The sequence below is a fragment of the Planctomycetota bacterium genome (assembly GCA_039182125.1).
Classification (GTDB): Bacteria; Planctomycetota; Phycisphaerae; order Tepidisphaerales; family Tepidisphaeraceae; genus JBCDCH01.
Genome location: JBCDCH010000030.1, coordinates 1 through 44,561, shown reverse-complemented (window position 1 = coordinate 44,561; position 44,561 = coordinate 1). Strand labels below are relative to the sequence as shown.

The window sequence follows — 44,561 nt, the reverse complement described above, 5'->3', positions numbered from 1 at the left end:
GGTATGCACCGCTCTTGGGAGCCAGGTCAAGCGCGAGTTCGGCGGCGAGCTTCTGTGCGTGCAGGTGGGCTTCGTCGCGAATCGGTGCCGGGGTAGCGGTCATGTTCCGCGGGATGTCACCGCAGGCGGCCAGGCTTGTCATGAGTTGATCGACGATCCGCTTCACCGTCGCGTGGAGGTTGCCCTTGAGCACGCCGTGCAGTTGGAACGCCTGGCGGGTGGTGACGCGCAGCGTACCGTTGGCGTGGGTGTCGCAGAGGTCGTCGAGATCGAGGTACTGCCCCGCCGAGCACTTCCCGCCGGGCAGCGCGATGCGGATCATCATGCTGTAAGCCTTGTCGAGGCCGGCCTTGCGACGCTCGATGCGCTTGTCGCGGTCGTCCTGCTGGTAGATGCCGTGGAACTTGAGCACCTGAAGGTCATCATGCTCGAACGCGGCGACGGACTCATCGCGGAGCACCGGCAGGATCGTCCCGCGGAGGTGCTTCGAGTTCTGCTTGGCAACTTCAACTTTGGAAAGCTTGGCGGTCATGGTGATCAGGTTGGGGTGATCAGATTTGATAGTGCAGGCCGCACTCGGTTTTTTCGCTGCCGCTCCATCGGCCGGCGCGGGTGTCGTCGGTCGGAGCGGCACCGTCGACGGGTCGCGTGCAGTGGGTGCAGCCGATGGACGGATAGCCGCGTTCGTAGAGGCTGTTGATGGGCGTGCCGTGCTGCTTGACGAACTCCCACGCGTCGCGACGTTCCCAGGCCGCCAACGGTGCGACCTTGAGCACACCGTAACCGAAGTGCCGCGACACGATCGGCGCGTCGGCCCGGGATGGATTCGACGACCGCCGCAACGCGGTGATCCAAACGTCGGCATCCGCCAACGCCTTGCGCAACGGCTCGACCTTCCGCAACGCACAGCAAAGGTCGGGCTTGCGCTCCCAAAGTTTGGGCCCGTACACCTGTTCCTGCAACGCCGGCGTCAGATCGGTGGCAACACGCTCGAAGCTCAGATGTGGATGCCGTAGCTGCATCAAGCGTTCCACCTCGAGCGTCTCGTCGAAGAGAAAGTTCGTGTCGACCATGACCACGCGAGCTGGGACATCGAGCTCGGCGACCATGTCGATCAGGGCGCACCCTTCCATGCCGTAGCTCGTGGTCAAAACCCAGCGGGCCGGGTCGGTCGACTCAGCCAGCCAGTCGAGGATGTCGGCGGGCGCGGCGTCTTGGGCCGGCGGATCGGCCGGCAGGTCCGGGGCGGTGGGCTCCGGAAAGACGCTTTGGTGGACGGGTAAGTGCACGAGGCGAGCATTGGTGGCCCAACGACCAATGTCAATATTCCCTAGAGATGAGTAGGTATTTTGTCATTCGGGTTGTTCCGCTGGCGGACTGTTCCGGCTCCAGTCGTAGCCGATCCCCGTGTAGCCCGTCGCGTCGTGAACCGGCGAATCCGGGCCTGCAAGCCCTCGCAGCGTGTCGAGAAGATCGATTTTTTCATCGCGGGTGAAATCACTTTTGTAGAACTTCGTGAAAATGTCGTTGAGCCCGACTGTGCCATCGGCGAGTCGACGAACGGCCCGGTCATCGCTGAGCGTGACCCGTGCTTGTTCGGCGAGTTGCTCGTCGAGCCGGCCCGCGTCGTACGGCTCATTCCGCAACGGCGGACAGGACGTGCTGGCACAGTTGAACGCGAAGTGAAACCTCGGGTCACGATCCCAGCGGTCGAGCAGCTTCTTCTGTTCGAGCGTGTCGAGCGTGATGCCTTGTCCGCCGACGTTGAACCGATCGAAGAAGAACAACGCGGCCGGCGGAAACGTCAGGATGATGTTGTCCGGATAGCCCCGCTTCATCACGCCGAACATGCACAGCGCGTTGTAGGCGTTGACGTAGTACGCCTGCTTTTGCGCGTCGGTGATGAACAGGTCCGGGCGCTTCCCCGGGCTCGCCGCTTCGATCCGGCCGACGTAGTGGAGCAGCGCGTCGCGGCTACCGGCCTCGTTCGATCGGAGTTTGTCCCAACGGACATAACCATCGGGCGTCACGACAACGTCGAGCACATGGGCCCACTCCTCGTCGGACCACGCGCTCAGCGCGGCGGTGGGCCGGTATTGCGACGCGACCGATCCCCCGCCGCAACCGACGGCGAAAACAAGCAAAACGAGAGTCGTAACCAATCTCATGCCGGCGAGGCTACACGTTGAATAGGAAGTGGCATATATCACTTTCGCGCATGGTGTAGCTCTTACCTTCGGACCGCATTTTTCCGGCCGCTTTGATGGCCGCCTCGGTCTTGTGCTCGATGAGGTCGTCCACGCTGTACACCTCGGCGCGGATGAACCCACGCTCGAAATCGGTGTGGATCACGCCCGCCGCCTGTGGGCCGGTCGCGCCCTGACGGACCGGCCAGGCACGAATCTCCTTCGGCCCGGCGGTGAAGAAGCTCTGCAGCCCGAGCATGCGATACGCCTCACGTGCCAACGTCGCCAAGGCCGGCTCTTTCAGCCCAACCGCTTCGAGCATCTCGCTCTTGTCCGGCTCCTCCAACTCGGCCAACTCACTCTCGATTTTCGCACACACCGGCACGATGCCGCCGCCCTCCGCCTCGGCACGCTCACGCACTTGTGCCACCATCGGGCCTTCGCCCAGGGCGTCGTCCTCATCCACGTTGGCGACGTACAGCACCTTCTTGAGTGTGATCATCCCGCAACCGCGAAGGATTTTGCGTTCGTCCTCGTCCCACTCGCCCGACCGTAGCGGCCTGCCTTCATCGAGGATGGGCAAGGCTTTCTCGAGTGTTTCGAGACGGGCCTTGGCGTCCTTGTCGCCACCGCGGGCCTTGCGGACCGCGCCGTCGCGGGCGCTGGTCGCGGTTTCCAGGTCGGCCAAACAGAGCTCGGTGTCGATGGTGTCGATATCCCGCAGCGGGTCTGGGCCACCGTCGACGTGCTGAATGTCATCGTCCTCGAAGCAGCGCACCACATGCAAAATCGCGTCGACCTCACGGATGTGCGACAGGAACTTGTTGCCCAAACCCTCGCCCTCGGAGGCACCTTTGACGATGCCGGCGATATCGACGATGCGCAGCTGAGCGGGGATGACCTGCTCGGTCTTGATGTGCTCCGCGATCACGTCGAGCCGGGGATCGGGCACCGCGACGACGCCGACGTTCGGCTCGATGGTCGCAAACGGATAGTTCGCCGCGAGTGCCCCGGCCGCGGTAAGTGCGTTGAACAGGGTGGATTTCCCAACGTTGGGCAGACCGACGATGCCGACTTCAAGTGCCATGGTCGTTCAGGGTAGGTGCGGCCACGCTCAAGCAAACACCCCGAACTCGCTCGGCATCAGTGGCGGGCGGTCGTACGGCGTGGTGATCTCGACGGCGTTGCCGTTGCTGTCACGGAAACCCTGCATGGCGTCGAGGACGACGAATCCCTGGTCGATGTTGCAGCGGGGTTTGCGATCCTGCTGGATTGCGGCACAAAGATCGGCGAGCCCCACGCTGCGGCCGTAGCCTTTCGGCGTGACCGGCGAGAGTGTTTGCCACTCGCCGGAGCCACGTTCCGAGAGGTGTACGTCGCCATCGAAGCTGTTGGGATCGGGAACTTTGAGCACGCCCTCGGTTCCGGTGATAACGATGGGATGTGCCGCGTCGTGAGGACTGCCGGGCATGGCGAAACTCTGCACGATGGTGCCCGTGACGCCGTTGGCAAACTGAAGGATGGCAACGTAGTGGTCGGGGGTTTCCACGTCGACCTTCGTGCCGTTGAGCGGCTCGGACGTGATGGTTCGCGGGGTGATCGCGATGTTGGCGAAGCCGGAAACGCGGGTGATTGCCCCGAGCATCTGCAGCAGCGCGGTGAGGTAGTACGGCCCCATGTCAAACATCGGCCCGCCGCCGGGCTTGTAGTAGAACTCAGGCGAGGGGTGCCACGTTTCGTGGCCCCCGCCGGCCATGATCGCGGTCACGGCGGTGGGCGTGCCGATCATGCCGTCGTCGATGGCCTTACGTGCGGTCTGGATGCCCGAACCGAGGACGGTGTCGGGCGCGACGCCGACGAGTAGACCGGTCTGCTCCGCCTTCTCCAGCACTTTCCGCCCTTCCTCGCGGTCCACGCCCAGCGGCTTCTCGCAGAACGTGTGCTTGCCGGCGTCGAGCGTCTTGAGCATCGTCTCGACGTGAACGTGCGGGATCGTCAGATTGAGAACGACCTCAACGTCATCAGATGCGATCAACTCATCCGGCATCAACACGGACTTCACGCCGTACTTCGCAGCCTGCGCCGCGGCGACATCGCGCTTCAGATCGGCAACGGCGACCATGTCGATCACGTTCAGGTTTGTAGCGTTTTCGAAATACTGATCGGAAATGTTCCCGCAGCCGAGGACACCGACGCGGACAGGGCGGAGTGCGTTGCTCATGCCGCCGAGCGTAACAACGGTTGCGGCTTTGCATAGTTCACGGAACGCCACAACCATTCAGCCGGACCGAAGCGGAAGAACGTGAGCCAGATCGGGCTCCACACCAACTGCACAACCCACACGGCCAGCACGAACCACACGAGTTCCGTCCGCTCCCACGCTTGGAAACGGTCGCCGGTGTAAAAGAACGCCGTCGCGATGACCGATTGGGCGAGGTAGTTTGTTAGCGCCATCCGCCCCACCGCCGCGATGGGTGTCAGCAACGCCCCGGCGATCTTGCAGGCGAACATGATCAGCGGGATGTACGCCAACGCTAGAAACGCACTGCCCCAGTAGTTCCATTGCATCGCGGCGGAGAACATATAGAGAATGTCGTCGTCGTTTCGCAGTGCCAGGATTGTGTCGATGATCGTGATCGGTAAACCGACGACCAGCCCGATCGCGAGCAGCGGGAGGAACTTCGTGACGGACGTCCGCGCGTCGAACAGCCCGAGCTTGAGTAAGGCCATACCGGCGAGCATCAGCCCCAATACGCGCGGGCCAAAGAAGATGACCATGAACGGCTGGTTGAACACGTTGAGCGTCAGGCGGTACCAGGCCTGCTCGGCATAGCTGCCCCGGAACGCCGCGACTTCGGCGGCGATCGCTTCGGGTGTCATCTCCATCATCTCGACGATGTCCTGCTCACCAAGCTCACCGGCAGCCCACAGACGCGCGCCCATACCCAGCAAGAGCACGCCACTGAGCGCGACGAACCCCGCTGCCGACCAGATGAGCGCCGTCGGCGAGAGCTTGCGGAACAGGAAAACGACGGCCCCGCACACCGCGTAAAGCACGAGGATGTCTCCGAACCAGAGCAGGTATGCGTGGATCATGCCGATCGCGAAAAGCGACGCGGTACGGGTGTAGTGAAACTTCACTGCACGCCCGGCTTCGTCGGCCCGCCGCGTCGAAAGCAGCACGCCGGCCCCGAACATCATCGAGAACAGCGACATGAACTTCTGGTCCGCGAACATCCGCTGTAACGCGTAGACCGTTCCGTTCGCTTCCTCGATTCCGCCTTCGACGTAGCTCGGCACCATGTACGCGTTGCCGATCTGCGAGAAGCCGATGATGTTCATCACCAGAATGCCCAGCACCGCAACCCCGCGTAGCACGTCCAGCGAATCGATACGATCAGCACGTTTGACCGGTCCAGCAAGCGCGGTGGGCTCCGACATACTCCACAGGTTACAGAAAACCGACCAAGAACGCCCACGCCTTCAGGCGTGGGTCCGCGTTCGGTGCCGCTTGCCGACCCACGGCTGAAGCCGTGGGCGTTCGGGGATTAAGTTTGAGGCTCATCTTTCGGCGTCACGAAGAACGTCAACGCCAGCACCGCGACAAAACCACCGATACATGCCGCCGCGCCGATCGCGTAGTCTCGGCCGGTCGATTCGCTAGTGAACGGCCAGATCGCCACCGCGCTGCCGATCAACACGCCGAGCAGCAGCCCGCCCATCGGCTGTTCGTGGTGTTTGAGCAGATACTTCAGCAGGTTCGAGAGCAGCACCAGCGAGAGGATCGCCCCGACCGCGACCGGGCCCAGAATCTGCAGGGCAGTCATGGCGTGCTCGGTGTCGCCCCGGGCGATGTCCTTGAGCAGCGAAACCGCGCCGGTGATGTGTTCGTAGCGCCCGAGGATGAGCATCATGTAAGCCCCGCTAATCCCCGGCAGGATCATCGCGCTCATCGCCAACGCCCCGCCGGCGATGTCCCGACCGATGCTCACGCTCGGCACGAACGTCTCGGCCGCCCGCACCTCCCGTGCCGCCGCCTTCGCTCCTTCGTCCTCCGTCAGAAAAATCGCCAGCATCAGCCCGAAGCCCACGACAAACGCAATGACCGTCGGCCACTTGATCGGCCGGCACATCTTCCAAAGCAGCGGCGCTCCGGCCAGCGTCATCCCGATGAACAACGCATACATCAGAGACTCGTGCGTCCGCACCAGGTAGGACATCACCGTCGAGAGCCCGACGATCGCCACGCCCGCCCCTGCGATGATCAGCCCGAGAAAGATCAAGGCCGATCGACTGAACCGCAGCCGGGTGATGTCGGCGACACTGCCGATAAACCGGTCGTACAGCCCCATGATCAGCACCATCGTCCCCCCCGAGACGCCGGGCACGAGGTTGGCCAGGCCCATTAGTCCGCCGGTGAAGAGCGTCCGGAAGATCGGCGTGTGGGTGGCCTGAGTTGGCGGGCTGTCGGTCTCGGTCGGGCGTTCCATGGACACCCCGAGCATCGACATGTCGCGGCCGAAAATCCAATGCCGTGATGATCCGGTGCTGTGGCGGGGACGTACGACCGATACGCAAACCGTACCCCCGGGTTTCATATCACGAGCACCTGCCGGGATGGCAGAGGTTCGGGTTGCATAAGGTGTGGATGACAAACCGACGGCCGGGCCCTTCGCCGATGTCGGGCAGCGCGTCGGTCACGCGAAACGGAGAACCGAAACATGTTCGAACGATTTACAGATCGCGCACGAAAGGTCATGGCACTGGCCAACCAGGAAGCGCAGCGGTTCAACCACGAATACATCGGGACCGAGCACATCCTGCCCGGCCTCGTCAAGGAAGGCTCGGGCGTTGGTGCAAACGTCCTCAAGAACCTCGACGTCGACTTGCGCAAGGTCCGACTCGAAGTCGAAAAGCTCGTCAAGAGCGGCCCGGAAATGGTGACCATGGGCAAGCTCCCGCAGACCCCGCGGGCCAAGAAGGTCATCGAGTACGCCATCGAGGAAGCCCGCAACCTCAACCACAACTACGTCGGCACCGAGCATCTCTTGCTCGGACTGCTCCGCGAACACGACGGCGTGGCGGCCCAGGTGCTGATGAACCTCAACCTCAAGCTCGAGGAAGTCCGCGAGGAAGTCCTCAACCTCCTCGGTGCCGGCGTCGAGGGTGAAGAGGAAGACGGCGGCGGCGTTGCCGAAGGCGGCGGCGGTGGTCGCTCCCGCGGCAAGGGCAAGGGCAAGTCCCGCACCCCCGCGCTCGACAGCTTCGGCCGCGACCTCACCGAGCTCGCCAAGGAAAAGACCCTCGACCCGGTCATCGGCCGCAGCGAGGAGATCGAGCGCGTCATCCAAATCCTCTGCCGACGTCAGAAGAACAACCCCGTCCTGCTCGGCGAAGCCGGCGTGGGCAAGACCGCGATCGTCGAAGGCCTCGCGCAGCTGATCATCTCGCACGAGGTGCCCGAGATCCTGCACGACCGCCGGCTCGTGGTGCTCGACCTCGCGATGATGGTCGCCGGCACGAAGTACCGCGGCCAGTTCGAGGAGCGCATCAAGGCGGTCATGAACGAGGTCCGCAAGAGCAAGAACGTCATCCTGTTCATCGACGAGCTGCACACGCTGGTCGGTGCCGGCGGTGCGGAGGGTGCGATCGATGCGAGCAACGTGCTCAAGCCCGCCCTCTCCCGCGGCGAGATTCAGTGCATCGGTGCGACGACGTTCGACGAGTACCGCAAGTACATCGAAAAGGACGCCGCCCTGGCCCGTCGCTTCCAGGCGATCACCGTCGATCCGCCCAACAAGGAAGACGCGGTCAAGATCCTCGGCGGCCTGCGTGAGCGTTACGAGAGCCACCACCGCGTGAACATCACCGACGCCGCCCTCGAAGCGGCCGTCGAGATGTCCGAGCGGTACATCACCGGCCGCTGCCTGCCGGACAAGGCGATCGACGTCGTCGACGAGGCCGGCGCCCGCGTCCGGCTGCGTTCGATGACCAAGCCACCAGACCTTGCCGACATCGAGGAACAGATCGAGCGTCTCTCGATCGACAAGGACAACGCGGTGAAGAACGCCGAGTACGAGGAGGCCGCCCGCCTCCGCGACCAGGCCGAAGCGCTGCGTGCCAAGAAGGAAGAGATGCAGCGTCAATGGCGCGAGAAGTCTCAGGAAGTCGACGGCGTCGTCGACGAGGAGATCATCGCCGAGGTCATCTCCAAGATGACCGGCGTCCCGCTGACCCGCCTCGAGAAGGAAGAAGCCCAACGCCTGCTCGAACTCGAGAACGAGCTGCACAAGCGCGTCGTTTCACAGAACGAGGCGATCGAGGCGATCAGCAAGACGATCCGCCGGGCACGCTCGGGCCTCAAGGATCCGAACCGTCCCATGGGCGGCTTCCTGTTCCTCGGACCATCGGGCGTCGGCAAGACGCTGCTGTCCAAGGCACTCGCCGAGTTCATGTTCGGCGACGAGGACGCGCTCGTGCAGATCGACATGTCCGAGTACATGGAGAAGCACAACGTGTCGCGTCTCATCGGCGCCCCTCCCGGCTACGTCGGCTACGAGGAAGGCGGACAGCTCACCGAGCGCATCCGCCGTCGTCCCTACTCGGTCGTCCTGCTGGACGAAGTCGAGAAGGCGCACCCGGACGTGTTCAACATGCTCCTGCAGATCATGGAAGAAGGCCGGCTCACCGACTCGTTCGGTCGCCATGTCAACTTCCGCAACGTGATCATGATCATGACGTCGAACATCGGCGCCGAGCTGATCAAGGGCGGCGTCACCCCCTTCGGCCTGCAAGGTAAAGGCACCGGCACCGCCGAGGAGCAGACGTACTCGAAGATGAAAGACACGCTCATGAAAGAGATCGAGCGTTTCTTCCGCCCCGAGTTCATTGGCCGCCTCGACGACGTGATCGTCTTCCGCCCGCTCAACGAGGAGCACCTGAAGGACATTGTCGAACTCGAGCTCAACAAGGTCACAAGCCGTCTGCAGAAGACGCACGACCTCGTGCTCGAACTCGACGAGGACGCCAAGAAGTTCCTCATCGGCAAGGGCACGAGCACCGACTTCGGTGCCCGCCCGCTACGCCGAGCCATCGAGCAGTTCGTCGAGGACCCGCTCTCGGAGGACATCCTCCGCGGCAACTACGACGGCAAGGGTCGCATCGTCATCTCCCACAAGAAGGACGATGACGGCAACGACCTCGACCACCTCTACTTCGAAGCCCACGATAAAGAACCCGAGGGCACCGAAGAAGAGCAACAAGCCGTCGCCGCCGCCGCGGACGCGACGTAGCCCGCACCGATAACCCTGAACCGAGAAAGCCCACGCCGAACTAGGCGTGGGTTTTCTTTTGTGCACGCCTTTCGACAATCAGATCGAAACCGGTTTTGAGCACCACCAGCAGAACCAACAAGCCGATCGGTGACTCCAGCAACAGCGCAATGAACGCGCCTCCGATGATCGTGATGTGCATAACCACGACGCGTCCGTACGGCATGCCATCGGCCGTGTCGCTCATTTTGTTTTTCCCAGCCATGAGCGGCGGCGGGTCGTTCCAGTTGGCTCGTACCCGCCGAACCGCCGCAAACACGTGTGGCACCGCGAGCAACGCCAAGCCCCCTGCCCACCACGGCGACACTGTCGGGATGTCGTCGAACGGATCGCCCCCGCCGGTAAACACGCCGGAGGTCAGCACGATCAGGAACATGAGATGCACAAACGAAAAGATGCCGAAATGCACGGTGAAGAACGCCACGATCGGCAGCGCCTTGATCCCGTGGAGCAACAGCCACTGGGCCATGCAGAGCACGCCGATCACGACCGTCTCGGCCCAGTACACCAACAACACGTCGCGCAAGCTCCAGCCCAACGCCAACACGCCGACAAGCACGAACACGTTTGCAAAAACCACGAGGAGCGTCCGCCATGCGGTTCGTGACATACCCAGCGGTGGCATGTCGTCGTAGCCTGACCTCATCGGGTCGTTATTCGTCATGCGGACGATTTCTACCCGAAAACACAACCGTCTGGCGAACCGACTTGCGGGCCGGGCGTATCACTGACACCTCCGAGTTGTTTGGGAGGGCCTCCGAGATGTATGGGAGGCGAAGAGCTCTCGATATGTATCACGCCGCGACTGGGCCCGGTCGCGGCGTGTTATTTGGATCGGCCGTACGCACTACGATCCAGACCGTGGATGCCAAGGCCGGCCAACTCGACGAAGCATCGGATGTGTCCGTCAAGGACGTCCGCCGCGCGGCCGACGGGAAGCCCGCCGCCGTCGCGAAGTTGGCCGGTCGGTTCTATCCCAGCGTCGCCCGCATGTCCCTCGGCATGACCGGACGCGACGACCTCGGCCCGAAGGTCGCACGCAACATCGTGCGCCGTTCCGTCACGGCCATGCAGCGTTGGCGGGACGAACACGCACCTGAGCGGTGGTACCGCCATCACACGATCATCGAAGTCCGCCACGCCCTCGCGCACAACATCGGCACCCGCCGCGATGTGCTCCTCACGCCCGACGCGGATGCACGGGCAGCCGCGTTTCTCGCCGCCGTGCGGAAACTCCCGCACCAACAACGCGAGGCCTTCCTCCTGCACCACGCCGAGAAACTCGGGCCACGCACGCTGGCGGTGTCGATGGACTGCAGCGTCGAAGCCGCCGGCAACCACCTCCGCGCGGCCGACAAGGCGTTGCGCTTGGTCGCCGACGATTTCGAACGCCAAGTCGATGCGATCGCGACCGCCTGGAGCGGACTCACCCCGCCCGAACCCGAACAAGTCCGCTTCATCACGCAGCAGACCCGGCGGGCGCTATTGCCTCGTCGGATCAAACGGGCGCTGCAGTGGATGCTCCTGATCCTCTGGCTCATCGGCCTTGGCGTCGCAACCTGGTGGGTCATTCAGAATGTGGAATGGTGAACGAAGATGAACTGGCTGGACCTGACCTACTACGCGCTGCTCCTGTTCACCGGACTACTTTGCGTTTTCGTGACGATCGTGGGCATTCCGGGCCTGTGGGTGCTCGCGATCGCGGCGATCTTCTACGCATGGATCGGCGGGTGGACGCACCTCGCGTGGCCGGGATTACTGACCGTGCTGCTGCTGGCAGTGCTCGCGGAGGTGATCGAGTTCGTCGCCGGAGCGGCAGGCAGCAAACAAGCGGGCGGCAGTTGGCGGAGCATGCTCGGTGCCATCGGCGGCGGGCTCATCGGCGGATTGCTTGCTACGTTCCTGATCCCCGTCCCGCTGATCGGTTCGATCATCGGCGCGATCCTGGGGGCAGCCGTCGGCGCGGTCGCGTTGGAGTTGTTCGTCGAGAAGGACTGGCGGCAACTCACCGACGTCGGCCTCGGCGCGGCCAAGGGCCGAGCGATCGGGATACTCGCCAAAACCGGCTGTGGTGTCGTGATGTGGCTGTTCCTCGTGTTCGCGGCTTGGCCCCATGCGTAGCGCGGCGGGGCCTATGTTTGCGTCGATGCCTGACCAACTACGGGTGTACCTCGTCGCGGCGGAACCGCATCCTCGCCCTTGTCCGCTCGCGGTGGCGGCGAGTGCCTACGACGAGCAGACCGAAGCGCGTTTCGATCAACGGTACCAAGCGTACCTCGCCGACGATCGGTTCCGGTCCGTCTCCGACCCGGCCGATGCCGACTTCATCTCCAACGGCCGCGATTACACACTCGCGCGTGTCAGTGACGAAGCACATCGGCTGGTGAACGAGACGGGCAAACCGGGCATCTTCTTCGACATCTCGGACAATCATCTGCCCTCTCCGCCGATTGACGGAATCGTCTACCGACATGGCCTGCTAGCGAGCCGAGCATTAAGTCACGAGCGGAGTTGGCCGGGGTTGGCACTGGACTTGACCCAAGCCGGCGGCGGCTTCGACCCGTTCCCGCACGAGCAACGCCCGCGAGTGGCATTCTGCGGATTGGTACTGCCGGCGATGCAGAGAATCTGGCTTCAGGTGCGCGGCAAGAAAAGCACGACGTCACAATGGCTGCGTGCCAAAGTTGTCTCGGCCGCCCGAAACGCGACCGAGATCGACACCGACTTCATCATCCGCGACCGCTACCAGGGCAAGCCCGTCTTCCGTGATCCGACATTGCAGGTTCGCCAAGATTTCTTGCAAAACATGGCGGACTCGCCGTATGCGTTGTGCGTCCGCGGGTATGGCAACTACTCCGTCCGGTTCTTCGAGGCGTTCGCGGCCGGACGCGTCCCGGTGCTCGTCGACACCGACTGCGTGTTGCCCTTTGCCGATGAGATCCCTTACGCATCCAGATGCGTCATCGTCCCGATCGACGATCTGGCCAACATCGGCAAGCACATCGCGGCGTTTCACGCGAAGCACGAACAAGCCTCGTTCGCGAAGCTACAGCGAGCCAACCGAGAAACATGGGAGCGTTGGTTCGCCCCGCCCGTGATGCTGCACCGCTGCGTGGAACGCGCGCTCAGCGAAGTCGCTTGTACGCGTTGATCAGGCCGTTGGTGCTCGCGTCGTGTGAGGTCACCGCCGCGTCGCCGTCGAGTTCGGGGAGGATGGCTTTGGCAAGTTGCTTGCCGAGTTCGACACCCCATTGATCGAAGCTGTTGATGTTCCAGATCGCGCCTTGGACGAAGATCTTGTGCTCGTACATGGCGATGAGGGAGCCGAGCGTTTGCGGCGTGAGCTTCTCGAAGAGGATTGAGTTGGTCGGGCGGTTGCCGGGGAAGGTCTTGTGGGTGACGAGGTCACCGGTCGCGCCCTCAGCTTTGACCTGCTCGGGCGTCTTACCGGTCATCAGCGCTTCGGTCTGGGCGAAGAAGTTGCTCAGGAGGATGCGGTGATGGTCGGCCCCGAGGTCGGTCAGATCGTGATGCGTCTTGGCCGGGGCGATGAAGTCGCAGGGGATGAGCTTGGTGCCCTGGTGGATGAGCTGGTAGAAGGCGTGCTGGCCGTTGGTGCCGGGTTCGCCCCAGACGACCGGGCCGGTCTGGTAGTCGTCGATGACCTCGCCGCCGCGCGTGACCCGCTTGCCGTTGGACTCCATGTCACCCTGCTGGAAGTATGCGGCGAAGCGGTGCATCGACTGGTCGTACGGCAGGATCGCCTGCGTCTCGCTGCCGAAAAAGTCGACGTACCAAACGCCCAGCAACGCGAGGATCACCGGCAGGTTCCGGTCGAACGGCGCGGACCTAAAATGCTCGTCCATCTCGTACGCGCCCGTGAGCAGCGCATCGAAGTTGTCGAAACCGACGTAGAGCGCGATCGGCAGACCGATGCTCGACCAAAGCGAGTAGCGTCCGCCGACCCAGTCCTCGAACTCGAACATGTTGGCCGTGTCGATGCCGAACTCGGCGACCTTCTCGGCGTTGGTGCTGGTCGCGACGAAGTGCTTGGCGACCGCGCTCTCGTCCTCGGCCGACTGAAGGAACCACGCCTTCGCGCTGCTCGCGTTGGTCATGGTTTCCTGCGTCGTGAACGTCTTGCTCGCGATGTTGAACAGCGTCGTCTCCGGGTCGACGCGCTTGAGCGTCTCGGCCAAATGGGTGCCGTCTATGTTGGAGACGAAGTGAACACGCAACTTGCCGTCGTCTGCGTAGGGGCGAAGTGCTTCGGTGACCATCACCGGACCGAGGTCGGAGCCGCCGATGCCGATGTTGACCACGTCGGTGATCGCCTTGCCCGTGAAGCCCTTGTGATCGCCCGAGCGGACCTTGTCGCAGAAGACGCGCATCTTCTCAAGCACGGCGCGGACGCCGGGCATGACGTCGGCACCATCGACGGTGATCGGCTCGCTACCCTTGTAACGCAACGCGGTGTGCAGCACCGCCCGGTCCTCGGTGATGTTGATCTTCTCGCCGCCGAACATCGCGTCCCGAAGCCCGGCGACGTTCTGCTCGTTCGCGAGTTCGATGAGCGCCCCGAGCGTGTCGTCGGTAATGCGGTTCTTCGAATAATCCAACAGCAGGCCACACGCCGATCGGCTCATCTTCGCGAACCGCTGCGGGTCCCGGGCGAACATGTCCCGCATGTGCCGACCCTTCACTTCCTTCAGGTGCTCGGCGAGCTTGGACCATGCTGCTGTTTTCGTCGGCTTCGTACGTTCGGACATGCGCGGACCCTATCAAAACCCACGCATCGCCGGAATATGTCGAATGGGCAAGCGGGAAACTCGCCCCGTCGGCCCGTCCCGTTGCAGACGGTCGGTTCCGGCCCTACCGTCGTCGCCCCACTTCTCCCAAGGAAACTCGCTCATGGCCCTCACGATGCTCTACAACGACGATGCCCCCCTCTCCCCGCTCGATGGCAAGACCGTCGCCGTGCTCGGCTTCGGCAGCCAGGGCCATGCCCACGCACAGAACCTGCGGGACAGCGGCGTGAACGTCATCGTCGCCAACCGCCCCGACTCGGCCAACGGTCGCCTCGCGACGGAAAAGGGCTTCACGCCGATGCCCGTCGCCGAGGCCGTGCGGGATGCGGACCTGATCATCGTCGCCCTGCCCGATGAGGTGCAGCCGGGCGTGTACGAGAAGGATATCGCCCCGAACCTCAAGCCCGGCCAGACGCTTGGCTTCACCCACGGGTTCAACATCCACTTCACGACCATCACCCCGCCCAGCGACGTCGACGTGATCATGGTCGCGCCCAAGGGGCCGGGACACTTGGTACGTAGCGAGTTCGAGGGCGGTGGCGGCGTGCCGACGCTCTTCGCCGTCCATCAGGACGCCACCGGCAACGCCCGCGCCACGGCGCTGGCTTGGTGCAACGGCGTCGGCGGCGGTCGGTCGGGCATCATCGAGACCACCTTCAAGGACGAGTGCGAGACCGACCTCTTCGGCGAGCAGGCCGTGCTTTGCGGCGGTCTCGCGGCACTGATCAAGGCCGGGTTCGAGACGCTCACCGAGGCGGGCTACCCCGAGGAAATGGCGTACTTCGAGACCGTCCATGAGGTGAAGCTGATCGTCGACCTGATCTTCCAGGGCGGCCTCGACTACATGCGGTACTCGGTGAGCAACACCGCCGAGTACGGCGATCTCACCCGCGGCCCGCGCGTCGTCGGCCCCGAAGCCAAGGCCGAGATGAAGAAGATCCTCGAAGAGATCCAGTCCGGCGAGTTCGCCCGGCAGTGGCGTGCCGAGTACGAAGCCGGCAGCGGCGAGTTCCGCCAGATGGAAGCCGACGAAGCCCAGCATCCGGTCGAGCAGATCGGCAAGCAGCTCCGCGGCATGATGCCTTGGCTCGGCGCGAAGACGCGACCGGTCGACTGATGCCCATCATCATCGAAGAACTCGGGCCCGACCAGTGGCAGCGTTACCGCGCGGTCCGGCTCGCGGCACTTGCGGATTCGCCGGATTTCTTCGGCTCAGCTCACGCGGACGAAGCCGCTTTCGATGAAACACGCTGGCGGGATCGTCTGCGACGGCGTGTTCCGACGTTGGTCGCACATGATACCGGCGTCGACTGTGGGCTCGCCGGCGGTGAGCCGGATGACACACAACCGAAACGAATCGCGTGGCTGGTTTCGATGTGGGTCAGCCCCAGTCACCGCCGGCACGGCATCGGCCGCCGGCTGATCGAAGCGGTCATCTCGTGGGCCGAGCAACGCGAGTTCGAAGAACTGCGCCTCCACGTTACCGAAGGCAACGATCCCGCCCGGCTGCTCTACCAAAACCTCGGCTTCGACATGACCGGCTCTAGCGAGCCGCACCCACGCGTACCAAGTCTGCGCGAGTTGGAGATGTGTCGCCCGCTCAAGCTCAGCCGGTGATCATCAACAGCCGTGGCCCGAGTTCACTCACGACGCTTCCGCCGGGCGGTTCGAGCGTGATCGCGAAACCGACCGCGTCGCCGACCGGCAGCTTGCTGTCGATCTGAATCTCCGACCAACCGTCGACATTCAACGTTTCCGGGGCGACATCGAACACCCCGCCATCCACACGGTTGCGGCCGTTGTCGTCGGGGCGCGTCGCGTCGACGATCCAAAGCTGGTACTGCGCCTCGACGACATCGTTGGCCGGGAGATTTCGGACACGCAGCACGCCGATCTGTTGCTCGTTGTCCCAAGCAACCTCAGCCTCGGCCTGATCGAAGTCGTCATCCATGGCCAGCACGTCGAGCTTGACCGGCTCCAGCTCGCAAGCCGCGAGCAACGCCTCGAATCCCAACGGCTCGACCAGTTCGATCGCCGGCTGGTCAGGGATGCCCGCCACCTCCGGCTGCGGCCTTGTCGCGAAGAACACCAGCAAGACGACCACCGCCGCTGCGGCAGCGATCCAGCCGGACCACGCAAGCCACGGCGATGGTGACGTCGCGGCGCCGATCGGGAGCGACTTCGGCGCGAGCAGGTGTAGCCGTGCGTCTTCGATGAGCTTGGCCCGCAGACCCGTCGGCAGTGCCACACGCGCGTCCCCGCCACTACGCCACACCGCCGCGAGCGTCGGCTCGTCGACCATCGGTTCGTTTTGTGTCGGTTGGTCGGTCATCAGTTTTGCTCCAGCCTTGGCTGTTGCAGCCCCCGTTGCTGTCGGAACATCGCCCGCCGGACGGTCGCCGCCTCACGCCGTCGGGTCAGTGCGTCACGCACCGCCGCAAACCCGCGTCGGGCCTGTGCCTTGACGGTGCCCAGCGGGATCGCGAGCTTCTCGGCGATCTCCGGATAACTCAGCCCCTCGAACACCGTCAACGTGATCACGGTCCGTTGGCTGTCGTTCAGGTCGCCCAGTGCTTCCCGGGCAGCGTCGGCCTCATCGTCATGGTCGTCGCCGTCGGTGGCGGCCACGTCGCCAAGTTGCTCAACGTCTTTCCGACGACCGCGCTTGCGGAGATGATCAATCAGCCGGCGGCGGGCAACGGTCGATACGAACGCCGCCTCGGTCCCGCGTTGCTCATCGAAATCCCCCGCCTTCCGCCAAAGCTCGATGAACACGTCCTGCACTGCGTCCTCGGCATCGGCTGCACTTTGACAATACCGTTTGGCCACGGACCAGATCAGCCCGCCGTAGCGGTCTATGCACGTCTCGGCCGCGCCCGCGACGCCACGGGCCACCGCCGGCAGGACCGGCGGCGGCGACGCGGTTGTCGAACTCGGTGTGGCGGGGTTCACCAGTAGCACAGCTTAGCCGTTCAGTGCGAGTCGCCCGGCAAAAGAACCGTGTCGATGACATGGGCGATGCCGTTCTCGGCGGTGATGTTGGTCTTGATCACCTTGGCACGATTGGTCGGTCCGACGACGAACAGTTGGCCGTCTTCGATCTCGAAGCGGAGCGTGCTGCCCTCGCGACTCTCGGCCTCACCGGCGACGACCGCGCCACGGGCATCGACCTCACCCGCGAGAATGTGCAGACGAAGCACGGCCCGCAGGTCGTTGACGTTGCTGTGATCAAGCAGCGACTCGACGGTGCCGCTTGGTAATGCAGCGAACGCGTCGTTGGTCGGCGTGAAGACGGTGTACGGACCATCGTTGCCCAGCGAACGGGCGAAGCCGGACGCCTTGACCGCTGTCTCGAGGGTGGAGAGTTCGCTCGTCCGTTCCAAGACGTCGAAGAGGTCGAGGGTGTTCTTCGGCTTCTCCTTTCCGGGGAGCAGCACGCCTTCGATCACGTGGCCGACGCCGTTGGACGCCTCGATATCGGCGGCCACGACCTGGTTGCCATTGATGCGGATGTCAGCGCCGGCCCGATCGATGATCAATATCTCACCGCCGAGGGTTTCGACCTCGGTGCGACCCTGCGGAATGTCGTCCGCGAAGATCCGGCCGGGAACGACGTGGTAGGTCAGGATTTTCGTCAGAAGGTCTTTGTCGTTGATGACCTCGGTGAGCGTGCCGTCCGGCAGTGCCTCGAACGCGTCGTTGGTCGGGGCGAAGACGGTGAAATCACCACTCTGGTTCAGCGGCTCGTCGAGATCGGCCACGGCGATCAGTCCGGCGAGCGTGCTGAAGTCGGGCGTGGTGAACGCGATCTCGAAGATCGAGGGCACGGCATCGTGGGCGGCGGCGATGAAGCTCGTGTTTTGCGGCGTGGTCTTCTCGTCGCAGTCGCCGGCGAAGGTCACCGGGACGAGAAAGCCGACGATCGCGACGCCGGCAAGGGTGGTTGCGGAAGAGAACATGCGGGACTCCGGGGTGTGGGGTGGACGGCCGGCGGCGGCCACTCGTGTGGCTCTGTCCTCTCCTTCGCACCGGACGCCTCGCCGGACGCATCGAAGCGGCAAAGTTGGCGTCAGAATTTATCCGGACGTGGAAAGCCCGCACCGCTTTCCCATCTCGCCAAGTTTTCTCCGAGATCGCCGCTCGACCACCTTCCGACGGGCTACAGCCAACGCCACGGCTTGCCGATACAGGTTATTGGAGCAAGCCATATGGGTACGATTTCATCCGGCGTTGGCCTAGCCAGCGGCATCAACTCGCAGCAGATCATCGAGCAGCTCATGCAGATCGAGGCGCGTCCGCGTGCCTTGTACGAGCAACGCATTGCCGGCAATGAGTCGCGCCGCCTCGCCTACACCACGCTCGAAACACGGCTTGCCTCGCTCCGCCTCGCCGGCCAGCAACTCAAGCTTTCGCAGAGGTTTCAGGCAGCCACGGCGACCAGCGGCAACGACGACGTCGTTGTCGCCACCGCGAGCGACCGCGCCGCCACCGGCAGCTTCCAGGTTCGCGTCGCACAACTCGCGTCGAGCCAGCAGACCGTTTCGCAAGGCTTCGCGTCCCCGACCGACACGCTCGGCATCGGCAATCTGACCTTCGAACTCGGCGGCAAGGGACTGCGGTCCGAGTCGAGCATCAACGACCTACGCGGCGGTCAGGGCATCTCGGCCGGCCTGTTCCGCATCACCGACCGCGCCGGCGACTCGGCGGTCATCGACACCGCGGGCGTCCGAGACCTCGACGAACTCGCCCTGCGCATCAGCCGCAACACCGACGTCAACGTGCAGGCCGACATCGAGGACGGCAAGCTCGTGCTCACCGACTTCACCGGCGGCAGCGGCCAACTGGCCGTCCGCGATATCGACGGAACCGCCGCCGAAGAGCTCGGCATCGATCAACGCGTCTCCGCCACGACCATCACCGGCGCGCAACTCGATGGCCTCGCCGAGACCACCACCCTTTCGAGTCTCAACGATGGCCGCGGCGTCGATGTCGGTCTCAACGCCGACCTTACCGTCACCTTGCTCAACGGCAGCAACTTCGACGTCGACCTGACCGATGCGAAAACGATCGGCGACGTGATCGAAAGGTTCGACGACGCGGCTGGCGGCGACGCGACCCTGACCATCAGCGGCAACCGGCTGATCATCAACGACAACACGACCATACCGCCGCTGGGCATTGGGCAGACGTCCGTTGCCAGCGCCAACGGCTCGTCGGCCGTGCAAGACCTCGGGCTGATCGGCAGCTCGACGACCGGCACGTTCAACGGCCGGCAGATCGTCGCGAGCAACGGCAGCGTGCTCATCCAGTCCCTCGCCGGGGGCGACGGCATTGACACGAGCGGCGGCCTGACCGTCACCAACCGTGCCGGCGTCACCACGAACATCGACACGCAAGCCGAGGACGTCGCCGGACTGATCGACGCGATCAACAATGCCGGTGCCGGCGTCGAAGCCCAGATCAACGACGCGGGCAACGGCATCGACCTGATCGACCTCACCGGCGGCAACGGCGATCTCACCATGGCCGAGCGCGGCGGCACCACCGCGGCCGACCTCGGCCTGCTCGGCACCTTCGCCCCAAACACCGATCCCAACGCGCCCGACGCCAAGGGCGCGAACCTGCAACGCCAGTGGATCTACGGCACCACCGAGGTGGCCGACCTCGACGGCGGCAACGGCATCGGGGCCGGCACGCTCGAGTTCACCAACTCCAACGGCGACGTCTTCGAAGTCGTGATCGACGAAGAGGACGACATCACCAACGTCGATGACCTGTTCGCCAAGATCAACGACACGGCCGCAAGCTTCGGCGTGAGCATCGGACTCAACGACAATGGCGACGGCTTCACCGTCACCGACACCGCCGGCGGCGCGACGCAGCTACGGATCAACGACGTCGAGGGCCAGATCGGCAGCGCCCTGCGGATCACCGGCGAGGCCGAGACCGGCGAGACGACGCTGACCGGCAGTTACGAAACGACCATCGAAGTCGCCGCCTCCGACACGCTCGACGAGGTCATCACGAAGATCAACGAATCCGACGCCGGCGTGGCCGCGACGTTGCTCAACGACGGCGGCAACACGCCCTTCCGACTGTCGCTCACCGGCCGGCGACCGGGTCTCGCGGGGCAAGTACTCGTCGACGGCGGCGCCACCAGTCTCCGCACACGCGACCTATCCGAGGCGAGTGACGCGCTGGCCTACATCGGCGGCGGTGCCGACGCGATCGCCATCTCCAGCAAGTCCAACACGATCAGCGACGCTGTCCGCGGCGTGTCCTTCGAACTCACCGGCGTGAGCGATCAGGCAATCAACATCGAAGTCGCTTCCGACACGACCCCGGTCAAGGACCAACTCAAAGCCCTTGTCGAGGGGTTCAACACCACGATCTCCGAGATCCGCTCGTTGACCGATTTCGACGTCGAGACCGGTCGCCGCGGGCAGTTGCTCGGCGAGTCGGCGGTGCAGCGGATCGAGTCCGAGTTGTACGCGTTGCTGCGCGACCGTGTCGTCGAAGGCGGCCAATACCAGCGGCTCGGCGACATCGGCGTGAACATCGAAAACGGCGGCGAACTGACGTTCGACGAGGAAACCTTCAACGCCGCCTACGCCGACGACCCGCGGGCTGTCGAACGGCTCTTCACGGCCACGACCACTCAGCTCGACGACGAGGGCGAGGAGGCGGTCGTCGGCGTCGGCCTCGGCTGGCTCATCGAAGAAAGGCTCGACCGGATCGTCGACCCGGTCGACGGCATCATCAAACGAACCGCCGACGCGATCGACGAAGTCACCCGCGGCTATGAAGACCGCATCGACCAGCTCAACGCCCTGCTCGACGGCAAGCGTGCCCGGCTCGAACGGCAGTTCTTCAACATGGAACTCGCCATCGCTGGCCTGCAGGATCAACAGGCGGCCGTGAGTAGCTTCCAGCCGTTTAACTTCCGTGGCACCGGTGGTGGCGACAGCTAAACCGCCCCCGCCTTCAAGCTGCTGTTTTGAAACTGTCCGCGTTCACCCCACGACACCGATACTGCCACCATGAGTTCTCAAGCACGCCGACATGCTGTAGTTCCCGCCGCCAAGAACGGTGTCAACCAGTACCTGCGTGCACAGGTCATGACCGCGTCTCCCGAGCGAATCCAACTGATGCTCTTCGACGGCGCACTCCGGTTCGGCGAACAGGCGCGACATGGCCTGCGCAACCACGACTACGACCTGAGCCACGACAAGCTCAAACGCGTCCAGCGCATCGTTCAGGAACTCATCCACGGCCTGCGACCCGAGCACGACCCGGTCACCTGCAAGCAACTCGAAGCGCTCTACAACTTCGCTTACCTCAAGCTGGTCGAAGCCAACATCCATCACTCCGAGGAAGCGCTCGACGAAGCCCTGAACGTGCTGCGGTATCAGCGCGAGACGTGGGCGATGCTTCTCGAACGACTCGAAGCTGACGAAGCCAAACAGGTCAAGCAAGACCCGCGCGTAAGCATGTGCGCGTGATCAGGCGGTGGCCTTCGCCGCCTGGCGGTCGGTTCGTCGACGATCGGCTTCCTTCAGCTGGCCCTTGCGGATACGCACCGCCGTCGGGGTGACTTCGACCAGTTCGTCGTCCTCGATGTACTCCAACGCTTGCTCGAGCGTCATGCGCCGGGCGGGCTTGAGGACGAGCGCTTCGTCGCTGGCGTGGGTGCGGATGTTGTTGAGCTGCTTGCCCTTGACGACGTTGACGACCAGGTCGTTGTCACGGCAGTGCTCGGCGACGATCTGTCCCTCGTAGACGACGTCGGTGGGCCCAACGAACATTTCGCCGCGCTCCTGCAGGCCGAACAGCGAGAACGCCGTCGCGGCCCCGGCCATGTTGGCGATCATCACGCCGTTCTGCCGACCCGGCACGTCCGACCGCAAGGGACGCCACTCGGCGAAGCTGTGGTGCATGATCGCCTCGCCCTTGGTGGCGGTGAGCAGGCGGGTCCGCAAACCGATTAAGCCACGCGCGGGGATCAGGAACTCCAGGTGCTGGATGCCGTGCCGGTCGGACATGGTCTGCAACTCGCCGCGTCGGTGGCCGACCAACTCCATCACCTTGCTCGCGTGCAGGTCCGGCACATCGACGACCAGCCGTTCGACCGGCTCGCTCTTCACGCCGTCGATCTCACGGACCACCACCACCGGCTTGCCGACCGAGAGTTCGTAGCCCTCGCGGCGCATCGTTTCGATCAGGATGCCCAGATGCATCAGGCCGCGTCCGCTCACACGCAACGTGTTGTCGCCCTCGCTGCCCTCGACCTGCAGCGCGACGTTGGATTCCAGCTCACGCATGAGGCGGTCGCGGAGGTGGCGGGCGGTGACGTACTTGCCTTCCTTTCCGGCCAGCGGCGAGTCGTTGACGCCGAAGACCATCGTGAGCGTGGGCGGCTCGATCTCGATCGGGTCCATGGGCGCGGGGTTGTCCGGATCGCAGACACTGTCGCCGATGTCGACGCCTTCGAGGCCGACCATCGCGACGATGTCGCCGGCGGACGCCTGCTCGACTTCCTTACGGCCGAGCCCGTCGAAGGTCAGCAGCTTGACGATCTTCCGCTTCTCCATGGAGCCGTCGCGCTTGGAGAGAAGGACCTGTTGCCCGGCTTTGAGCGTGCCGTCGTAGATGCGGCCGATGCCGATGCGGCCGACGTACTCGCTGTAGTCGAGCGTCTGCACCCGCAGCCGCAGCGGCTTGGTTTCGTCGCCCTCGGGCTGCGGGATGTGATTGAGCAGCGCGTCGAACACCGGCTTGATGTCTTCGCCCTTCTTGTCCATCTCCGTGCTCGCCCAACCGTCTCGGCCGCTGGCGTAGACCGTCGGGAAGTCGAGCGTCTCGTCATCGGCACCAAGTTCCATGAACAGCTCGAAGACCTCGTCGAGCACTTCCTCCGCACGTTGGTCGGGCTTGTCGATCTTGTTGATGACGACGATCGGCTTGAGCTTCGCGTCGAACGCCTTCTGCAAAACGAACCGCGTCTGTGGCATCGGTCCCTCGGCCGCGTCGACCAGCAGCAGACACCCGTCCGCCATCGCCAGCACCCGCTCGACCTCGCCGCCGAAGTCCGCGTGGCCGGGCGTGTCGATCACGTTCACTTGCACCTTGTCGCCGGTCTCCGGATCGGTGTAGGTGATGGCGCAGTTCTTGGCGAGGATGGTGATGCCGCGCTCACGTTCAAGCGGGTTGGAGTCGAGGATCGCGTCGCCCTTGAGTTGGGCGTCGCGGAAGTTGCCGGACTGGCGGAGTAGCGCGTCGACGAGCGTGGTCTTGCCGTGGTCGACGTGGGCGATGATGGCGACATTTCGGATATTGCGCGGCATTGGCGCGGGCATGGTAGGAGCAGGGATGCCACGGCGACGCCGGCTGACCCGTGTGGATCAATCGACCAGCAGCAACACTGCCAGCAGTAGCACCGATGCGATCAGCCCCATGACCGATCGGACGTTGTTCCACCGGTTCCACGGCCGCTCGAACACCAAGCGCGCCTTGTTGACCGTCGCATCATCCGCGGCATCGGCATCGACCATCTGCAGTGCGTTGTTGAGCCGGATATTGAACAGGAACGTCGGCAACTGAAGGCCGAGTATGTACACCGCTGCCGCCACCATGAGCAAGACGCGGGGAACCCCGTCGAGCCGCACCGCTCCCCAAACCGCCGTGACCGCGAGCAACGGGATCGAACCAACCCAGATCGCCATGAAGATCGGCTGGTTGTTCTGGATAACGCCGTCGATGACCTGGAACGCACGAACAAACGCACGGTCGGGCAACCTGGCAATCCCCGGCATCACGACGATCGCAAACCAAAGGACCAACCCCGTAACAAGTGTGCAAAACAACGCCGTAGAGAGCAGCAAGATGTGAAACACGATCATCAGGCGGCGCTCCCTTGCTGAGTCGCCAATGCCGCTCCGCAGAGCGTCGCTTCTTCTTCGAGGCGAACGTTGAAGCGATCTGTCCACGGATGCGGGGTCGCCCCGCCGCCGGTGAGGATGACATCATCGAGTAGCGGCGTACCGAGCGATTCGAGCTTGGCCAGCCGTTCGCGGCGGCTCCGATCCAAAGCGGCGACGATGGCACCGAGGATGTCGTCACGGGTGGAGCCAAGCGTGAGCCCGGACATGCCGCCGGTCGGCTGGTCGATCTCGGTGCGGCTACCGGCGAGGCGCAGGTCGAACGCGACGTCGGTCGAACGCGTCTGGGTGAGCAATCGCTCGAACGCGGCGTCGTCAAGATCGCGGAAAAGTTCACGGCGGGCCCAGGCGATCGTGCTGCCGGCGGCCGCCTCGGTCGCGGCGCTCACCCACTTGCGACCGATGCCCAGGGGACGCGTGAGCAGGTCGGCCCTCGGCTCGGGATGATCGAGGCAAACGGCCAGCACGTCCGTACTCCCCGCCGAGTTGACCAGCTGCCCCGGCCGCGCCCCGGCCAACAGCAACGCCCCGCTGCCGTCGACCATGCCGGCCGTCACCGGAAGCCCCTCGGGCAGCTTCAACACGACCGACGCGCCGGGAAGAAGTTTGCCGACGACCTCACCGGAATCGACCACGCTCGGCAGTTGCGACATTTTCAACCCGACGAGATCGACCAACTCCTCGTCCCAACCGGTGCCATCGACCCGCCAAAGCCCGGTGAAGCCGGCGTTGGACACGTCCATCACACGCGCGCCGGTGAGGCTCGTGTGCAGGAGCGTCGTTATGTGGCCAACGAGATCAACGCCCGACATGCCGTGGTTGTCGGCGAACCATTTGCACGACGTGGAGCTGATGCCGCCGGGGAACGGTCGGTTGCCGACACGTCGCAGGTGATCGTCACGGCCGAGCGCCGCTTCAATCGCATGGGCTTGGGCAACGGATCGCCGATCGGCGTGTGTGATGATGTCCGAAAGCTCTTTGCCGTTCGGCCCCATGGCCAGCCATGCGGGGGACATGCCGGTCAAAGCGAGCACGTCCACGCCGGTCCCGTCGATCGCCCCGAGCACGGCAAATGCCGCACGAAGGAGTTCTTGCGCAGTCACGCTGACTTTCACTCCCTGCGTGTCGGTCCGGAAGGGTTCCCGCAAGACCGACCCGACGATCTCCCCATCGACGACGATCGCCGCCTTGGCCGAGGAGCTTCCGATGTCGAGGGCGAGAACTTTCATAATCATCCGGAGATGCCGGCGGCGCAGCTTACCGCGGGTTTGCGAGCCACGCCCGCGGCTCTACCATTCCTCCCAGGGGCAAGCTCCACACACGCAGCATGATTATCGACTGTCACACGCACGTTTGGCAAAGTCCCGAGCAACTCGGCCGCGCGACACTCGGCGGCGTTCCACCCCGCACCGGCAAACGCCAGGGCAACACACCCGCCGCCGACCCTGACGCTCACTTTCAGCAAACCCGCCAAGTCGACAAGGCGTTCGTGCTTGGGTTCAAGAGCAAGTACCTCGAGGCCGACGTGCCCAACCGTGTCGTCGCCGACTACTGCGGCCGCGACCCCCAGCGTTTGTTCGGCTTCGCGGGCATCGACCCGACCCAGGAAGCCGCCGTTGATGAGCTGCAACTAGCGCATGAAGAACTTGGCCTGCGCGGAGTGACCGTCTCGCCGGCCAACCAGGACTTCCACCCCGCCGACACACGGGCGATGGACCTTTACGCCAAGGCCGAGAAGCTCGGGATGCCGATCCTTTTCCACCCCGGCGGCCCGATGACCGAGGCGAGCAAGCTTAGTTACTCGCGCCCCCATCTCATCGACGAGGTCGCCCGCAACTTCCCGGGCCTGCGCATCGTCATCGCCCAGCTCGGCCAACCGTGGATCGAGGAGGCGATCCTGCTGCTCGCCAAGCACCGCAACGTTTACGCCGACGTGTCCGTGCTCACGTCCCGCCCGTGGTTGGCGTACAACGCGCTCATCAACACGTTCCAAGCCGGCGTCATGGGAAAGCTGCTTTTCGGCTCCGACTTTCCGTTCGCCGACGCGCAGCAATGCATCCAGACGCTGTACTCGCTGAACCAGATGGTGCAGGGCACGAACCTGCCGGTAATCCCGCGTGAAGAGTTGCGCGGGATCGTGGAGCGTGACGCCCTCGAACTTCTCAACCTCGCGTGATGCCGACGATCTCTCACCACCCGAGGCTTCCGGCCGGCGGAAACAACGACCCCACCGCCGGCGGACCGTTCACCCAGGAACTGCGCATCGCCGACGGCAAGCGGACGATCGGTTCGGTCCGTTGGCACACCGTGGGTTCCGATGGCGTCGCCCAGTTGCTCGACCTGTTCGTCCGCGAACCCGACCGCCGGCAGGGCCATGCGAAATCATTACTAACGGCAGCGGAGAAACAGATCGGTAAGTACCACGGCCGATCGCTACGCCGCATCTGGTGCCAAGTCCGTCAGCAATCGCAGGTCAAGGCCCGCGCGCTCATCAGCGGCCGGGGCTATCAGCACGTCTCCACGGCGAAAGACCTCTTCGAGAACGAAGACGGGTTGGTCTACGTCAAGACCTTCGACTGAACGACCGACCAACCGCGCCAAACCGCACAAACGGAATCAGAGTCACGCATCGGTTTATTGGCCTTTGCGGTCTTCAAAAATCTGCTTGCAACCGACGTGGTGCCATGGTTTCTTGTGAGCTGTGCAGCCAGGCGCGGCGATCGCCGTCGTTTGGGGAGAACTCTGTAGCTTGACGATAACCCGTAGGACGAAAATGCCCCGCCAGAGCCAACGCTTTTGTGCCGACGCACCCCGTACATCGCTCGATCGTGCCGTGACCGAAACGCTTGAACAGCGCCGGCTGCTCGATAGCGCGCTGGCCGGGCACTGGCAGTTCGACGAGAGCACCGGCACCATCGCGACCAACGCCGTCGCCGGCTCCACGGGCTCGCTGATCAACATGGAAGACGTCGACCGTGTCGACGGGCGGTTCAACAACGGCTTGCGGTTCGATGGCGTCAACGAGTACGTCCTCATTGACAATGTGGTGACGGGACCGACTTTCTCGCACAGCTTGTGGGTCCGTCCCGAGCCGACCGTCGCGCGTCAGGGTCTGCTGAGCCACCATACCAACGGTGTGAGTCCGTTTGGATACAGCGTCGAGTCGGGTCTCGACCTTTATCTTGAACCGGACAACACCGTCTCCGTCTGGATTCGAGATGGGCAGGGAGCAAGCTTCGAGTTCGAGTCGGCGATCTCCCTACCGGACAACCAGTGGAACCACATCGCCATCACGAACGATGGTTCGGAAACCGCTCTCTGGATCAACGGCCAAAAGTCCACCGTCCGCGCCGGCGTCGAGTGGGACATGCCCGCAAGTGAGGGCGGATTCGTGACGGTCGGTCGCGCACGCACGCAGGGCAATCCGATCGGCACGGCCTTCTTTAAAGGCACGATTGACGATGTCAAGATCTACAAACAGGGCATCTCCGGCGGCGAGATCAAAGCGCTGGCCAACCCCGAAGCCGACGGCAAGTTCCGCTGGGAAACCACGCTCTACACCGTGGACGAAGACGCAGGCACCGTCACCGTCCCGGTCATCCGTATTGACGGCTCGAACGGCGCGGCCGTCGTCAACTACGAAGTCGTCGACGCCTCCGCCAAAGCCGGCCTCGACTACACCGACGTCACCGGCACCGTGAACTTCGCGGACGGACAGGTCCGGGCCAACGTCGTCATTCCGATTCTCAACGACACCGAGGTCGAGGGTGACGAGACGTTCAACACGAGCCTCAACGCGGTCGCGGGTCCCGGTGCGTTGGACGCGCCGCGCACCACGACCGTCGTGATCCAGGACGACGAACCGCAGCCGGTCGGTGAAGGCGATGGACTACAGGCTGACTACTTCCGCGACACCGAGTTCAACGACCTCGCGTTTACCCGCATCGACCCGCGGATCGACTTCGAGTGGGAAGACAACAAGCCCGAGGCCCGACTCAACGAGGACAACTTCAGCGTCCGATGGACCGGCACGGTCAAGCCACTCTACACCGAAACCTACACGTTCCACGCCGAGGCCGACGATGGTGTGCGGCTCTGGGTCGACGGGCAGTTGCTGATCAATCAACCCTCGTGGACCGCGGCCGACGAGTACACCGGCACCATCAACCTCCAGGCCGGCCAAGAGTACGACCTGCGCATGGAGTTCATCGAGGGCAGCGGCTGGGCGAAGGCGAAGCTCTCGTGGAGCAGCGCACGCCAGGCCAAGGAGATCGTGCCGCGCAGCCAGCTCTTCACCCCCGACGCTCCGCCGACCTCCGGCACTGGCGACGGCTTGCGTGGCCTGTACTACGACGGTCAGACGTTCTCCGATCTGCAGTTCGAGCGGATCGACGCCACGGTCGACTTCGAGTGGCAGGCCGGCGGCCCCGACAGCCGCGTCGGCGTTGACCAGTTCAGCGTCCGCTGGCTGGGCCAGATCGAGCCGCTCTACACCGAGGAATACACCTTCCACGTCCAAGCCGACGACGGCGTCACGCTCAAGGTCAACGGCCAGACGCTCATCGACCAGCCCGAGTGGACGCCCGCGACCGAGTACATCGGCACGATCACCCTCGAAGCCGGTCAGCGGTACGACATCAGCCTCGACTACAATGAGGGCGGCGGCTGGGCACAGGCACGCTTGTTCTGGTCTTCCGCCTCGCAGCCGAAGCAAATCGTTCCGCAGTCACAGCTGTACAGCGTCGACGCCCCCGAGCCTCCGGCCAGCGGCAGCGGCGACGGGCTTCTCGGCACTTACTTCGACGACAACACGTTCACCAACGACGTCTTCGAGCGCGTGGACCAGCGTATCGACTTCGGCTGGCAGGACGGCAGTCCGCGGGCCGACATTCCTGCTGACAACTTCAGCGTCGTCTGGTCCGGCTTCATCGAGCCGCGCTACGGCGAGACGTACACCTTCCACCTGAGCGTCGACGACGCGGCCGAGCTGTTCGTCGACGGCGTCAAAATCATCGACGTCCCGAGTTGGACACCCGCACCCGAGTACACCGGACAAATCACGCTCGTCGAAGGTCAGCAAGTCCCCATCGAGCTGCGCTTCCGTGAGAACACCGGCTGGGCATCGGCCAGCCTTTCGTGGTCCAGCAGCAGCCAATCGAAGGAAGTCGTCCCGCAGTCGCAGCTCTACTCCGGCAGCAACGGCACGCCCATCGGCACCGGCACCGGCCTGCTCGGACAGTACTTCGACAACCGCGACTTCACCCGCCGCAAGGTGCTCCGCGTCGATGAAACCATCGACTTCGACTTTGGCATCGAGGCGCCCGTGCCGACGATGGGCGTGAACGACTTCAGCATCCGCTGGGACGGTCAGGTCGAGCCACGCACCACTGGTACTTGGACCTTCCGCACCGAGTCCGACGACGGCGTCCGGCTCTGGGTCGACGGTAACCTCATCATCAATCAGTGGGTCGACCAGGCGTACACCGCACACCAGGGCCAGATCAGCCTCGAGGCCGGCGTGAAGTATGACATCCGCGTCGAGTACTACGAGGCCGGCGGCCAGTCGGCAATGCGCCTGCTGTGGCAAGGCCCCAACACCCCGCTGGAAGTGATTCCCTCGACCCAGCTCTACCCCGCCGAAACGCCCCCGGCCCCGACCGCTGGCGACTTCGTGCTCGAAGACTACGTCACCGGCCTCACCCAGCCGACCGCGATCGATCACACGTCCGACGGCTGGATGTTCATCGCCGAAAAGTCAGGCATCATCAAGCTCTTCAAGGACGGGCAGGTCACCCAGTTCGCCGACCTGCGGGACGACGTGAACAACGTCCGCGACCGTGGGCTGATCGGCTTCGCAGTCCATCCGGACTTCCCGCAACAGCCGTACGTCTACGCGGCCTACACCTACGACCCGCCGGAGGCCAACGGCAACACGCTCGGCCTGGCCGGGCGCGACGAGCGCGGCAACCGGCCGTCCCGCGTGGTCAAGCTCACCGCCACCGCCGAGAGCGGCTTCGAAATCGCCGAGGCCGGCTCGGGCGAGGTCATCGTCGGCAAGAACTCCACCTGGGAGCACGTCACCCGACCCGATCTCGACTCGACCCAGAACTTCGACCTGCCGCCCTCGGGCCAGAACCCTGACGGCACCTGGGTTCAGGACTTCCTCGGCACCGATAGCCAGTCGCACTCCATTGGCGCACTCCGCTTCGGCACCGACGGCGCGCTCTACATTTCCAACGGCGACGGGACCAGCTACGGCGCGGTCGACCCGCGGTCCGAGCGTGTCCAGGACCTGGACAACCTCTCCGGCAAGCTGCTACGCGTTGACCCGCTCACCGGCCGCGGCTTCGCGGACAACCCGTTCTTCGACGGCGATCTCGACTCCAATCGCTCCAAGGTCTTCGCCCTGGGCCTGCGGAACCCCTATCGCATGGCGATCCACCCCGAGACCAACGACATCTTCCTAGGCGATGTCGGCTGGGGTACGTGGGAAGAGATCAACGTCGTCGACTTCTCTGACGGCGGCGGCGAGAACTTCGGCTGGCCGTGGTACGAGGGGGCCGACTCGGGCAATGACCCGACGCGCGGCTACCGTGATCTGCCCGCCGCCCAGGAGTTCTATCTCAACAACTCCGCTATCGTCCCGCTCTGGTCTGGACGACACGGCGGTGCCGACGGTGCGGTCGCGGTCACGGCCGGCGACTTCTACACCGGGGAAACCAACTACTACCCCGACCTGTACGAAAACGCCTTCTTCTTCACCGACTATGGCCGCAACGACGTCCGAGCGATGATCCTCAACCCCGACGGCTCTGTGAACAGCATCGAATCGCTGACTGATCCCGAAGGACGACTGGTCATGATGGATCAGGGCATCGACGGTGCGATCTACGTCGTCGACATCAACGGCAGAATCCGCCGACTCGGTTTCGAGAGTTGATTCGACGTTCACCCGCAACGTGACAAGCTCCGCCGTTTACGGCTGGGCTTGTCGTGTTGCGGCATCGGCCGAAAGGCATAGACACTTTGCGCGACTTCTTACCGTGCATCTTCCGCGACGATCCAGCATACTGAGACGCATGCGGTCGGATCGCCCGCCCTTTTATCGCCGCCTCGCATTCAAGCTGTTGCTCGGCTTCACGGTCGTGCTGCTCGGGCTGACGCTGCTGGTTGCCGTGCCGCTGAACAGTGCCATGCGGCGCCAGATCGAGGAAGACCTTCGGTCGGAGTTGCGCGCGATCGCCGGTACCGCCGCGCTGACCATCAACGGCGACGCCCATGAACAGGTCGTCGCCGCCCAACTCGCCAACGGTAACGGGTCCGACACGCCCGGCTTCCAAATCATCAAAGAGCAGCTCATGGCCGTGCGCGACCGCAACGGTCTCCCGGCCGAACACATCTACACGTTCTACCGCTCGCCCGAAAATCGATTCGTCGCCCACTTCGGCGTGATGACCCACCCAAAGCCGTTCACCGGCGACCTGTACGATTTGTCCAGCATCATGCGAACGGTCTTCGAGCAAGGCGCCGTCGCCGACCGCCCCATCTACTCCGACAACAACGGCACCTGGATCAGCGCATACGCACCGATTTACAACTCCGCCGGAGAAATCGTCGGCATTCTCGAAGTCGACCGCAACGCCGAGGAGTATCTCTCACGAGCAGACGTCGTCACGTCGAGCGTGATCAAAAACGGCTCGACCGCACTGCTGATTGCCGCACTCGGCTCATGGATCTTCCTGCGGCGAACGGTGACCGGGCCCATCGAGAAAATACACCAGACCGTGCTCGCGATCGCCGCCAAAAGGTTCGACAAGCGCACCGGCGTCACCACCGGCGACGAGTACGAAGATCTGGGCGAATCCCTCGACGAGCTCGCCCATCAACTACAGGTCGCTTCGAGCGTCCACTCGGACCTGACGCCCGACACGATGCCCGACGCGCACGGCTGGCACTTGGCCGGCCGGAGTATCGCGTGTGACGCGACGGCCGGCGACTACTACGACGCGTTCGTGTTGCCCGGCGATCGCGTCGGGGTGGTGATCGGCGACGTCACCGGCCACGGGCTCGGACCCTCGCTCTTGATGTCCGCCGCCCGCGGCTCGCTCCGCGCGCTTGCCGAGGTGGTCGAAGAACCCGACGAGCTGGTCACGAAGCTCGACGAACTGGTCAAGGGCGACCTGCGGGGCGGTCGCTTCATCACCCTGCTCTATGGCGTGCTCCACGCCGACGGGCGATTCGTCTATTGCAACGCTGGCCATGGCCCGGCCGTCTGCGTCAAGCCGGGGAGCATCAAACCGCTCGTGGCCCATCGCACGCCCGTCGGCGTGCCGTGGTTCAACAACGACGACCTCGCAACCACGCTTCATCTCGACGCGGGCGACTCGGTGTTGCTCGCGTCCGACGGCGTCACCGAAGCGTCCAACGCCGAGCGCGAGCTGTATGGCGACCACCGACTCCACAACTTTCTCAACAACCGCCTCTCCACCGCCGAGCAGACCATCGACGACCTCGTCACCGAGATCGCCAACCATCGCGCCGGCACGCCGCTCAGTGATGACTTGACCGTGGTCTGCATCCAACGCCACTTCTCCGACGAAGCATGCTCCCTTCAACGCGTGGCCGGTAACCACGTCTCGCCGACTTCGGAGATCACCACCCGATCGGCCTGATCTCCCGCCGCTGCACGCAGTCGACGCAACGGCTCATCCATCGGCTCCCGGCTCAGCTTGAACGTCGTGTGGTGGTACGCAATGAGCCGCTCCGATCCCGTCGAAGTGAACATGCGCCACACCTGCTCCGGCGTGGCATGGGCCGCGACGTACGGGTCGTACGCACCGATGCCGAACGCGGCGAGATCGAACGGACCAAGATCGTCAAACGCATCGGTGTCGGCCGTGTCACCCGTGTGCAGAACACGCCGACCATCGGCTTCGAAAATGAACCCGACGTACCCGCGATGGTCGTCGAAGAAGACGCGCGGCCCCCAGTGATTTGTCTGCACGCCGCGCACCTCGACACCGGCAAAAACACTCGACTCGCCGGCCGCGATCTCAGCGACACTTCGAAAGCCCAGATCATCCAGCAAATCGCCCACGCCCGGCGCGGTCACGACATCGACGTCTCGCGGAAGACGATGCAGCGTCGGCCGATCGAGGTGATCGAAGTGTGCGTGGGTCACGACGAGGAGGTCGATCGGTGGCAGTTGCCCGATCGACAACGCCGATCGCTGGCGACGCCGCGGCCCGAGCGTGGTAAAGCCAAGGTCCATCCCGACACGCGTGCCGAGGACGGGATCGACCAGGATCGTCTTGCCGGCAACGCGGTAGAGCAGTGTCGCATGTCCGAGCCAGCACGCCGCGAAGTCGGCAGTGAGAAACGCGTTCAGGTCTGGCCGATTCGGCGGCGCGGGCGGCGGCCACCACCCGCCCAAAGGCCTGATACGTCCCCGTCCACGCCCGAGCCGATCCGCCACGCGCAACACCCACGGCCGACGCTTGAGCGCATCGGCGAATCGCCGCCAACTCAGCAATGGGTCCGACCGGTCGTCTACGGCCACTTGAGCTCCGCGACTACCGGATAGTGATCGCTCGCGTACTTCGCCAAGCGGTCGGTCTCGATCTTCGCATCAAGCAGCGCTTCGGGCGGGAACCCCCACGCAAAGACGTAGTCCACCCGCAACCCCGCATGAATCGTGTCGAGCGTACCGGCATTCGCAACGGTCTTCGGGTTCAACTCGGCGAAGACGTCGACGTAGTAACTGTCGAGCATTGTCTGAACGACGTCGCGCGGAAACGTGTTCTCATTCTCCCGCAACCCGTGCAGATCACCGGGGCGAAGCTTCGATTCCTCGACGTGTTGCAGCGGCGAAACCGAGTTGAAGTCACCCATGATCACGTGCGGCCGACCGGCGACGCGGTGGCGTTCGAGCTTGCCGAGGACAAAGCCGATCTCACGCAATCGCTGGTCTTCGTCGTGCCGGGGGCGATGCGGGTGCAAATGAACCACGGCGATCGGCAGCCCGTTTACCTCACACTCGACACACGACCTAGGTCCGTCCGACGCAAGCCCGTGATTCACCGACGATGTCACCGGCAACCGCGAAAGTAAAACACATTGCCGGGACCGCCCTGGCGCGGGTACGACGTCCATCGACAAACGCGTGGCGATCCGCCGAACCTGTTCGTCATCCTCGGCCTCGATGAGCGCGACCACGTCCGGATCATTTGCCAGCATCACCTCGGCCAACGGATCCGCCCGCCCAACGCCGCCATCGAGAATGTTGTAAGTCAAAAGCCGCACGTCGACATGGTACGCGACTCACACCCCCGCGAGCTTCTGACGGCGGGGGTCGGTTTCCTTGATAACCTGCGTTACACCAGTTTGGTTGAAGCCCTTGAAGCCGTTGTTGCGTTCGAGGTTTTCGAGGTGGCTGCCGATCGCTCCGTTGTTGCGGAACTCATCGGCCTGGGCGGCGTCGATCTTGCCGGCGTCGAGCAGCGCTGCGATGCGATCCTCGGCAACGGGCCAACGCTCGCCCTCGGTGAATGCTTGCTTGAGATAATCGAAGTCGCTGAACGCACGCATCGTCTTGATGCCGTCGTCGGCCATCTGATCACGCAACGCAACGAAGTCGAACGTGCATTCGAGGTGGTGCATACCCGCCTGGAGGACGGACTCGCCGTGGAGGCCGCACCAGAGTCCGACGGTCGCGAGCTCGTCGCGTTCTTCCATCGGCTCGTGGGCGAAGTCGGTGAGCAGTTCGTCGGGCGAGATGTCGACGTCGTTGAACGTGACGATCCCGCACACCGGTTGCTCCATGACCTGCGCCCCCCAGCCAGCTTCAGGGCCGGGGTAGAAGCGTTCGCGGCAGTGGAAGCCGAGCTTCTCCCAGAGCGCAACGAGACGATGGAAGTGCTTGCGTGACGAGCGATAGGTATGGTGGTCGTGGTTGGCCCATCCGACGCCGAGCGCATCCTGGCGGGCGTACTGCCAACGAGCAGCACGATTGCGGCGTTGCCAGTAATCGCGTTCGGCAGCGAACCACAGCTCGCAAGCCACGTCCCGCCCAACCTTGTCGACAGCATTGTCGATAAGCGTCGCCATCTGTTCGAAGCCGGCGACTTCGTCGTCGAACTTGCGCGGCCGAGTCCGAAACGCTTCGAGCACCTCGGCTTGGTCGGCGACGCTCGGTGAGTCGAGCTTCGCGCAGTCGGCGACGAGGGTTCCGCGCCGCTCGATGCCGTAGACGTTGAGCCCGTTCTCCTTGGCCGCCGCGACATAACGGACCAACTGCCCCGGCTTGCCGTGAATCGCCGATGTCAGCCCATGGGCAACGGCGAAGTCGGCACAAGACTCGACCTTGATACCGAGGTCGGTCTCGTGGTGTGGCGCGAGCATGACGCGCGGAAACATGCCGCCGGGATGGTGGAAGATCGGCCCGTCGGCCGGCACGTCCTGCTCGACGTAACCGACGCGCCCCAGATCACCGCGATTCTCCTCGTTATCCGGCACGATCCACATTTCAACGAGGTCGCCCAGACGGTTGCCACTAGTCGCGTAGAGCCGCTCGCCAAAGTCCTTGAGCCAAGCGTTTTTCGAACAGGCATCATCCAGCCAACCTGCGAGGAGGTTCGCCGCTTCGGGCTGTTGTTCCCAGTGCCACTTCGTCAGTTCGTCGTTCATGCGTTATGCTCCGGTCGGTTCTCGAACATCTTACAAGAAGGTCTCACACATGCATGGCGTACTGCTTCTCGGTGCTGGAAAAATCGGCTCGGCCGTCGCGAAACTTCTGGGCGACACGGGCGACTACGACGTACTCGTCGGCGACGCGTCACCGGATGCACTCGATCGCCTCGAAGGCCTCGACAATGTCAGCACCGCCGCGATCGACGTTGACGACGTCGCCGCCTTACGCAAGGCGATGAACGGCCGGCAGTCGGTGCTGTCGGCCCTCTCGTTCACCCACAATCCGCTCGTTGCCGAGTGTGCCAAGGAACTCGGCTTGAGCTACTTCGACCTGACCGAGGACGTTGCCACGACCAAGCTCGTGCGCGAAGTGTCGCAGGGCGCGAAAGACGGCCAGATCTTCATGCCGCAGTGCGGGCTGGCGCCGGGCTTCGTCTCCATCGCCGCGAACGATCTAGCCAAAAAGCTCGACACGCTCGACAGCGTCCGGCTTCGCGTCGGTGCTCTGCCGATCTTCCCGACCAACGAACTCAAGTACAACCTCACCTGGAGCACCGACGGCCTCATCAACGAATACGGCAACCCGTGCGAAGCCGTCGTCAACGGCGAGCAAATCGACGTGCTCCCGCTCGAGGGCCACGAACAGTTTTCGCTCGACGGCGTGATGTACGAGGCGTTCAACACCTCCGGCGGTGTCGGGACGCTCGCCGAGACGCTCGCCGGCTCCGTCCGCAACCTCGACTACAAAACCATTCGCTATCGCGGACACCGCGACCTGATCCGGTTCCTCATGAACGACCTTCGGCTCAACGAACGCCGCGAGCTGCTCAAGGACATCTTCGAAAACGCCATCCCGATGACGCCCCAGGACGTGGTGCTGATTTTCTGCACGGCGACAGGTCAGAAAGACGGCCGGCTCACGCAGGTGACCGACGCTCGCAAGGTCTACCACGGCCCCTTCCGCGGCGTGGACATGTCCGGCATTCAGATCACCACCGCCGCCAGCCTGTGCGCCGTGCTCGACATGCACGCGACCGGCAAACTGCCGAGCAAAGGCTTCGTCAAGCAGGAACAGATCGACCTGGCCGACTTCCTCGCCAACCGCTTCGGCTGCTGCTACGCGACCAGCCGTGACGGCGTCGAGCAGATCGACGATCCGTACGTGCCATCGGCACTCTAAGCTTCAGCCATGCTTGCTGTAGCCCTTGCCGTCGTCGTCGCCGAAAAGCCGCAGGATTCCGTTCCGCCGTTCCCGTACGAAGTGCGTGAAGTCGAGATCGCGTCGGTCGACGATGTAACACTCGCCGGCACCTTGACCGTGCCCGAGGGCGAAGGCCCGTGGCCGGCGGCGGTGTTGCTCACCGGCAGCGGGCCGCAGGACCGAGACGAGGCGCTCTTTGGCCATCGGCCTTTCGCCGTGCTTGCCGACGCGCTGACCCGCCGAGGCATCGCCGTGCTGCGCTACGACGACCGCGGCTTCGCCGCCTCCACCGGTGACTTCGCGGCCTCGACGATCAACGACTTCGCGGCCGACGCCCACGCCGCCGCCAGCTTCGCCGACGCCCTGCCCGAACTCGATGCCGTCGGCTTCATCGGCCACTCCGAGGGCGGCATCACTGGACCCATGGCCACGATCCGCGACGACTCGCCGATCGACTTCGTCATCACACTCGCCGGCCCGGGGCTCAACGGCATCGACATCCTCGCCCGCCAGAGCGCGGATCTGATCGCGGCGATGGGCGTGCCCGCCGAGCGTGCCGAGCGCATCGGGGAGCTGAACCGAACCGCCCTGACCGCCGCCGCCAACGGTGCCGACGCCGAGACGCTGCGACCGATGATCGCCGCGCTTGTCACAGCCCAGTTCGGCATCACCGGCGAGCCCAACGAAGCGCAACAGGCGCAGATCGACCAGACCGTCAACGCCGTGCTGCCGCAGTTGCAAGCGCCGTGGTTCAAGGTGTTTCTCAACACCGACCCGGCCGACTCGCTCGGCCAACTCGACGTACCCGTACTCGCGATCTTCGCAGGGCAGGACTTGCAAGTGAGCGCCGAGCAGAACGCGCCCGTGGTCGAAGCGATTCTTGACGATGCACCGACCGACGACGTGACGGTCGTCACCCTGCCGGGGTTGAGTCACTTCCTCCACGACGTCGGTAAGACGCCCGCCGCCGTGTTCGCCTACGACCGAAGCGAGCAGACGATGTCGCCGGTGGTTTGGGAAACGATCGCACCGTGGATCAACGAGCGGTTCGGCGCGGACGCGGGCGAGTGATATGCTCGCGGCATGTCCGCGATCCAAGTGCCGCTCATTGACCAGCCCGTCCACGCCGTCCACATCGGTAACAGACCGTCGGCCGGCGGCGACGCGAAGCTGATCGCCCGTTGTTGCATCGACGGTTCGACGACGGCAACGTTCCCCCAAGCCACTGCGACGGACGTTGACACGGCGGTGAAGGCCGCACAGGAAGCGTTTGCTTCCTGGCGGAACATCCCCGCACCAAAGCGTGGCGAGTTCGTCCGCCGTCTGGGCAACAAGCTCCGCGAGCACAAAGCAGAGCTCGCCGAAGTCGTCACGCTCGAGGCCGGCAAGATCGTCCAGGAAGCGCTCGGCGAAGTGCAGGAGATGATCGACATCTGCGACTTCGCGGTCGGCCTCTCGCGACAGCTCTACGGCCTGACCATCGCCACCGAACGCGGCGACCATCGCATGATGGAGCAGTGGCACCCGCTCGGCCCGGTCGCGGTGATCAGCGCGTTCAACTTCCCCGTCGCGGTGTGGATGTGGAACGCGGCGCTGGCGTTCGTGTGCGGCAACCCGGTCGTTTGGAAGCCGAGCGAGAAGACGCCGCTGACGGCGATCACTTGCCAGACGCTGACGCAGGAAGTCATTGCCGAGAGCGGCGACCTCGACGTGCCGGCAGCGCTGAGCAGCGTTATCGTCGGCGGCCGCGATGTCGGCGAGGCGATGGCGAACCACCCCGGCTTCCCGTTGGTTTCCGCGACCGGTAGTGTCCGCATGGGCAAGAACGTCGGCGCGGCCGTCGGTGCGCGCCTTGGTCGCAGCCTGCTCGAACTCGGCGGCAACAACGCGATGATCGTCACGCCCTCGGCCGACGTGGAACTGTGCGTCCGAGCCGCGACGTTCAGCGCCTTCGGCACCGCCGGCCAGCGCTGCACGACGCTGCGTCGTTTGATCGTGCATGAGTCAATGGTGGACAAGATCGTTCCGCGCTTGAAGCAGATCGCCGGCAAACTGCCAGTCGGCGACCCGCGTGATGAAGCGACGCTGCTCGGGCCGCTGATCGACGAGGATTCTTTCAACGGCATGCAGAAAACGCTCGACGCCGCCCGCAAACTCGGCAGTATCTCCGGCGGCGAGCGCGTGACCGACAACGTCCCCGCCGGCTTCTACGTCCGCCCCGCGTTCGTCGAGGGCGTCGCGCCGGATGCAAACATCGTGCAAGCCGAGACGTTCGCGCCGATCCTGTACGTATTGCCGTACAAGGACTTCGACGAAGCGATCGCGATTCAGAACGGTGTGCCGCAGGGGCTTTCGTCAGCCGTCTTCACGACCGACGTCCGCGAGGCCGAGCGGTTCATGGCTGCCTCGGGCTCCGACTGCGGCATCGCCAACGTCAACATCGGCACCAGCGGCGCCGAGATCGGCGGCGCGTTCGGCGGCGAAAAGGAAACCGGCGGCGGACGCGAGTCCGGCTCCGACGCCTGGAAAAACTACATGCGCCGCACCACCAACACCGTCAACTACGGCACCGACCTCCCCCTCGCCCAAGGCATCAACTTCAAAGCCTGATTCCGTTAAGTGCGATCCAGGCAACACGCGTCAGTCGGTGATGCGGTCGAAGACGTAGCCGCCCTTCTCGGCACCCCACACCTGCGTGCCATCGTCGGAAAAGCCACGGTCCCAGCTGATGACCTGCGTCGGCGTGAGGCGGACCTCGCTGGTAACGTAGGCCGCACCGGCGCGGGAACTCTCGCAACCGCGACCGACCGTGCCACCGACGAACGCATCGCCGTCGAACCGCATGACGATCCCGCAGCCGGCGCGGAGCGTCAGCGCCTCAGCCTGCAGGTCGTCGAACCGCCCCGGCTCGCGCCAGGCACCGGCGAACTGCAACGGATCGCCGGGCAAGGTGTACACGTCGCTGCGGAACTGATCGCCGTCGACGCTGAGCTTGTAAACGCGTTGCCGATAGGGCCGATCCAACGCCGACGCGATGGCCTGCTCGACGTACAGCCATGGACCGTCGCCACGGTCGCCCCAGATCGGCACCGCCCGCAAATGCACATCGAAGTACGACGGATCACCTTCGGCCTGCGCGGCGGAGGAGAAGTGACCGGTGAGGTACGCCGACAAAACTTCGACGTCCTCGTCCACCGGTTGCTTTGTCGGCTGGGTCGTCTGATCCGTGAAGAGCAGCAGCAAGAGCAGAAGTGTGTGCATTGGCCCAGTCTACCGTATCGCGCCAGGCTTACTGGCTTCGCGACGGTTCGATGGCCAGTTGCATCGGACCGGAGCGTGGTATCTTCGTGGTCATGAGTGAGACACCCCAAGACGATGTGTTCGGGTTGATCACGACAGATCGATTCGGCGGTTGGATAACTTTGCGTCAGTTTACATACCTCGCTGACTTTGCGTCCCAACACTCGCCCGGTGACGACCCACGCGTCACTGACTGGCAGAACCATATCGCCGAACTGGCGACAGAGGCTCGGTCTTTTACCTTGCGTGCGCAGCTGCACCGCCTGGGTGTACACGAACTGGATCTGAGCGAAGGTCTGCCCACGCCAAAACAGAAAGAGATCTTCAATGCCTTCGTTGAGAACGAACAGACGTATTGCGATCGTGTCGTCGACGCATTGACTCGCTATTACGGCGCAGTCCGCGACGACTGGGACGCGCTGGAGGACGACGAGAAGTTTGCCAATCCGAGCCGCGAGAATCTTGCCTCGCTCGTGGAGTTCGACAGCTTGGTCGTCACTGACAGGCACTTGAACTTCACGATGAGGCCGGCTTGGGATACAGAGCACGGCATGGGCGCGATCATGTACCAAGGGCAGGTCGTGATGGTCGGCAGTAGCGACGACATCGGGGAGTTTACCGGCTAGCCGGGTGAGAACTGCCTTGAGTGGCTTTGGACACGCGAACGAATGACGCAAGCGGAGAGTGACGCTTTCGACGCGTACTGCTCGGCTTTCAGTTCCGATAACGAGGAGTGAGCGAACCGGTCATTGACGCGTTGGCTTTGCGTCGAGCATGCTTTGGACGAAGCGGTCGAAGAGGTAGGCCGCGTCGTGGGGGCCGGGGCTGGCTTCGGGGTGGTACTGCACGGCGAAGACCGGCAGCTCGCCATGGCGGAAGCCGGAGACGGTCTGATCGTTGAGGTGGATGTGCGTGACGACGCCGCCAGCGGATTCAAGGGATGCGCGATCGACGGCGAAGCCGTGGTTCTGGCTGGTGATCTCGACCTTGCCGGTGGTGAGGTCCTTGACCGGCTGGTTGCCGCCGCGATGGCCGAACTTGAGCTTGTACGTCTCGGCCCCGATCGCACGGCTGAGCAGTTGGTGTCCGAGACAGATGCCGAACGTCGGCAGCTTGCGGTCCATGAGCGTACGCAGCGTGGCCACGGCGTAGTCGACCGCCGCCGGATCGCCAGGACCGTTGGAGACGAACAGGCCGTCCGGCTCATGCCCGAGAATGTCCTCGGCCGATGCGTCGGGCGGCAGCACCGTCACTTTCACGCCACGATCGGCGAGGTGGCGCAAGATGTTGTGCTTCGCGCCGCAGTCGAGCGCGACAACATGCAACCCGCTGCCGTCGATCGGCTCGCCGGCGGTCCAGTCGCCGCGCCGGTCCGACCAGTCGTAACGCTCGGTCGGCTTGACCTCCGTCACCCAATCCGCGCCGGCCATGTTCGGCGCGCTCTTGGCACGTTCGACGAGTTCCGCGTCGGTGATGTCGGCGTCGGTCGTGAGCACGCCGCGCATCGCGCCGGTGTCGCGCAGGCGTCGGACCAAGGCCCGCGTGTCGATGCCGGTGATGCCGGAGATGCCGTGGTCAGCAAGGTAATCCGAAAGCGGCTGCTCCGAGCGGTAGTTGCTCACGGTCCGCGAGAGTTCCTTGACGACAAACCCCGCCACCTGCGGCTTGGCCGACTCGCTGTCGCGCACGTTCACGCCGGTGTTGCCGATCTGCGGCACGGTCATGCACACGATCTGCCCGGCGTACGACGGGTCGGTGAGGATCTCCTGATACCCGGACATCGACGTATTGAAGACCACTTCACCCACGCCATCGACCGGTGCGCCGAAAGCGGTTCCGGTAAAAACACAGCCATCTTCGAGTGCGAGCCGGGCGGTGGGTGCGGGAGTATCGGACACGATGCCACAGCGTAGGCGCGGATCGAAAGATCAAGTCGCCCCGATGCGTGGCCGATGCACAAGGTGGCTGTGGGTCTCCGGGCCATTGTGCCCGGGCAGCCGTGTGGGTCGGTGTTTCGGCGAGCACCGGCCCTTTTTGCTGCGCTCATCCTCAACGGCTGCTCACCGCGCGTTCGGATCGCGCCACGAGCCGAAGTTCTGTACCAGGTGCAGGAACATCATCATGCCGGTGCCCAGCGCCATGTCGGTGAAGTCGAACCGGTCGCTGTGCAACTGCGGCATCGGTTCGGAACCGTGCTGCAAACCGACGAGAAAGAAGCAGCCGGGAATCTTCTTGAGATAGTACGAAAAATCTTCTCCGCCCATCGCGGGCTTGGCGGCGGGGATGAACGCGTTGTTGCCGAGTGCGTGACGAGCCTGGCGAACGACGTAGTTGAACGCGGTGGGGTCATTGATGAGCGGCGGGTAGCCGACGCGCCAATCGAAGTCCGCATTGCAACCGTTGGCCGCAGCGACGCCGTGGGTGCGGCGTTCGAGTGCTTCGCGCACGAGCTTCCGCGCCGGCTCTGATAGCGTCCGCGCGGTGCCGGCGATCAACGCCTCATCAGGGATCACGTTCACCGCCGTGCCGCCGTGGAGCTTGCCCACGGTGACAACCACCGGCTCGGTCGGGTCGAAGTCCCGGCTCGCGACCTGCTGCAGATTGCTCACGAGTTCCGCCGCGGCAACGACCGGATCGCGCCCGGTGTGCGGCATCGCGCCGTGCGTGCCTTTGCCGACGAGATTGATGTAGAACTGATCGGTCGCGGCGAGCAACGGGCCGGCTTTGCTCGAGACGCGGCCGGTCGGCAGGTTGGGCCAACCGTGCAGCCCGAAGATCGCTTCGGGCTTTGGGCCGAGCTTCCCCTCAGCGAGGCCGGCTTTCATCAGCCGCTCGCCACCGCCGCCCCCCTCCTCGGCCGGCTGGAAGATCAGCTTCACGCAGAAGCTCAGGTCGCGCTCGATCTGTTTGAGAATGGCAGCCGTGCCGAGCAGTGTCGCGGTGTGACCGTCGTGGCCGCAGGCGTGCATCCGGCCGTCGTGCTTGCTCCTGTACGGCCGGTCGATCCGCTCGGTGATGGGCAAGCCGTCGATGTCGGCCCGCAGCGCGATGCACGGGTTGGTCGCCGGGCCGACATGGGCAATCGTCGCGGTCTCGCAGTTGTCGATGCCGTCGATGAAGTCGATGCCCAGCGTCATCAACTCGCCGCGGATGAAGTCGGCGGTCTTGTGCTCCTCGAAGCAAAGCTCGGGAATCTCGTGGAGTTTGTGGCGGAGCGTCGTGACGCGCAGCAGTTCTTTTTCGACCCGTTCACGCAGCGATGGCATGCGCCGATGTTATCGAAGCCGAACCGAAAAGCTCGGCACCGGCGGCTCGCATTCGGCGACGTATTCCTCGGCCGTCAGGTGTCGCTCACCCTCCCGCGTCTTCGGGTCCGGCGAGTCGGCGACGTTTTCGACGAGGCGGAGCGTCCGGACGTGGATGTGCGTGTCGTCCAGGTCGGCGATGAGAAACGCATGCGGCCAGAAGCACAGCGGCGGGCAGCCAACGAACGTGCAGTTGCCGATGCGGCGCAGGTCCGCGCGGTGAGCGTGGCCGGTGAAGACGACGGTGGAACTGGTCCGGCCCACCAACGCATGTCGCTCGGCGTGGTCGCCGACCTGGCTCATCATCGGATACGGCGCGGAGCGGACCGTGTCACTGAACGGATGATGGGCAAACACCAGGGGCGTGACGTAGTCGGCAAGTTGCTGGCGAGAGAGTTCGCTCAACTCGCCGAACCAGAGCCGATGGTCCATTGACGTCTGCGCCGTGTTGAGCAGCTGGGCATCGTGGATGCCAAGCTTGATCCGACGGACGGGGTCGCCGAAGTTGGCGATGAACCGGTCGAGATCACCGTCGCCCATCTCATGATTGCCGGGGATGACGTCGAGCGCGTCGCCGAGTGGAGCGAGTACGCGTTTGGCGTCGGCGTACTCGACCTCGTAGCCCATGTTCACGAGGTCACCGACGATGATCGTGCGGTCGACATCGAGTGTGCCGATCACGCCGACTGTACGCTCGAGCATGCCGAGCCCCTGAGCGTGGTTCTCTTCCCCGTCGGGCGCGTTCGGCGAGGAGACGTGACAGTCGGCAAGGATCGCGATTCGCATGGGCTGAGAGTACGCTCG

General features: G+C 64.2%; 38 protein-coding genes. 16 read left to right on the top strand and 22 right to left on the bottom strand.

What is annotated here, in order from left to right; translation table 11 throughout:
- The 7 genes from AAGD32_09755 to AAGD32_09725 all read right to left on the bottom strand — a co-directional run.
- The coding region (locus tag AAGD32_09755; GenBank protein MEM8874533.1) for a hypothetical protein at positions 1 to 532 on the bottom strand (532 nt) is incomplete at its 3' end.
- Positions 533 to 551: 19 nt separating this feature from the next.
- A complete protein-coding gene (locus AAGD32_09750) occupies positions 552 to 1,289 on the bottom strand; it encodes a phosphoadenylyl-sulfate reductase (GenBank protein MEM8874532.1) in 738 nt (245 codons plus the stop codon).
- Positions 1,290 to 1,352: 63 nt separating this feature from the next.
- Positions 1,353 to 2,168, bottom strand: a complete 816-nt coding sequence (locus tag AAGD32_09745) for a DUF547 domain-containing protein (GenBank protein ID MEM8874531.1) — start codon at positions 2,166 to 2,168, stop codon at positions 1,353 to 1,355.
- A gap of 10 nt (positions 2,169 to 2,178) precedes the next feature.
- Complete coding sequence (ychF, locus tag AAGD32_09740; protein MEM8874530.1) at positions 2,179 to 3,273, bottom strand: redox-regulated ATPase YchF; 1,095 nt, start codon at positions 3,271 to 3,273, stop codon at positions 2,179 to 2,181.
- Between the two features lie 27 nt (positions 3,274 to 3,300).
- Positions 3,301 to 4,407 carry a Gfo/Idh/MocA family oxidoreductase gene (locus tag AAGD32_09735; protein MEM8874529.1) on the bottom strand — a complete coding sequence of 369 codons (1,107 nt, stop codon included), beginning with the start codon at positions 4,405 to 4,407 and terminating at the stop codon, positions 3,301 to 3,303.
- On the bottom strand, positions 4,404 to 5,627 hold the full coding sequence (locus AAGD32_09730; protein MEM8874528.1) for a DUF418 domain-containing protein: 1,224 nt from the start codon (positions 5,625 to 5,627) through the stop codon (positions 4,404 to 4,406). The genes AAGD32_09735 and AAGD32_09730 overlap by 4 nt, the downstream gene beginning before the upstream one ends.
- Before the next feature lie 107 nt (positions 5,628 to 5,734).
- Positions 5,735 to 6,676 (bottom strand): DUF368 domain-containing protein, encoded by a 942-nt coding sequence (locus AAGD32_09725; GenBank protein MEM8874527.1) that lies wholly within the window; start codon positions 6,674 to 6,676, stop codon positions 5,735 to 5,737.
- A 231-nt stretch (positions 6,677 to 6,907) separates the two neighbouring features.
- Between AAGD32_09725 and AAGD32_09720 the strand changes: the two genes are divergently transcribed.
- On the top strand, positions 6,908 to 9,478 hold the full coding sequence (locus tag AAGD32_09720; GenBank protein MEM8874526.1) for an ATP-dependent Clp protease ATP-binding subunit: 2,571 nt from the start codon (positions 6,908 to 6,910) through the stop codon (positions 9,476 to 9,478).
- 40 nt (positions 9,479 to 9,518) lie between these two features.
- Here AAGD32_09720 and AAGD32_09715 read toward each other — a convergent pair whose 3' ends face one another.
- Positions 9,519 to 10,181: a DUF6498-containing protein gene (locus AAGD32_09715; protein MEM8874525.1), complete on the bottom strand. Its 663-nt coding sequence runs from the start codon at positions 10,179 to 10,181 to the stop codon at positions 9,519 to 9,521.
- Between the two features lie 197 nt (positions 10,182 to 10,378).
- Between AAGD32_09715 and AAGD32_09710 the strand changes: the two genes are divergently transcribed.
- Genes AAGD32_09710 through AAGD32_09700 form a run of 3 tightly spaced genes read left to right on the top strand, consistent with a single transcriptional unit; the run spans position 10,379 to position 12,668 of the window.
- Positions 10,379 to 11,107: a sigma factor-like helix-turn-helix DNA-binding protein gene (locus AAGD32_09710; GenBank protein ID MEM8874524.1), complete on the top strand. Its 729-nt coding sequence runs from the start codon at positions 10,379 to 10,381 to the stop codon at positions 11,105 to 11,107.
- A gap of 6 nt (positions 11,108 to 11,113) precedes the next feature.
- On the top strand, positions 11,114 to 11,638 hold the full coding sequence (locus AAGD32_09705; protein MEM8874523.1) for a DUF456 domain-containing protein: 525 nt from the start codon (positions 11,114 to 11,116) through the stop codon (positions 11,636 to 11,638).
- 25 nt (positions 11,639 to 11,663) lie between these two features.
- Entirely contained in the window at positions 11,664 to 12,668 is a 1,005-nt protein-coding gene (locus tag AAGD32_09700; protein ID MEM8874522.1) for an exostosin family protein, read from the top strand.
- On the opposite strand, the gene pgi is transcribed toward AAGD32_09700, so the two are convergent.
- Positions 12,643 to 14,286: a glucose-6-phosphate isomerase gene (gene pgi / locus AAGD32_09695; GenBank protein ID MEM8874521.1), complete on the bottom strand. Its 1,644-nt coding sequence runs from the start codon at positions 14,284 to 14,286 to the stop codon at positions 12,643 to 12,645. The genes AAGD32_09700 and pgi overlap by 26 nt on opposite strands.
- 142 nt (positions 14,287 to 14,428) lie before the next feature.
- Between pgi and ilvC the strand changes: the two genes are divergently transcribed.
- Both ilvC and AAGD32_09685 read left to right on the top strand, forming a co-directional pair.
- A complete protein-coding gene (ilvC, locus tag AAGD32_09690; GenBank protein MEM8874520.1) occupies positions 14,429 to 15,442 on the top strand; it encodes a ketol-acid reductoisomerase in 1,014 nt (337 codons plus the stop codon).
- Positions 15,442 to 15,942: a GNAT family N-acetyltransferase gene (locus AAGD32_09685; GenBank protein ID MEM8874519.1), complete on the top strand. Its 501-nt coding sequence runs from the start codon at positions 15,442 to 15,444 to the stop codon at positions 15,940 to 15,942. Before ilvC ends, AAGD32_09685 begins: the two co-directional genes overlap by 1 nt.
- Here AAGD32_09685 and AAGD32_09680 read toward each other — a convergent pair.
- From AAGD32_09680 to AAGD32_09670, 3 genes are read right to left on the bottom strand one after another with little or no spacing between them, the layout of a single operon-like run.
- Entirely contained in the window at positions 15,932 to 16,657 is a 726-nt protein-coding gene (locus AAGD32_09680; protein MEM8874518.1) for an anti-sigma factor, read from the bottom strand. The two genes, AAGD32_09685 and AAGD32_09680, sit on opposite strands and share 11 nt — an antisense overlap.
- Positions 16,657 to 17,277: a sigma-70 family RNA polymerase sigma factor gene (locus tag AAGD32_09675; protein MEM8874517.1), complete on the bottom strand. Its 621-nt coding sequence runs from the start codon at positions 17,275 to 17,277 to the stop codon at positions 16,657 to 16,659. The genes AAGD32_09680 and AAGD32_09675 overlap by 1 nt, the downstream gene beginning before the upstream one ends.
- A 20-nt stretch (positions 17,278 to 17,297) precedes the next feature.
- The gene (locus tag AAGD32_09670) at positions 17,298 to 18,284 is read right to left on the bottom strand and encodes a fasciclin domain-containing protein (protein MEM8874516.1); all 987 of its coding nucleotides are present in this window, start codon (positions 18,282 to 18,284) and stop codon (positions 17,298 to 17,300) included.
- A gap of 249 nt (positions 18,285 to 18,533) precedes the next feature.
- On the opposite strand from AAGD32_09670, the gene fliD reads away from it, so the two are divergent.
- Positions 18,534 to 21,296, top strand: coding sequence for a flagellar filament capping protein FliD (gene fliD, locus AAGD32_09665; protein MEM8874515.1), 2,763 nt, complete (start codon positions 18,534 to 18,536; stop codon positions 21,294 to 21,296).
- A gap of 69 nt (positions 21,297 to 21,365) precedes the next feature.
- On the top strand, positions 21,366 to 21,827 hold the full coding sequence (gene fliS, locus AAGD32_09660) for a flagellar export chaperone FliS (GenBank protein MEM8874514.1): 462 nt from the start codon (positions 21,366 to 21,368) through the stop codon (positions 21,825 to 21,827).
- On the opposite strand, the gene typA is transcribed toward fliS, so the two are convergent.
- The 3 genes from typA to AAGD32_09645 form a co-directional block, all read right to left on the bottom strand.
- Positions 21,828 to 23,669: a translational GTPase TypA gene (gene typA / locus AAGD32_09655; protein ID MEM8874513.1), complete on the bottom strand. Its 1,842-nt coding sequence runs from the start codon at positions 23,667 to 23,669 to the stop codon at positions 21,828 to 21,830.
- A gap of 57 nt (positions 23,670 to 23,726) precedes the next feature.
- Positions 23,727 to 24,137, bottom strand: coding sequence for a DUF1772 domain-containing protein (locus AAGD32_09650; GenBank protein ID MEM8874512.1), 411 nt, complete (start codon positions 24,135 to 24,137; stop codon positions 23,727 to 23,729).
- A gap of 86 nt (positions 24,138 to 24,223) precedes the next feature.
- Entirely contained in the window at positions 24,224 to 25,492 is a 1,269-nt protein-coding gene (locus AAGD32_09645; protein ID MEM8874511.1) for an FGGY-family carbohydrate kinase, read from the bottom strand.
- Positions 25,493 to 25,590: 98 nt separating this feature from the next.
- Here AAGD32_09645 and AAGD32_09640 point away from each other — a divergent pair, with 98 nt between their 5' ends.
- The 4 genes from AAGD32_09640 to AAGD32_09625 all read left to right on the top strand — a co-directional run bounded on the left by AAGD32_09640 (position 25,591) and on the right by AAGD32_09625 (position 32,935).
- Positions 25,591 to 26,439, top strand: coding sequence for an amidohydrolase family protein (locus tag AAGD32_09640; GenBank protein ID MEM8874510.1), 849 nt, complete (start codon positions 25,591 to 25,593; stop codon positions 26,437 to 26,439).
- The gene (locus AAGD32_09635) at positions 26,439 to 26,843 is read left to right on the top strand and encodes a GNAT family N-acetyltransferase (protein ID MEM8874509.1); all 405 of its coding nucleotides are present in this window, start codon (positions 26,439 to 26,441) and stop codon (positions 26,841 to 26,843) included. Before AAGD32_09640 ends, AAGD32_09635 begins: the two co-directional genes overlap by 1 nt.
- A gap of 253 nt (positions 26,844 to 27,096) precedes the next feature.
- A complete protein-coding gene (locus tag AAGD32_09630) occupies positions 27,097 to 31,203 on the top strand; it encodes a PA14 domain-containing protein (GenBank protein MEM8874508.1) in 4,107 nt (1,368 codons plus the stop codon).
- 139 nt (positions 31,204 to 31,342) lie between these two features.
- A complete protein-coding gene (locus AAGD32_09625; GenBank protein MEM8874507.1) occupies positions 31,343 to 32,935 on the top strand; it encodes a SpoIIE family protein phosphatase in 1,593 nt (530 codons plus the stop codon).
- Here the strand turns inward: AAGD32_09625 and AAGD32_09620 are convergent.
- The 3 genes from AAGD32_09620 to AAGD32_09610 are packed head-to-tail and all read right to left on the bottom strand — an operon-like array spanning position 32,875 to position 35,948.
- Positions 32,875 to 33,822, bottom strand: coding sequence for an MBL fold metallo-hydrolase (locus AAGD32_09620; GenBank protein MEM8874506.1), 948 nt, complete (start codon positions 33,820 to 33,822; stop codon positions 32,875 to 32,877). The two genes, AAGD32_09625 and AAGD32_09620, sit on opposite strands and share 61 nt — an antisense overlap.
- On the bottom strand, positions 33,813 to 34,565 hold the full coding sequence (locus tag AAGD32_09615) for an endonuclease/exonuclease/phosphatase family protein (protein ID MEM8874505.1): 753 nt from the start codon (positions 34,563 to 34,565) through the stop codon (positions 33,813 to 33,815). The genes AAGD32_09620 and AAGD32_09615 overlap by 10 nt, the downstream gene beginning before the upstream one ends.
- Positions 34,566 to 34,583: 18 nt before the next feature.
- Positions 34,584 to 35,948 (bottom strand): hypothetical protein, encoded by a 1,365-nt coding sequence (locus AAGD32_09610; protein MEM8874504.1) that lies wholly within the window; start codon positions 35,946 to 35,948, stop codon positions 34,584 to 34,586.
- 49 nt (positions 35,949 to 35,997) lie between these two features.
- Between AAGD32_09610 and AAGD32_09605 the strand changes: the two genes are divergently transcribed.
- From AAGD32_09605 to AAGD32_09595, 3 genes are read left to right on the top strand one after another with little or no spacing between them, the layout of a single operon-like run.
- The gene (locus tag AAGD32_09605) at positions 35,998 to 37,131 is read left to right on the top strand and encodes a saccharopine dehydrogenase C-terminal domain-containing protein (protein ID MEM8874503.1); all 1,134 of its coding nucleotides are present in this window, start codon (positions 35,998 to 36,000) and stop codon (positions 37,129 to 37,131) included.
- 9 nt (positions 37,132 to 37,140) lie between these two features.
- A complete protein-coding gene (locus AAGD32_09600; GenBank protein ID MEM8874502.1) occupies positions 37,141 to 38,223 on the top strand; it encodes an alpha/beta fold hydrolase in 1,083 nt (360 codons plus the stop codon).
- A 12-nt stretch (positions 38,224 to 38,235) separates the two neighbouring features.
- A complete protein-coding gene (locus tag AAGD32_09595) occupies positions 38,236 to 39,762 on the top strand; it encodes an aldehyde dehydrogenase family protein (protein MEM8874501.1) in 1,527 nt (508 codons plus the stop codon).
- Positions 39,763 to 39,792: 30 nt separating this feature from the next.
- Here the strand turns inward: AAGD32_09595 and AAGD32_09590 are convergent, their stop codons facing one another.
- Positions 39,793 to 40,413, bottom strand: a complete 621-nt coding sequence (locus AAGD32_09590) for a chromophore lyase CpcT/CpeT (GenBank protein MEM8874500.1) — start codon at positions 40,411 to 40,413, stop codon at positions 39,793 to 39,795.
- A 50-nt stretch (positions 40,414 to 40,463) separates the two neighbouring features.
- Between AAGD32_09590 and AAGD32_09585 the strand changes: the two genes are divergently transcribed.
- Positions 40,464 to 41,078, top strand: coding sequence for a hypothetical protein (locus AAGD32_09585; protein MEM8874499.1), 615 nt, complete (start codon positions 40,464 to 40,466; stop codon positions 41,076 to 41,078).
- Between the two features lie 120 nt (positions 41,079 to 41,198).
- Here the strand turns inward: AAGD32_09585 and carA are convergent, their stop codons facing one another.
- The 3 genes from carA to AAGD32_09570 form a co-directional block, all read right to left on the bottom strand.
- Positions 41,199 to 42,350: a glutamine-hydrolyzing carbamoyl-phosphate synthase small subunit gene (carA, locus tag AAGD32_09580; GenBank protein ID MEM8874498.1), complete on the bottom strand. Its 1,152-nt coding sequence runs from the start codon at positions 42,348 to 42,350 to the stop codon at positions 41,199 to 41,201.
- A gap of 162 nt (positions 42,351 to 42,512) precedes the next feature.
- A complete protein-coding gene (locus AAGD32_09575) occupies positions 42,513 to 43,718 on the bottom strand; it encodes a M20 family metallopeptidase (GenBank protein MEM8874497.1) in 1,206 nt (401 codons plus the stop codon).
- A gap of 9 nt (positions 43,719 to 43,727) precedes the next feature.
- Positions 43,728 to 44,543 carry a metallophosphoesterase gene (locus AAGD32_09570; GenBank protein MEM8874496.1) on the bottom strand — a complete coding sequence of 272 codons (816 nt, stop codon included), beginning with the start codon at positions 44,541 to 44,543 and terminating at the stop codon, positions 43,728 to 43,730.
- Between the last annotated feature and the right edge of the window lie 18 nt (positions 44,544 to 44,561).

What these genes read in the sequence shown, in the direction of transcription:
- AAGD32_09745 (MEM8874531.1), bottom strand. Translation starts at nt 2,168, where the DNA reads ATGAGATTGGTTACGACTCTCGTTTTGCTTGTTTTCGCCGTCGGTTGC.
- ychF (MEM8874530.1), bottom strand. Translation starts at nt 3,273, where the DNA reads ATGGCACTTGAAGTCGGCATCGTCGGTCTGCCCAACGTTGGGAAATCC.
- AAGD32_09735 (MEM8874529.1), bottom strand. Translation starts at nt 4,407, where the DNA reads ATGAGCAACGCACTCCGCCCTGTCCGCGTCGGTGTCCTCGGCTGCGGG.
- AAGD32_09730 (MEM8874528.1), bottom strand. Translation starts at nt 5,627, where the DNA reads ATGTCGGAGCCCACCGCGCTTGCTGGACCGGTCAAACGTGCTGATCGT.
- AAGD32_09725 (MEM8874527.1), bottom strand. Translation starts at nt 6,676, where the DNA reads ATGGAACGCCCGACCGAGACCGACAGCCCGCCAACTCAGGCCACCCAC.
- AAGD32_09720 (MEM8874526.1), top strand. Translation starts at nt 6,908, where the DNA reads ATGTTCGAACGATTTACAGATCGCGCACGAAAGGTCATGGCACTGGCC.
- AAGD32_09715 (MEM8874525.1), bottom strand. Translation starts at nt 10,181, where the DNA reads ATGACGAATAACGACCCGATGAGGTCAGGCTACGACGACATGCCACCG.
- AAGD32_09705 (MEM8874523.1), top strand. Translation starts at nt 11,114, where the DNA reads ATGAACTGGCTGGACCTGACCTACTACGCGCTGCTCCTGTTCACCGGA.
- AAGD32_09700 (MEM8874522.1), top strand. Translation starts at nt 11,664, where the DNA reads ATGCCTGACCAACTACGGGTGTACCTCGTCGCGGCGGAACCGCATCCT.
- pgi (MEM8874521.1), bottom strand. Translation starts at nt 14,286, where the DNA reads ATGTCCGAACGTACGAAGCCGACGAAAACAGCAGCATGGTCCAAGCTC.
- ilvC (MEM8874520.1), top strand. Translation starts at nt 14,429, where the DNA reads ATGGCCCTCACGATGCTCTACAACGACGATGCCCCCCTCTCCCCGCTC.
- AAGD32_09685 (MEM8874519.1), top strand. Translation starts at nt 15,442, where the DNA reads ATGCCCATCATCATCGAAGAACTCGGGCCCGACCAGTGGCAGCGTTAC.
- AAGD32_09680 (MEM8874518.1), bottom strand. Translation starts at nt 16,657, where the DNA reads ATGACCGACCAACCGACACAAAACGAACCGATGGTCGACGAGCCGACG.
- AAGD32_09670 (MEM8874516.1), bottom strand. Translation starts at nt 18,284, where the DNA reads ATGTTCTCTTCCGCAACCACCCTTGCCGGCGTCGCGATCGTCGGCTTT.
- fliD (MEM8874515.1), top strand. Translation starts at nt 18,534, where the DNA reads ATGGGTACGATTTCATCCGGCGTTGGCCTAGCCAGCGGCATCAACTCG.
- fliS (MEM8874514.1), top strand. Translation starts at nt 21,366, where the DNA reads ATGAGTTCTCAAGCACGCCGACATGCTGTAGTTCCCGCCGCCAAGAAC.
- typA (MEM8874513.1), bottom strand. Translation starts at nt 23,669, where the DNA reads ATGCCGCGCAATATCCGAAATGTCGCCATCATCGCCCACGTCGACCAC.
- AAGD32_09650 (MEM8874512.1), bottom strand. Translation starts at nt 24,137, where the DNA reads ATGCCGGGGATTGCCAGGTTGCCCGACCGTGCGTTTGTTCGTGCGTTC.
- AAGD32_09645 (MEM8874511.1), bottom strand. Translation starts at nt 25,492, where the DNA reads ATGAAAGTTCTCGCCCTCGACATCGGAAGCTCCTCGGCCAAGGCGGCG.
- AAGD32_09640 (MEM8874510.1), top strand. Translation starts at nt 25,591, where the DNA reads ATGATTATCGACTGTCACACGCACGTTTGGCAAAGTCCCGAGCAACTC.
- AAGD32_09635 (MEM8874509.1), top strand. Translation starts at nt 26,439, where the DNA reads ATGCCGACGATCTCTCACCACCCGAGGCTTCCGGCCGGCGGAAACAAC.
- AAGD32_09625 (MEM8874507.1), top strand. Translation starts at nt 31,343, where the DNA reads ATGCGGTCGGATCGCCCGCCCTTTTATCGCCGCCTCGCATTCAAGCTG.
- AAGD32_09610 (MEM8874504.1), bottom strand. Translation starts at nt 35,948, where the DNA reads ATGAACGACGAACTGACGAAGTGGCACTGGGAACAACAGCCCGAAGCG.
- AAGD32_09605 (MEM8874503.1), top strand. Translation starts at nt 35,998, where the DNA reads ATGCATGGCGTACTGCTTCTCGGTGCTGGAAAAATCGGCTCGGCCGTC.
- AAGD32_09600 (MEM8874502.1), top strand. Translation starts at nt 37,141, where the DNA reads ATGCTTGCTGTAGCCCTTGCCGTCGTCGTCGCCGAAAAGCCGCAGGAT.
- AAGD32_09595 (MEM8874501.1), top strand. Translation starts at nt 38,236, where the DNA reads ATGTCCGCGATCCAAGTGCCGCTCATTGACCAGCCCGTCCACGCCGTC.
- AAGD32_09590 (MEM8874500.1), bottom strand. Translation starts at nt 40,413, where the DNA reads ATGCACACACTTCTGCTCTTGCTGCTGCTCTTCACGGATCAGACGACC.
- AAGD32_09585 (MEM8874499.1), top strand. Translation starts at nt 40,464, where the DNA reads ATGGCCAGTTGCATCGGACCGGAGCGTGGTATCTTCGTGGTCATGAGT.
- AAGD32_09575 (MEM8874497.1), bottom strand. Translation starts at nt 43,718, where the DNA reads ATGCCATCGCTGCGTGAACGGGTCGAAAAAGAACTGCTGCGCGTCACG.
- AAGD32_09570 (MEM8874496.1), bottom strand. Translation starts at nt 44,543, where the DNA reads ATGCGAATCGCGATCCTTGCCGACTGTCACGTCTCCTCGCCGAACGCG.